The sequence below is a fragment of the Sphingobium cyanobacteriorum genome, assembly GCF_030580935.1.
Taxonomy (GTDB): domain Bacteria; phylum Pseudomonadota; class Alphaproteobacteria; order Sphingomonadales; family Sphingomonadaceae; genus Sphingobium; species Sphingobium cyanobacteriorum.
Genome location: NZ_JAUQOM010000008.1, coordinates 1 through 57,671, shown reverse-complemented (window position 1 = coordinate 57,671; position 57,671 = coordinate 1). Strand labels below are relative to the sequence as shown.

The window sequence follows — 57,671 nt, the reverse complement described above, 5'->3', positions numbered from 1 at the left end:
CCCAACCGCATTTTCGTGCCCGCGCATTGGCGCGCAGCCGACACCCGCGCCGCGCTCGACAGCGCATCGCGTTATGTCGACACCCATATGTCGGAACGACGCAACCTCATCATGGTCAACCCGCATCCGGGCAATGACTATGCAACGGCACGCACCCTCGTGGCCGCCTATCAACTGGTGCTTGCAGGCGAAACGGCGCGCAGCCACCGCCACACGCCCAATGCGCTGCGTCTTGTGCTTGATGCGGAGCCGGGCGCCTATACCATCGTGGATGGCAACTCCATCCCGATGGCGCCGGGCGACGTGTTGCTGACGCCCAACTGGAAATGGCATGGCCATGACAATCGGGCATCCAGCAACGCTTTCTGGATCGATTTCCTGGATGTACCCTTCATCCATCTGATCGAACCGATGTTTTTCGAACAATTTGCCGACTGGATCGAACCGGCGGGTGATCCACAGCCGGATTCACCCTTTCGCTTCGCATTCGCACAAACCGGGCCAGCCGTGCGCGCCATGGCCGAAACGCGCCCCGGCGAGCGGCTGATGGAGCTTGGCCCGCCGCACATGACGACGATCGGCCTGCATCTGCGCCACCTGTCGGCGGGCGCCGCATTGCACGATCCGCGCACGACGATGAACGCCATCTACGCGGTAATCGAGGGCACGGGCAGCATGGCGGCAGAGGGCAAGCGTTTTTCCTTCAGCCGGGGCGACGTGCTGGTCGTGCCGGCCTGGTCGGCGTCGGACTGGATCGCGGACAGCGACGTCACCCTGCTGCGCGTCAGTGACGAACCGATGCTCAAAATGCTTGGCCTGCTCCGTAGCGAACAGCCTGACTGAACCCTTCCCGTTACGCCAGTGGCGAAAGACATATGAATGACCACTCAGATTGACATTCCGGTTCTGATTATCGGCGGCGGTCCTGTCGGCCTTGCGCTCGCTGGCGAAATGGGTCGCCGATCCATAGCAAGCATGGTCGTCGAAAAGCTCGACGGCAGCGACATTCTTCAGCCGAAGATGGATCTTCTTCACGCGCGAACGATGGAACTCGTCCGGCGCTGGGGGTTGAAGGACAAGGTGCATGCCGCCGGTTTCAACCGCAACCATTCCCAGGATTATGCATGGGTGACTGCGCTGTCCGGGGGCTGGGAACTGGGTCGCGAACCTTTTGCCAGCAATGCCGCCTCTCTGCCCGAACCCCAGAGCCCGGAGCATAAGGAACGTTGTCCGCAGAATTTCTTCGATCCCGTCTTGCGCGAATTCGCGCTCTCAACTGGCAAGGCGCGCATTCACTACAGCACCGAACTGGTCGATTTCGAGGACAATGGGAAGGGCGTGCTTGCAACGCTGCGGAATGTAGCCACGGGCGAAACCTGGCAGGTTCAGGCCGGTTACATGCTCGGCTGCGATGGTGGCGCAAGCCCTGTGCGAACGAAGCTGGGCATTACGCTGAGCGGCAACGCCCTGCTCACCAACACGACCAACATCATCTTCCGGTCCGATGCATTGTGCGAACTGATCGACATAGATCCGCACGCCTATCGCTACATCCTTATCGGTCCCGAAGGCACATGGGCGACCATCGTGTGCATCGACGGGCGCAACACATGGCGCTTCTCGTTCGTGGGATCGGCTGACAAGCCTGCGCTCAGCGAGGCCGAAGCAGCCGAAGGCATCCGGCGCGCCGTCGGCCGCGACTTTGCGTTCGACATCATCTCCTCCATGCAGTGGAGCCGCCGCGAACTGACCGCCGACAGCTATGGCCGGGGCCGCATCTGGCTGTGCGGCGATTCCGCGCATCAGCTTTCGCCGACCGGCGGTTTCGGCATGACCACCGGCCTTCAGGAGGCGGCGGACCTCGCCTGGAAGCTGGCTGCCAAGATCCAGGGCTGGGGTGGCGACAATCTGCTTGCTTCCTACGAGGCCGAACGCCAGCCTGTCGCCAAGCGCAACGTGACAGAAGCCGCCATCAACCTTGGTCGCATGCTGTCCACCCGCAAGCAATTGCCGCCCAGGGAGGTGTTCGAAGCAGGCCCGGCGGGCGATGCGGCGCGCAAGGTCTATGGTGACATGTACACAGAAACGATGAAGCCGGAATGGTTCACGCTGGGGGTGACGATGGGCTATCGTTACGATGATTCGCCGATCATCGTGCCGGATGGCACACCCGCGCCCCCGCTGGAAGTGACCACCTACACCCAGACCGCCCGACCCGGCGCCCGCGCGCCGCATGTCTGGCTGGGCGAGGACAAATCGACGATCGACCTGTTCGATCTCGACTTCGTGCTGCTGCGGATCGGTCGGAAAAACGGCGAAGCGCTGGCGGACGGATCGATGCTGGCGCAGGCCGCAGCCGCCGTGAACATGCCGTTTCGTACAGTCGACCTCGTGAACGGCGCCGTGGCCGATGCCTATGAGAAGCGGCTGGTGCTGGTCCGGCCGGATGGCCATGTGGCCTGGAGATCGGATGACGCGCCGGACGCTGTGGAGGCTGCACGCATTATCAATGTCGTGCGTGGGGCCGCCTGACCGTGAAGCGTCCACGCATTCTCCTCACGCGCCGTTGGCCCGACGCTGTCGAACAACGGCTGGCGCGGGACTATGACATGGTGGTCGATAGTGCCGACCGGCCGCTCTCTGCCCGGCAGCTCCGTGCCGCCATGTCCGCATTCGATGCGTTGTGCCCGACGGTTTCGGACCGGATCGACACTGCGATCCTCTCGGTGCCGAATGCATGTGTCCGCATGATCGGCAATTTCGGCGTTGGCACCGACAATATCGACCTGGAAGCCGCCCGGCATGCGGGCATCGCCGTGTCCAACACGCCTGGGGTGTTGACCGAGGCGACCGCCGACATCGCCCTGCTGCTGCTGCTCACCGCCGCCCGGCGCGGGGGTGAGGGCGAACGCGAATTGCGGGCAGGCGCGTGGTCAGGATGGCGTCCCACCCACCTTCTGGGCATGGAATTGTCCGGCAAGCGGCTGGGGCTTGTCGGCTTCGGACGGATCGCACAGGCCGTAGCGCGTCGCGCCCGCCATGGCTTTGGCATGGCAATCCACTATTACAACCGCAGCCCGGCCGATCCCGCTGTCGAAAAGGAACTGGGCGCCACCCGTCATGTCGACCTTGATACGCTCCTCGCCTCCACCGACATTGTCTCATTGCATGTACCGGGCGGCGCAGAGACACACCATCTGATCGACGCCCGACGCCTCGCGCTGCTTCGTTCCGATGCGATCCTGATCAATACGGCACGCGGCACAGTGATCGACGAGGCCGCACTGGCCGATGCTCTGGCGAACCGGACGATCGCCGCTGCCGGCCTTGATGTCTATGAACGCGAACCTGCGGTTCACCCGGCGCTATTGCGGCAGGACAATGCCGTGCTGCTTCCCCACCTGGGCAGCGCCACGATCGAAACCCGTTCGGCCATGGGTCATAAGGTGGCGGACAATCTGGATGCCTTTTTTGGCGGCAGGCCGCTGCCCGACCCGGTCATATCACCACCCAGCGCATGAACGATATCAGGGCGACCGGGTGCTGATGGCTGGCCAGCCCTTCCCCTTCCGCCCTATCTGAAACGCAAGCAAACAGGCGGAGAATGTCGATGTACGATTATTGCAAGCATATGAAGGTTGAGCGCCGCGGACATGGCATCCTCGTACTGACACTGGACAACCCGCCGACCAACGCCTTCAGCGACCCCATGCACGATGAACTGCGCCGTGCGCTGGAAGATGTGAACTACGATCGTGACACCAAGGTGGTCGTATTGACTGGCGCGGGCGAAAAGGCATTCTCCGCCGGTGGTGACATCCAGCATATGCGTGAACTGCTGGACCAGCCGCGCCAGACGGTAGAGGCGTTCATCGAAGCGCGACGCCTGCTCAACGCCCTGCTGCGCCTGGAAAAGCCGCTGATTACCCGGCTGAACGGCCATGCCATCGGCCTTGGCGCCACACTCGCCCTGTTTTCCGATCTTTGCTATGCTGTGGAACATGCGCGCATAGCCGACCCCCATGTCGCGGTCGGCTATGCTGCCGGTGATGGCGGCGCGCTGATCTGGCCGCAGTTGATCGGTTATATGCGCGCCCGCGAATATCTGCTGACCGGCGATCCTATTCTGGCGAAGGATGCTGCGGCAATGGGTCTGATCAACAGGGCCGTCCCGATGGCGGAACTCGATTCGGTTGCCTATGGCATGGCCGAACGGCTCGCCAATGGCGCGACCGTCGCCATCAACTTCACCAAACAGGCCGTGAACCTGCCGCTGCGCCGCCAGTTGGAAGGCATGATCGACGCCAGCGTATTTTTCGAGGCCGTTTCCGCCATGTCGGACGATCACCGTGAAGCTGTCATGGCCTTCATCGAAAAGCGTTCACCGCAATTCACGGGCAACTGACCCGCCATTCACAAAAAAGAGTCATCGCAAGCGCGAATTTGCCACAACCAGCCCTTGCGCGACCGCTCGTTTTTTGGTTCTACCATTAAACAAGACGGTCGCTGCAAGAGCGGCCGTCGTCCAGCGAGCAATCGGAAAGGGCGGCGACATGACTAGAGGACTGGAAGGCAAGAGCGTCAAATCCGCGCGGCGCGTGCTGGAAGTGCTGGAATATTTCAGCACCGGCCCGACCGAAGTGACGGTGATGGAAATGTCCCGCGCGCTCGACTATCCGCAGTCAAGCACCTCGGAACTGCTCAGCAGCCTGGTGACATTAGGCTATCTGAACCATGATCGCCGCCGCCGTACCTTCCGGCCGACTGTGCGAGTCGCCGCGATCGGCAGCGCGGTTGGACCGGAGATGTTCCGACGCGGCGCAATGATGGACGTCGTGGACGATGTGCATATGGAAACCGGGGCGACTGTCGTCGTCGGGATGGCCCAGCGCGGTGTCCTCCATATCGTCCATGTCGCCGGATGCACGCAGCCGATCCGGCAGCGCACGCCGGGACCATTGCTCCACTCGGCACTCGGCCAGGCGCTGCTTTCGGGCATATCCGACCCGGAAGTCCGTTCACTGATCCATCGCCTCAATGCCGAGGCTGGGGAAGGTCAGTCCGTCGCGCCTGCCGCCTATCTTGAAACCATCGCGGAAGTCCGCGCCAGGGGTTATGCGCTCGCCCCATGCCATGGCGGTGAGATGCTGGCGACGATCCTGCCCCATGCCCGGCCAGATTCGCTGGCGATCGGGGTCGTCATCCCTCAGGACGCCACGCTTGCGGATCACCAGGAAATCCTGGCCTGCCTGCGCCGCGCCTTCAGGCACCATCTTGCCCCCTCGTCCACCACACGGCAGGAACCGCTGGCTGCTGTTGCGGCGATGTCCTGAGCGTATATGGAGATATCATGCAAACCTACCCGATGATCGACCTGGTGGTTAAGCGCAAGTCCGCCCTCGCGGCAGGCGCGGCCGTCCTGCTGTTCCTGCTTTTTGGCGGGGCCGCGCTGGTCCTTGCCACTCCGGTCCTGATCATACCAGGCGCGATCCTGGCTGCGGTCGTCTGGTTTCTGTGCATGCTGCTGGGTGAAATCGTCCAGGTGATCGCCGAAACCCTCCTTCCACGCTGATCGGGCATCGCACCCACGATCAAGGCGTAGCGGCGCCTGTGGCGCCCTCGCCTTGCTGTCGTTCCGGTGGCACACTCATTTGTGAGTGGTGAGAGGATCCGACAGCAACATGCGATATTGCCTTTTCGGTCGTTCGGGCCTGCGCGTATCGGAACTGTGCCTTGGCACGATGAATTTCGGCAATGCGGACTGGGGGATAGATGATGCCACCAGCCGTGCCGTGATGGACGCCTATGCCGGCGCCGGGGGCAACTTCCTGGATACAGCCCATATCTACGGCAATGGCGAAAGCGAACGGATTGTCGGTGAGTTCATCGCGGCGGATCGTGATCATTTTGTTGTCGCAACCAAATATACGCCCAGTCACGGGGCAGACATCATGCGTGCCGGTAACAGCCGCCGCAACATGATGCGATCGGTGGAGGAGAGTCTCTCGCGCCTCGGCACCGATTATATCGACCTCTTCTATCTCCACATGTGGGATTTCACGACGCCGCTCGACGAAGTGATGCGCGGGTTCGAGGATCTCGTCCGGTCGGGCAAGGTTCTCTACGTCGCCGCTTCGGATATGCCCGCCTGGCAAATCTCGCGCGGCAATATGCTGGCGGACTTGCGCGGCTGGTCGCCGTTTATCGGCATTCAAGTCGAATATAGCCTCGCCCAACGGACGCCGGAGCGGGATCTGCTGCCTATGGCCGCGGAACTGGACCTGGGCGTGGTCGCCTGGGCACCCCTGGCTGGCGGCGCGCTGGCCGGAGGCAGCGGCCCGCGTAACCGCGTCCGCGCGGCCCGTTCCAGCCCGCGCGTGCAGGCGATAGCCGACCTTGTGCGGGAACTGGCGGCGGAAAACGGCCTGCCGGGCAGCCAGGTCGCCCTTGCCGCGTTGCGCCAGCTTGGTCGCCATCCCAATGTCCTGCCGATCATCGGTGCGAGCAGCGTCGATCAGTTGCAAGCCAATATAGGCTGCCTGGACGTGCGCCTGGACGACGCGCAGATGGCCCGGCTCGAAACCGCAAGCCAGGTGGATCTGGGGTTCCCACATGAATTCCTTGCCTCACCCACGATCGCGCAACTGGTAACGGGCGGCAATGCCCATCGTTTCGACAATCATCGCGCACCATTTGGGAAGGGCCGGGCATGACGGAGCCACCCCTGCTGATCGAACGGGACGGGCCAGTCGCAATCCTGACGCTGAACAATCCGGCGCGCCGCAACGCCCTGTCCATCGCCATGCGCGATGCCCTTGCCGCGGCCATCGTCACCCTTGGCAATGATGCGGATTGTCGCGCACTGGTACTGACGGGCGCAGCGGGCCATTTTTGCGCGGGCGGTGATTTTCAGGACTTTCCCCGGACCACCATCCATGCCGCACGCGGACGGCTGGAACAGGGCAGTGCCACCCTGATGCGCGCCATGGTCGCCGGTCGCACGCCGATCATCGCAGCGGTGGAGGGGCATTGCGTCGGCGCGGGCGTATCGCTGGCCGCTGCCTGCGATCAGGTGGTCATGGCGCGTGGCGCAAAGCCGCGCTGCGCCTTCGTATCGGCGGGACTTTTTCCTGATCTTGCCGGACTTTGGGCCATACCGCGTCGGGTCGGGCTGGGGCAGGCCAAACGGTTGACGATGCTTGGCCGTGCTATTTCCGCCGATGAAGCCTTGCGGATCGGGCTGGCGGACGAGCTGGCCGAAGATGGCGGTGCGCTGGAAGCTGCCAAGGCACTCGCGCATGAACTTGCGGCCCAGCCTCCTCTTGCCGTGACGATGATGAAGGCGATCTATGCCGAGGGACTGGACGACATCCTGCGACAGGAAGTGGGATTGCAGCCCATATTGATGACCACGCACGATCATCACGAAGCGATCGCCGCCTTTTATGAAAAGCGCCCGGCGCGTTTCACTGGTCAATGAGCATCGCTTTGTTCGCCCTTGGCGGCCATGTGGCGCTCGTCACCGGGGCAACCCGTGGCCAGCTCCAGCCGTCAGCCGGGCGGCTGACCATGGCTCTGAAATCCTGCATTTCTTTCCATATCCAATGATGGACCAACCAAAGATGACCTCCCCCTCCGACACCACCCTGCCGCTCGACCTTTCGCCGATGTTCCAGCCATTGACCATTCGCGGCCTGACCCTGCCGAACCGCTTCGCGATGGCGCCGATGACGCGCAGTTTCTGCCCGGACAATCTGCCTGGCGACGATGTGGCCGGCTATTATCAGCGTCGGGCGGAAGGCGGCACGGGCCTGATCATCACCGAAGCCATCGGCACCGACCATCCTGCCGCCGTCGGCGACACCGGCCTGGGTGAAACGAACCTGCCCCTGTTCAACGGCGGGGACACGGTGGCGGCGTGGGCACGCGTGGCCGATGCGGTCCATGCACGCGGCGGACGCATCATTCCCCAGCTATGGCACCAGGGACCGATGCGGATGCCCGATGGCGTCAATCCCGCCTTTTCTCCCTCCGGGCGCTATGGCGATCCGTCCAAGGCGGCGGATTATTATGTGGAAAAGGCAAAGATCATTTCAGCCTCCCCCATGCCTGTGCCCACAGACGAGGAAATCGCCGATGTCGTCGCCGGCTTCGGCCGGGCCGCGCGGGACGCGGTGGCGGCGGGTTTTGACGGCCTCGCCCTGCATGGTGCCCATGGCTATCTGATCGACGCTTTCCTGTGGGCCGAAACGAACCGGCGCCCGGCCCCATGGGGTGGCGATGCTGTGGCCCGCACGCGCTTTGCGGTTGAAGTCGTGAAGGCCTGCCGCGCCGCGATTGGTGAAGATCGTCCACTGATCTTTCGTTTTTCCCAATGGAAACAGCAGGATTTCCGTGCCAGGCTGGCGAACGATCCGGCTGAACTGGAAGCGATCCTTGGCCCGATCTCGGACGCGGGCGTTGACCTGTTCGACGCCAGCGTGCGCTATTTCAACACCCCGGCCTTCCCGGAACATGGCGACCTGTCCTTGGCCGGCTGGGCCAAGAAGCTGACCGGCAAGCTGACCGGCGCAGTGGGCGGGATCGGCATCGTCAAGGGCATGTATGACACCGTTTCCGCAAGCGCGGAGGCGTCGAACAATCTTGGCCTGCTGCTGAAACGGTTCGAAGCGGGCGAGTTCGACATCGCCTCTGTCGGCCGCATGATCCTGCACGACCCCCATTGGGTCGGAAAAGCGCGGAGTGGCGAGGCACTGCCAGCCTTCGAGCCGGACTCGCTGACGAAGCTGACCTGACGTGCGGCATTGCCCCTGTGGCACCGGCAGCCCCGGTTCAGTGGAAACGCCTGTTCCGTTCCATGGCGTGTCCAATGGTGCCGCAATGCGCCATCCATCGGGTTCGGGATGACCGTCAATACGGTGTCGGATGCGACCATTGCCCACACAATGGCGCATGATGCTGACCGGCGGATATGGCAAGGCGCGTGCCGTGCCATATCTGCGACGAAGCATCCTTTGTCACTGGACATAAGCTGATGCCGGTCCAACCGTCGTGAGATTCGCTCCAATATGGGTGCGCTCCTCACATGCGCGGCATAGATTGCATCATGTCTGCGATGGGCATGCAAAAGCATTGATTTGGACCGGCGCAACCATAGCCTCTTTCAAAAATCAATCAGTGAGGATGCCATGAACGCATATGCAAGTCTTGCGGCTGTCCCTGGCCATGTACCGGACGATCTTGTGCGGGATTTTGACTTGTATGACATTCCCGGCATGATCGGCGGCTACACCGATGATATTCATGCGTTGTGGAAAGATGTGCAGGACAGCCATCCCGATCTCTTCTGGACACCGCGCAACGGTGGTCACTGGGTCAGCACCCGCCATGACGACATGGTCCGGCTATGCACCGACACCGCCTGCTTCTCAAATCTTGAACCCTTCATTCCGATCGGCATCGTCCCGCATACCGGGCCCAGCCAGATGGACGCCCCGGACCATGCGCCGTTCCGCAAACTTGTATCCATGGCGTTCACGCCAGCGTCGCTGAACAAGGCCGGCATCCGCGCACGCGCCGCCGCGGTCGAGATTATCGACAGATTGCGCCCCCAGGGTCGATGCGACTTCATGCAGGACTTCGCGGGTGTCATGCCGATCATCACCTTCCTCAACCTGCTCGGCATGTCGGAAAGCGAAGCGCCCTATCTCCTTGACCTCGCGAAACGGCTGGTCCCCGGCCAGCCCGGCATGGAAGCCGCACAGGCCGAAACCCACGATTATATCGCGGCGCTCATCCACGATCGCCAAGTCCGCCCAGGTGACGATTTCGTCAGTATGCTGGTGCGCGCCCAGGTAATGGGCAGAGATCTGACGGCGACGGAGCGGCATAATGTCGTGCAACTCGTGGTCACTGGCGGCCTCGACACCGTCATCAACACGACCAGTTTCGCCATGGCGCATTTTGCGCGTCACCCCGCACTGCAACGTGAATTGCGAGAAAACCCCGATCTGCTCGAAGGCGCCACGGACGAAATCAGCCGCCGTTTCGGCACCAGCAACCTGGCGCGGCTGACCCGTGTGGATACCGAATTGGCAGGCGTGGCCATCCGCGCCGGCGACCAGGTGCTGGGCATCTTCCCGCTCAGCGGTCTTGATGAACGGGTCAACCCGGACCCCATGCGGTTCGACCCGCGCCGGTCAAAGCGGCGCCATGTCAATTTTGGCAGTGGCCCGCACACTTGTCTGGGCGCGCGTTTGGCCCGGCGTGAAATTCGCATTTTCCTGGAAGAATGGATCGGCACCATGCCGGACTGTCATCTGGCACCGGGGACGAGCCCCAGAATGTCGACGGGGATCATCAATGCGATGACCGGACTGCACCTGGAATGGCAGCCGGGTTAAGATATCGTTGCGATAAGGCAATGAAATCCAGAATATTCGTTTCAATATCCTCGATGGCTACCCCTTTGTCGGACCCATATCCGACAAAGGGGTAGCCATCGTTACTGCGATGAGTGCACGACGTCCTGACAGAAGGCATATGCTGCGACTTGTCGATCCTGTACGGCAAGGTCGTGAAGCATATCCAGTCACTTGTCGGAAGCCGCAATATTTCATTCATACAGTCCGCCTTTCATGATGAAAGGGACGGATATTGCAGACAGCAGGATCGAAATGCTCCGCCAATGCAAAAAGATTCAGAGTTTTAGGGAGGTTTCTAATTATGAAATTCATGTTTCTGAGTTGTGTGAGCGTCCTGGCTGTCGCTCAACAAGCCTATGCGCAGGACACTCTGGCGCCACAGCCTGCCAGCGAGGCCGCCGCCCCTCAGAATGATGACGCCATCGTCGTTACGGCACGCCGGCGCGAAGAATCCCTTCAAGATGTGCCGATCTCGATCACCGCTCTCAGCGGCGATGCGCTCAAGAATCGTGGCGTCAGGGACTCGCTCGATCTGCAAAGCTCGGTCCCGTCCCTGTCGGTCACATCGCAAAGTCCGAACCGGGCCGCGCTGGGCTATGCGATCCGCGGGCAGCGATCCAACGAGCAGCAATTGCTCACCGATCCGCCAGTCGGCGTCTATTTCGCTGAAGTTGTCATGCCTCGTCCCTATGGCATGTCCAATTCCTTCTACGACCTGCGCAATGTCCAGGTTCTCAAAGGTGTGCAGGGAACGTTGTTCGGCCGCAACATGACGGGTGGCGCAGTGCTCATTGAGCCGGAACACCCCAATCTGAACAATTTCGGCGGCTATGTTCAGGGCCAATATGGCAACTACAACATGGTCGATCTTGAAGGAGCCGTGAACCTTCCGATCGTTTCCGATGTCTTTGCAGTCCGCGCTTCGGGCAAATATCGGGATCGTGATGGCTATACAACGGATGTGTCGTCAGGGCGCAAGTTCGATGACGAACATTTTTACTCGTTCCGTGTCTCCGCTGAAATCAATACGGGCAATTTCCGCAACTATGCGGTGTTCGACTATTACAAGCAGAACATCAACGGCGCTGGCATCAAGCTGACAAATTATACGACAACAGACCCGATCAACGGCAATCCTACTGTCATCGGTCAGCAAATCGGCGCCAGTCCCTTCTTCCCGGTCGCCGCCGGAGTAGCCCCGCAGAACATCGTTGCCCTTGCCAATGCCGCGCTGGCACTGGGCAAGTACAAGGTCGACTATGGCAATTTTGGCGTGGGTCCGCTCTATGCCAACCGTGTCCGCACTCCTTTTCAAAAGGTCAGGAACTGGGGCATCACCAATCGCACGGAACTTGATGTCGGTGATGTGACCTTCCGCAACATCTTCGGCTATCGCGAATCGAGCTTCCAAGTCGTTGGAGATTATGACGGCTTTGGCGCTGCGCTCATTCAGCCCGATCAGTTCGCCAGACCTCGCCAGATCAGCGAAGAATTCCAGATGCTGGGCAAGCCGTTCGGCGACAAGTTCCAGCTCACCATGGGCGCTTATTATTTCCGCGAATGGGGCCGGGACGGGTCGATCAATTCGAACTTCCCGCAACTGACTGCAATCGGCTTTGCCTCCCCTCGTCCGCCTGCGACGACCAATCCACTGGCGGGCTATTTCCTGAACCAGCCCGCTGATTTCTATGAATCATCCTCCGTTGGCGATGCTGTCGCCAATAGCTGGGCCGTTTATGCGGCGGGCACGTACCAGTTGACGGACGAATTCAGTTTTGCCGGCGGCATCCGGTATAATCGGGACAGCCGCAGCCTTACGCTGGAGCCATTCTATACACGCCTGACCATTCCTCTGGGCGGTGGCGCAGCCTTGGTCGCGCCCTGCAATTATGATGGATTGGGCACTTATACACGGGACAATTGCAGCCAGGACAGGCTGCTCAAAAATGATGCCGTCACCTGGGATGCCACCGTGCAGTATCAGCCCAACCGCGATGTGACCGCCTATGCGGCGATACGCCGTGGCTATCGGGCCGGCGGGTTCAGTTTGCGTGGAACGACAACAGCGACGACCAGGCCGTTCCAGCCCGAAACGGTGCTGGAATATGAAGTCGGTGTGAAAAACAATTTCCACATCGGTTCGGCCAGGCTCAACACCAGCGCGGCGCTATTCTATCAGGACTATAAGGATGTGCAGAAGCAGAATGCCATTCTGGTCCAGGGTCAGTCCGTTACCGTTGTGACCAACACGACTGCGCAAGAAAATTATGGTGGCGAGTTCGAAGCCAGCCTGTCTTTCCCTGGTGGCCTCAGCCTCAACGCCTTCTATTCTCTGGTCAAAATCAAGATCAAGGAAGGCGGCGCCGGCAGCCTGCCCTATCAGGGCATTCCCAAGCACCAGCTTGGCGGGGGCATCGCCTATAGCCGCGATCTGGATTTTGGCGTGCTCAACGCCAACCTGAACGGCTCCTATCGCAGCGGCGCACCGCTCGACGAATATGACGTGGTCAGCTATCAGAAGGGTTATGCCCTGTTCAACGCCCGCCTTGGGGTGGACAAGGTGGGCGGAAGCGGCATCGGAATCGCTGCCTTCGTGCGCAACATAACCAATCGCTACTACAAGATCGGCAGCATATCGCTGGAGAGCAACGGTCCCATCATCAACGGTGTCAATCCCGGTGGCGGCGTCGGCTTCTCGTCGGCAGTCTATGGTGATCCCCGGACCTATGGTGTCGAAGCCTCTTTCAAATTTTGATCGGCACCTGTTGAAAATCGATATCGCGTCGGCAAAATCCGCCGACGCGATATCTCTGTTTCAGCCTTTATCTTTCAGATCATGATGGCGGGTAATACTGCTCCGATGCATGAAAGAACGCGCCGCCATCCGGTGGTGCAAGTCGCAACCCACTATCTGAATGCCTGTTCCCGCCGCCATCTGGCGGATATCTGACTATAACCGGAACCCGGCAGGGAGCAGCGGTAAAGATCAGGAGAATGACGATGAAAAGATTGGAAGGCAAAGTCGCGATCATCACTGGTGGTGGACAGGGGGTGGGCCTTGGCATCGCCATGGCATTTGCCGATGAAGGGGCATCGCTGGTCATCAGCGGACGCACGCCAGAAAAGCTCCAGGCCATCGTTCCAGACCTTGAAGCGCGCGGTGCAAAGGTCGCGATACATCCGGCCGATGCCCGCTCGCGCGCCGACGCAGACAAGCTCGTCGCGTTCACTGTCGGTACTTTTGGTGGCGTCGACATCCTGGTGAACAACGCCCAGACGACTTTCCCCGGCATGTTGCTGAGCGATTATGATGATGAACATATCGCCGCGACCGTTGAGTCGGGCCTCTACGGCTCGGTCTATCACATGCAGGCCGTTCGCCAGCATATGGTTGCGCGTGGCGGCGGGTCGATCATCAATTTCGGCTCGCGTCAGGGCATCGTGGCGCCCGAAGGATATTCAATATATGGCGCCACCAAAGAAGCCATTCGTGGTCTGAGCCGTGTGGCGGCGCGTGAATGGGGACCGGACGGCATCCGCATCAATGTCATCAATCCTTCGGCCATGTCGCCCGCGGCGGAAAAATGGCTGGCGGATTTCCCCGAAGAAGCCGCCAAGAATCTTTTGGAAGTTTCCCTGCGGCGCTGGGGTGACAGCTACAAGGATATAGGCCCTGTGGCAGTGTTCCTTGCGTCCGACGAAAGCCATTATGTGTCCGGGCAGACGATCAACGTCGACGGCGGGATGGTGATGCTCTGATCTGCACGCGGCTGAAAAACGCTCGCATGGCGTCAGGCTTGCCGGATTGAAGTAGGATTGGATCGGTCATGGCCGGCGCCAGCAGAGAAATCGTGTGCGCGATGAAGCATGGCGCTGGTTCAGTATCGCTTGTGGCTCCGGAAAAACAGATGAGACTGGAGCATCGTGCGGGAAAGTGGAACCCGGTTTGCCGCCAAAACGATGCGAAAACAAAAAACTGGAGCGCGCTGCACCCGATTAGGCGCAGCGCGCTCCAGCCGGTGGAGAGACAGGAGAGAGCTGATGAAAAGCTGGGCGGACTATGTGGACCTGCTGAAACCGGCAGGCGACATTCTTGAAAACAGCACCGCGCCCGTGGACGAGCAGTTGCGGGCGGATCTCTACCGGCAGTTTGCGATGAATCTCTCGCAAGCCTATTTTCTGCTGATGATGGCGGACCCGCGCTATCCCGAATTCATACCGTTTGAAAATTCGGCGTTCCTGCTGCAACCCAATCCCGACTCGATCTACTATGTCGCCAGCGTCGAAGGCGACGGCATTTACCGGGTCATCGGCGAACGCGGCAACGCGCCGGTCGTCGGCTTTGCCACCGGGAACAAGATGTTCGGTACGAACGGCGTTCAACCGGGGAAAGGCTTTGGCAACTATGACGCGAATGACCTGACGCTCGACGAGGACGGGCGCTTTTCGGTCATCTTCAGCACCGAACGCCCCGAAGGCTATGATGGCGACTGGCTGCATCTGGACCCGGAAGCGGATTTCATCCTGCTGCGTCAATTTTCCTATGACTGGGGGAATGAAAAGGATGTCCGGGTCGCGATCGAACGGCTCAACAAGCCCGCTGCCCCCCGTGCGCGACTGACCCCGGAAGAAGTCGATGCAAAGCTGCGCCACATCTTCGCCTATACCGGCGACGTCAGCCGGGTGGGCATGGCCGCGGTAAAGCGGCCGCATGACGGCGGCTTTATCAACAACATGCATATCCACACATTCCAGGATATGGGGAATGGCCAAGATTGGCCGCAGGCTTATTTCGAAATGGTCTTCGACATTGGGCCGGATGAGGCGCTCGTGATCGAAAGTGCATTGCCGGAAACGCGCACCTATTGGAACGTGCAGGTTATCGACGGGCTGTGGAACCAGGTGGACATTCCCTATCGTCAGAGCAGCCTCAACGGCCACACCGCACGCATCGATGCCGATGGCAAATTCCGCGCCGTCCTGTCGCACAATGATCCAGGCTATTATAACTGGCTCGATACCGGCGGAAATGCGTACGGCATGTTGATCGGCCGATGGTATCGCTGTTCATCCACGCCAACGCCGCAGATAAGCCGGATGAAACTCTCGGACGTTGCAGCCTGTCTTGGCGACGGCTCGCCCAAGGCGACCGCGGACGAGCGTGACGCCCAGTTGCGTCAGCGGCTGATCGGCAACCAGTTGCGCAAGAAATGGTAGAACTGGTGATGCCGCTGAATATGGCGCGTCTGGCGCGGTGATGCTGCTGGCGCATCGTGCGGGAAAGTGGCCCCCGCTTTCCCGCCCAAAACGGTGCGCAAACAGAAAGCCAGAGCGCACGACCGCATCCGATTAAGCGCAGCGCGCTCCGGCCAGTGAGGCTGCGGCCACGTCAATGGGGCGGACCATCGCTGCGGATGGGACACAGGGGCAGTACGACCGCGTTTTGCAATCCTGGCCGAGTCACGCCGATGCCAGACAGCAAATGAGACAGGCTACACTCCCCAAATGGGGGGCCATGCCAACAATCGCCCTCGTGCTGCGTTCAGCGCGCATGCCATTATTCATTTGCCGGCCTCTCTTTTTGTAGGAGAGTTTGTCCGGAAAATGCCAAAATAGAAAATAGCCGATGGGAGAGTGCCGGTGAGGCGAATTCTGGTTGTGGGCGGCACTGGGCTGATCGGTGGCGCCATCGCCCTGCACCTTCACGGACTTGGCCATCAGGTGACGGTGATGGGTCGCCGCGCCGCGCCGAAAGGCGCGCTGGACGCGGTTGCCTTCCTGCAAGGCAGCTATGGAGACGAGGCGATCGACGAAAAGCGGCTTGCCGCATTCGACACCCTGGTCTTTGCCGCCGGGAACGACCTGCGCCAGGTGCCACTGGACGATACAGAGCGGACGCATTTCCATCAGGCAAATACGATAGGCGTCCCCTCCTTCATCGGGCGTGCAAAGCGTGCCGGGATGAACTGCGCCGTCTATGTCGGAACCTATTACCCGCAGCTTGTCGATCCGCAGATCGTGGCCAGCGAACCTTATCTGCGATCAAGGCTTGCGGCGGAAAAGGCAGTGCTGGCGATGTCGGATGACCGTTTCCGCATCTGCTGCCTCAACGCCCCCTTTGTGCCGGGCATGGTCCAGGGCGTCAGTTCGCTGCCCATCGACATGCTGGTGCGTTTCCTCCTGGACCAGGGCGATGATGCCTGGATCATTCCGGGCGGTTCCAACTTCATCTCGGCCAATGCGTTCGCGGAAGCGGCGGCTGGCGCCATCGAACGGGGGGAAGGTGGCGCATCCTATTTGATGGGCGATGAAAACTGGACTTACGAACATTATTGCAACCTGCTGCTGGAAGGCATGGGTCGCCCGCCGATCCGCCATGTGCGCGATGAACCGCATCCGGTATTTATCGATGAATCGCTCTATGCCGGACGCACCACCCGGATTGCCTATGATCCCGACCCCGCCATGGTACAGCGGCTTGGCTATACCCGCCACCGGACATCCGATGTCGTAAAGGCCATAGCCCCCTATTATGCCGCCCGCGCCAGGGCCGGCGCACTGATCTGAACGATATTGCAAGGAGAAGATGCCGTGCACTCTGTTGTCCGCCCCCCCCGTGCGCTCCACCCTGTCGGACTGCTCGGTTATGAACTGTTCCAGCTTGCCTATGTGACCAATGATCTCGAACGGGCGGTCACGCTGATGGGTGACAATTACGCCATAACCAACTGGTCCTATATAGACGCCGGGGTGATGCGGATCGCGCTGGCATGGTCCAATGGGCAGCAGATTGAACTGATCGAGACGGCGACGGACCAGTACCAGCCTCTGTATGACGACTGGATCGACAAAAAGGGGGATTTCGTGATCCGCCACCACCATTTCGGCTATTTCGTGAACTCGGACGAAGAATGGGCATCATTGCGTGGGCAGATTGCAACGGCAGGCCGCAAGACATGGATGGATATCGAGATCGACACGATGAAGGTCATCTATATCGAGGCGCCCGAACTGGGCCACTTCCTGGAATATATCTATCCGACCGCCGAAGGCCGGGCCTATTATGGAAGCATCGCCGCCAATTAGGGCTTGGGGCGCGCATTGACCTATGGCCGCAAGGTTCAGGAAGCGGGTGGCGACACGGTAAAACCGCTTGCGATGCGCGAACATGCGCTTGATACGGGCATGACAGGGCATCGCGCGGAAAAGCGGGAACCGCTTTTAGCGGCGCTGGCCGACGGCTCCGGCAGAACGATGCGAAAACAAAAAGCTGGCGCGCGCGACCTGCATCCGCCTAAACGCAGCGCGCTCTGGCGCCGGAAGTCCCCAGGGACAGTGCAGGATTTTACGGGAGCAGAGTGAATGGCGCTAACGGGCAAACGGATTGTCGTGGTCGGCGGCACCAGTGGTATCGGTCTTGCTACGGCCCATGCAGCCAGTGCCGCCGGGGCACAGGTGACGGTCATCGGCCGCGACCCTGCCAGGCTGTCGCAACTGGCCAAGGATAATCCCGGCTGGCGGGTTGCCTGCGCCGACATAACCGACGCCGATGCGATAGAAACCATATTCGCGGACGAAGCGCGCATCGATCATCTGTTCATATCGGCCGGGACCATCATCATCGAACCGGCCACCGGCGCCATGGACAGGTTGCGGGCACCGTTCGAGGAGCGGGTTTTCGGCCTGCTGCATGTTGTGCGCGCGGCCATGCCACGCTTTGCCCCCGACGGATCATTTACAGCGACGACGGGCGATCTGGTCCAACGCCCCCACCCCATGCTGGCGGCCGTCGCGGCGGCGGCCGCAGCCGTCGAAACCCTGTGCAAGACCTTCGTTCAGGAATTCGCGCCCATCCGTTTCAATGTCGTGTCGCCCGGCGCCGTGGATACGCCGTTGATGGCCGGGCTGCTGGGAGAGGAAGGCCGGCAGGCCATGCTGGCGGACCAGGCGACAAAAGTGCCGATCCGCCGGATAGGGTCAGCAGACGAGATCGCCGCCCTCGTTCTGTCCATCATGCAGAACGGCTATCTGAACGGCGCGGTCATTCCGATCGATGGCGGGCTGCACGCCACCTGACCCGCGGTGCCCGGCGCCGGCGGACCAAGGGGCTTGTCGCTTCAAGCCTTTTCAGGCGGCAGCATGTCGATTTCCTGCAACGCCTCCTGCGCAGCCGTGATCGCGGTGGCGATCGCGGGGAAGCCGACATAGGTGGACAATTGAATCAGCGCCTCCTCGATTTCCTTGGCCGACAGGCTGTTGGCGACACCGATCTTGACGTGGTTTTTCAACTCGTTGGGCTGACGCATGCCAACCAGGGCGCCAATGGTCAGCAGGCTTCTCGATCGCCGGTCCAGACCTGGCCTTGACCAGCAATCGGTATAGGAATGGGACATGCCCAATCGCGCAAGGTCAGCGCAAAAGGCATCCTTTTCTATCCGCGCGCGTATCGCGTCGCCAAAGGCCGGTCCCAGCATTTCACTGGCCAGCGCCAGGCCACATTCCGTTCGCTCGTCCATTTCCGCCATATTTTCAACTCCGTCCTGTTTGATGGCCTTCACCTGGAGCATCGCGCGGAACAGTGGGAACCGCCTTTAGCTGCGCTGGCCGGCAACGCTACCATGGCCAGCCCGCCTTCGGTCGCCATCATGCGCATGGGAATCCTTCCTCATCTTCATGATGATCATCGCTGGAACATGGGCCATATGACAGGAGAATAATTCACATTTCCCGGTCGAAAATGTTCATGCCGCCCGCGTCTGCGCATTTCCGCCTGGTCACTTGACAGCATTCCCGCGCCATCGCACCAATGGTCGGCACAGGATTCATGGTCCTGATCAATATATGCGTCGTTCCATGACAATATCGTCGCTTCCATCTGTCCGGTGGAGACAGGCTATCGCCGGTCTATTCCCCTGAATAGACGGCCATGCTGTCCCGGCGCGCCAGGAATAACCATCATGATGATTTGCACATCTGGAGGATCATATGGACTTGCAACTGAAGGACACACGCGCACTCGTAACCGGCAGCAGTTCCGGCATTGGCGAAGGCATCGCCAAGCTGCTCGCGGCGGAAGGGGCGACGGTCGTGATCCATGGCCGCGACCGACAGCGCCTTGACGCGGTAGCCAGCGCGATCGCCGCAGCAGGCGGCAAGGCTTTTGGCGTGACCGGCGATCTCGCCACCGCGGAAGGCTGCCAGCAGGTCGCAGAGGCCGTGGCCGCGCAGCTTGGCGGCGTGGACATATTGGTCAATAATGCAGGCGGCAAGGCCAGCGGCCATCGCCAGGATGGCGTCGAACGCCCGGCCAATGGTCCCTGGCTGGAAACCCCCTGGGACGACTGGGCCTGGACCTATGAACAGAATGTCGGCGCCGCCGTGCGCCTTATCCAGAGCTTCGCGCCCGGCATGATCGCGCGGAAATGGGGCCGCATCATCAACATCTCCAGCGCCTCGGCGGTGCAGCCCGAACCTGGCCTGGCCGACTATCAACCGGCCAAAGCCGCGATGAACAACATGACGGCGGGCCTCGCCAAATCCTTCGCAGGCACGGGCGTAACGGTGAACACCGTCAGCCCCGGCACGATCCTGACGCCCGCCGTAACAAAGGCATTCACCGAATGGGCCGGTCTATTGGGCTGGGATAGCAGTGATTTCTCCGAAATCGAACGGCGCTTCACCAGCGAACTGATCCCGCAACCGATCAAGCATTTTGGCCGCCCGGAGGATATAGCAAGAATGGTGGCGCTCCTCGCCAGCCCACTCAGCACATATATGACCGGCGCGAACTATCGCGTCGATGGCGGACAATGCCGTTCCGTGAACTGATGGGAAGGGCATTATGAGATCCGGGGGGGGGGGCATCACACAGCCCGCCCCCGGATTTGCGGCCCAGATATCGCGCGATCCTGGCTTTATGGCATTCCCATGCATGCCCGGATAAACCCTGTGACACATGCAATCAAATATCTGACGCATGGCCCTGGTTCCAAGACTACAACCTGAACCGCCCTCGTTGTCCGGCCTGGTCAGCATGATGATGGATATACGCCATAGCGATTGCGTTCGAACCTTTAAAAATAAATATATATTATTTATTATGATATTTGAATATTTAACAGATTTATTTTTATAATTATTATATTATGATTTTATTTATAGTAATAATGCATAATATGCGAACATCTTCATGCCTATCCAGATCGATGTGCAGAAATGCAACAAGGCCCTGAATTTTGCATTCGACCTTTCCCTGGTCGAAACAGCGCATTTGCGATGCTACGCGATGATACAGAAATCATGCTTGCGATCCGCTTTGCACTGGTGCCTTATTCGACGGAAGAAAAGGACTCTTCATATGGAGTCGAGCCATAAACATAGGCTTCGGGGGAGGCGTTGAAGTGCGTTTGAAACGGCACTGCTGGTCTAACGGCCATTACCATTCCCGCATATGCTATCCTTGGGCGTGCCCTGAGACAATCCACTTGTTCTAATCTCGCATGCGCCATGTCCACAGCGGCAGGTTAAGCTGCCGGGGAGACAATATGGATATTTCTCAGAAGCTTGAGGCGATCGAAGAAATCAGGAAGGTGCGGGCCCGTTACTGTCGCTTCGTCGACACGAAACAATGGGATGCGCTGAAAGACCTGTTCATTGAAGATGCCACATTCGACGGCGGATCGGCCGGCATGGGGCCCATAGCCAATCGTGAAGAATTCGTCGCGAATGCAGCCAATGGTTTGGCTGGATGTGTCAGTGTTCATCATTGCCACTGCCCGGAAATAGAACTGATATCAGACAGTAGCGCGACCAGCATATGGGCGATGGAAGACATGCTGCAATGGTCCGAAGATTCCGGCAGCCCGATCAGGACGCTGCACGGCATGGGTCACTATCACGAGACTTTTACGAAGATTGACGGACATTGGAAGATCGCATCGTGGAAAATCACGCGCCTGCGCGTCGACAGTGTGACAGCTTGAGATGGACGATCGGACCATCTGCCCAGGCATTGACCGGGATCATGCGCTGAATCTTGCCGCATCTGGTGTAACTTTCGTTGTCAACATTCTGGGCGTCGATGCGGATCACGCCGTACTCACCGCCCCCGATCGATGAAGGGCCTTATCCGCCTGCCACTGACTGGTCGCACCGATTGAACATGTAATCGCGGGAAAAAGGAGGTTAATTTCCATAGTGCCTGGGCCGACAATGTCGGCCTCTCAGAAATAAAATATAAGATTATGAGCTAGGGAGAGGAAAATGAAAATATCTGTACATATGATGCTTGCTGCTTCAGCGATCGCGCTGTCGCACGGCGCGGCTCATGCCGCCGATGCTGCGGCAAATACTGCGCCCGAAGAACAGTCCGCTGAACAACGCAGCCTGGCTGACATTATCGTGACGGCACGGCGATCCAGCGAAAATCTGCAAAGCGTTCCTGTCGCTGTCTCGGTTCTCACGGATGCGCAGTTCAAGAATGAAGGCACGTTCCGACCGGAAGACATGCAGAAATCCGTCCCAGGCCTGTCGATTGCGGCCGGTGGCGACACCGATCGTGGCAACCTCACCTTTGTCATTCGTGGCCAGGGGACGGTTTACGGTTCCCTGTTCCCGGCGGTGATCACCTACTTCAACGAAGTACCGATCAAAACCCTGGGCGTAGGCCAATTTTATGACACGCAATCGCTGCAAGTCCTGCGCGGACCGCAAGGGGTACAATTTGGTCGCGTGACTGACGGCGGCAATATCATGCTGACGCCAAACAGGCCGACCGGCGATTACTCGGCTGAAATTTCACTGAAAGCAGGCACCTATAATCTGCTGGGAACCGAAGGTTTCATCAATGTGCCGATCAGTGGCGACAAGGTGGCTCTGCGTTTCGGCTGGGACGTTACGCGGCGCGACGGCTTCACCAAGAATCTGTACAATGGCAAGGACCTGGACAATGTGAATTATCAGGGAGGCAGATTGAGCCTGCTGCTCAAGCCGTCCGACAGCTTTGAAAACCTGACCGTTGTTCAGTACCAGCATGTCGACGACAATGGCACATCGGTGCTGTACGATGCCCAGAACAATGCCGGCGTCATTGCCAATGTCGGCGGCTTCATCCCGCTGGTCAGCACGCCGTCCGATTTTGGCATACCGGGTTTCAGTCCGATCTATGGCCTTGACGGGAATGGATCTATCCGCGCCTTCCAGACGGGTGATACACCGCTTACCGTTGGCAATTATATCAATGCCATTCAGAGCGCGATTGCACGCCAGAAGAGCCTGGGCAAGCGAAAGACCTTCAACACCGCTCCGGTTTACAACAAACGTCATATTACATATATTACCAATACGACCACCGCGACGCTGAGCGACAATCTGGAACTCAAAAATGTGTTCGGCTATACCCGCTATCTGGAGCGGAGCGCGCAAAATTACACGGGCGACAACAGTGGCTATGTACAACCCTGCCATGATGCATGCCCGTGGAATCCAGGAGGGAATATCCCCTTCATCGATCAGGAGCAGTTTAGCGAAGAATTGCGGCTTTCAGGGAATTTCCTCGATGGCAAGCTTACCTGGTCGCTCGGCGGCTACATGGATGAACAGAGGCCCGGCCGCAAGCGGATCGAGAATGACACGATCTTTGGCGGCATCCTGGAATATGACGTCGTTCAGCATGTGAAAACGAAAAGCCGTGCGATCTATGGCTATGCCGAATATGAGGTGGCGCCCAGCTTCAAGATCAACGGCGGCCTGCGCTACACCAGCGACAAGGTGCATTCGTTCAACGCGGTCTATAATGCGCTACTGCCGGTTCCGGGGCTGGAGCGGACCCTTCTTGCCAGTTTTACCACGTTCCGTGATGCTGGCTTTGGCTTTACCGGCCTGACCGACGAACAGCTTGCCGGGCTCGCTGCCGCAACCGCCAATGGCGCCGCCAATGTGCCGCACGGGCAATGCGCCAATTACAATGGCGGCATCTTCCAGACGACCTGCATCGAATCGAAGGCATCGTTCGACGTATGGACATGGTCGGCCGGCGCGAGTTACGCATTCGATGAACGCAAGCTCCTCTACGCAAAGGTCAGCAAGGGCTATCGTCCGGGCGGCATCAACTCAACCTTCCCCAAGCCGGAGTTCAGGCAATATCAGCCCGAAAACGACATTTCCGTCGAAGTCGGATTGAAAACCCAGTTCGAACTGGGGTCAATGCCAGTACGTGCCAACCTGGCCCTTTACCGTGATCGTTACACGAAAATCCAGCAAACCATCACGGCTCGCGGCGAGAACGGCACCCCAGGAAGCATCCTGACCAATGTTGCGGCAGCCAAAATCTATGGCCTGGAATTTGAAGGGCAGATCAGTCCGTTCGACGGCTTCACTCTTGGCGCCAATTATGCATATACCCACGCCAAGTTCGACATCGATCCCAATGAAGATCCAAGTGCGTGCGATCCGACCGCGCTGGTCGCCATCGGCTTTTGTACGCGCAACCGTTTCTTCGCGACGCCAAAACATCAACTGGGCGTCAATGCCCGCTGGGACTTCATTCAGGACGATGGTGGCATCGGCAGGATCGGCATCGGCGGCAACCTCTATCACCAGTCCAGCGCCGCTTTGGCGCAGTCGGTCAACAGCTTTATTTCACCCCGTGGAATCGAGCCCAAATATACGACGTTCAACCTGAATGCGAGCTGGAACAACATATATAATTCGAACTTGGACCTGACCCTGTTCCTCACCAACGTCACCAACGAAATCCATCGGCTGGCGGCGAACTCCAATGCGCAGAATTCCGGCATTGGTAATGACAGCAGCGTCTATAATGCACCCCGTATGTTCGGCGCGACGCTGACCGGACGTTTCTGATCATCCAAGTGCGATGAAGGATCGGACGGCGGCAAACTACCCGTTTGCCGCCGTCTTTCTTTCCCGAAATCAAATCCGCGCGCATCCTGTCCATCGGACAGTGCGGATGACATGTATAAAAAAGGGCCGGCCCTGTCCCGAAGGACAGGGCCGGCCCGCATCACAAAGCCGATAAGGCAGTGCCTCAGACGCGCATGAAGCGCTTGCCGTTATCGTACATGATCGCGCGTGCATCTGCATCGGACAGTTCGGTCAGCGCTTCGGCGAAGAAATCGCGCGGTTCAGGCACGCCTTCGGCATGAGGGTAATCGGAACCCATCAGGATGCACTCGGACGTACCGATCTGCTCCACGATAGTCTTCACATCATCTTCCGGGTAGGCAACGGCAAAGCAGTGGCGCTTGAAGATCTTGCTCGGCCGCTCCGGCAACTGGCCGCAGGGCCAATAGCCATTTTTGGCCATGCCGCGCATCTTGTCCATTTTCTCCAGGAAGCCGGGCACCCAGTTCGCGCCATTCTCGACGCTCGCGATACGGATATTGGGGAAACGTTCGAAGAAATTATGATAGATGATGTTGGCAAGCGTGATCTGCACCGGCAGTTCCGAATAACAGAACATCCACTGCCACGCCGTCTGGCCCGTGCGCCGCGACTGGAGCGGCTTTTCTCCGAACTCGCGAATCATCGGATGCATGAAATTGGCTTCCGAAACATGGAAGGTGACGGCGACATGATTGTCGTTGAGTATCTGCCATACCGGATCGAAATAGGGGTCAGCCGGTGACTTTCCACCTGCCGGTCCCATCGGCATGCAGACAACCCGGACCCCGCGTTCGACCAGCCACTTCGCTTCGGCAACCGACGTTTCAAGATCCCACAGGCTGAGCAGGCCGGTCGCGAAAATCCGGTTTTCGTAGGCGAAGCCCCATTCGTTATGAACATATTCGTTATAGGCGTGAAGCACGGCGTTGCCGGTGGCGTCCTGCGGATAATAGCCGAAGGTCGACACGAATTCGCCAACGAACAGAATACAGCCTTCCACACCGAATGCGTCCAGCTTTGCCAGCCGGCCAGCGGGCGTCATCATGTCCTCGGTCGGTTCAATCCAGCCCTCGACGTTGGATTTGCCCTCCTTCATCGCCTTGAGCCATTCCTTGAGCTTGCCGGGCGGTGGGACGAGGCCCTGTGCATTGGCTTCGGCATTTTCGATCATGCGATCGCCGATGTGCAGGCCAAAGCGACCATCAGGACCAACCTTGCGCGCAGGCAGCCACTGGGCATGCAGGTCCTGCGGCAGATATTGCTTCATGAAGTCGTAATTGCGTTCATGAATGTGACTGTCGCAATCGAAGATCGGTCCGTCATAGACCTTGGTCGGCTGGAAGCTGGGGGCGGTCGCCATGATTCTCTCCTACAGAGTCAGTAAGTCATGGTGTGCAACATAATCCCGAACGGTCGCCAACAGGAATGACTTTCTCCGGTCAAATCCTGGTCGGGCACAGGATCGCACTGGCGATCTCACAAAATTGACTTCCCGCCGGCGATGGCGCAGCGCTTCTCCTTCCCTCAACCCCTCTGCGTCCATATGGGCGGCGGTCGACAGCGGCGAAGGTGCGTGCAACATGACAATATTGCTTCCGGTCGAACGGTGGGATGGCCTTGATGCCGAACGGCTGATGGGACTGGAGGCGCTTGGCCCGGACAGCTTCACCAACCCACGATCGGGTGTGCGCGACGACAGCCATCTTTATGGCGGACAGGTTCTGGCTCACGCCTTGCTGAGCGCGGCGCGGACAGCACCCGGCCGCACGATCCACTCGCTTCACGGCTATTTTCTCCGCGCGGGGGACGGCCAGCATCGGGTCAATTTCGATGTGGAACGCAGCCGCGACGGACGCAGCTTTTCCACGCGCCGCGTCGTCGCACGCCAGCGGGGGCAGGCGATATTCCACATGGAATGTTCGTTTCATGGACCGGACCAGCCCGGACTGGAGCATCAGATGCTGATGCCCGACGTGCCACCGCCCGAAGATCTGCCGACATTACACGACTATGCACGACAGACCGGAGAGCCAAATGCCGTGCGCGCCAGCGAGCGGCTGGGGCCCATCAGCCTCATCGAACTGAAACTTATCAATCCCGATTCGCTGACGGGCGGAGAGACGCTGCCCCGGCGACGGTTATGGGTCCGCATCCCCAGCGCCGCAAAAGTGACCGATCCCTTGATCCACACGGCGCTGCTCGCCTATCTGTCGGATTTCTGGCTGGCGGGCGCAGCGCTCACCACGCATCAGGTCAGTTATGGGCCGAAAGACCCGCAGATGGCATCGATCGACCATGCCCTTTGGCTCCATCGCCCCGGCCGGGTCGATGACTGGCTGCTCTATGAGATCGACAGCCCATCCGCGATGAACTCGACCGGGCTGTCGCGTGGACTCATCTATACGCGCGAAGGCCTCCTGCTGGCCAGCAGCGCGCAGGAGGCGTTGATCCGGGTTGCCCAGGAAGACAGGGCAGACTGACGCCTGCCTGACTTTCACCCCTGCCCTGTTGCCGCGCGCATGATCTCTGCGGTCGTCGGATTGCGCCTGAGGGTCAGGCCACCAGTGACATGGAATGTCTGGCCGGTCATGAAACATTCGTCGCCCGCCATGAACAGCGCCGCGTTGGCGACATCCTCGACATTGGTGATGCGCCCCAGCGGATATTCCCGCGCAAAAACCTCGATCATCGCCGGGGTGAATGTTCCGCCCAACATGGGCGTTTCGGTCAGACCGGGCGCCAGAATATTTGCGCGGATGCCGAATTGCCCGAATTCGTTCGCTACGGCTCTGGTCATATGATTGAGTCCCGCCTTGGCACCCATATAAGCGACGTGATTCTCGAACATGATGTCAGCGACCGCCGATGACACGTTGACGATGGCCCCGCCACCCGCTCCCTTCATCGCCCCGACCGCAGCCTGCATGAACCAGATGCCGCCCTTGAAGATGATGGCCAGCATTTCGTCTATCTCGGCTTCGGTCATGTCCTCGAACGGACCATATTGCCCGGTAGCCGCGGCATTGATGGCGATGTCGACACGGCCGAACCGCGCCTGCGCCTGTTGAAAGAGGTCGAACACCGCATCACGATTCGCCACATCGGCCGGCATCGATGTGGCGCCGGTCGCCTTGGCAAAGGCATCCAGCCCGCCGGCGGAACGGCCCGACACAACGACATGCGCGCCTTCCGCCAGAAATCGACGCGCGATTGCCTGCCCCATATTCCCTTCGCGCGTCGCACCCATCACGATCGCAACCTTGCCTGCCAACTTGCCCATAGGATCTGTCCTCTCCTCAATTCCGCAACACGGTTCCATGCCATGGATGATCGTGCAGTCCCCAAAGAGGGCTATTTGTATCGGGGATGCGATTGAGGCCGCTGCCGCTTCCCTCTGTGGGGCAGGCACGGCAAAGTCGATCCATTCGCCAAAAACAGGAGTTGTCATGACGGATTATCGCGGGAAATGGCTCTATGAGCCGGAACAGATTCTTTTCGAGGTCGAGGACGCGGTAGCCACGATCACATTCAACCGCCCGGACAAGCGCAATGCCCTGAACGGCCGGATGTTGAGCGAGATGCGCGACGCCATGCTGGAAGCAGATGACCGTCTGGACGTGAATGCCATCGTCCTGTGCGGCGCGGGCAAAGATTTCTGCGCAGGTTATGACCTGGAACAAGCCTATGAAGGCCGCGGCGAAAAGACACAGATCGGCAATTACGAGTATCGCAAAGCAGGTCAGCGATTCGACGATGACTGCTTCTCCATGGAGCGAACCCAGGAACATACCCTCATCATCCCATCCATTCACAAGCCGGTGATTGCGAAAGTACATGGCAATTGTCTGGCCGGCGGCACCGACATCGCGCTGTCCTGCGATCTGGTGATCATGGCGGACGATGCCCGGATCGGCTTTCCCGCCACCCGCGCCAACGGTTCTCCGCCCGCCCATATGTGGATTTATCATTGCGGCCCGCAATGGGCCAAGCGGATGCTGTTCACAGGCGACAAGATGACCGGGGCCGATGCGGTGAAGATCGGCCTTGCGCTGGAATCATGGCCTGCCGAAGAATTGGACGCCGCCGTGGATGCACTGGCTCGCCGGGTGGCGGCGGTCGATCAGGAACTGCTGTCCGCGCAGAAACGGATCGTCAACCTCGCGCTGGAACAAATGGGTGCTGGAACCATCCAGCGGCTCGCGGCGGAAATGGACGCCCGCGCCCATCTGGCCACCGGCCCGCGCCGGATGCAGTTCAAGGCCGACATGAAGGAACATGGCCTCAAAACAGCGCTGACGAACCGGGATGCGCCGTTTGGCGACGGATATGTCCGCCTGCGGGAGGGTTGAACTGCCAGTCCGGGGATGATGGTCCGCCTGGCTCCGCGAAGCCGGGCGGACCCATGTTTTCAGTCTTCCGGCGCGATCGTGACCTTCAGGCCATCCAGGGCATCGCTGAACGCAATCTGGCAGGACAGACGCGACTGCGGGGTGCGATGTTCGGAACTGTCCAGCAGGTCATTCTCATCTTCGGTGATGGTCGGCAGCTTGTCGGCGAAACTGTCATCAACATACACATGGCAGGTCGCGCAGGAGCAACAGCCGCCACATAACGCCAGCAGTTCGTCAAACCCATTGTCGCGGATGATTTCCATGACGGTCAGCCCATTGTCGGCCTCTATCGACTGTTCCTGTCCTGCGCGATTTGTAACCGTCAGTTTCGCCATCTTCGTTCCTCTTCACTCGTCGACGCAATGATCAATGACCATTCGATCCTCTCATCGGAATCGCATAGTCCCCGGCAGCAGTCCGGTTGCCCCGGATTCAAACAGCAATCAAGTGCTTACTGTATAGCCTAGGCTATTCTTAACCGAGAGTCGCAAGCTTCGTGTTCAGATATGCCTGAAGCCCCTCCAGGCCGCCTTCTGAACCATAGCCACTCTCCTTGATGCCCCCGAACGGAGTTTCAGGCGTGGAAACAGTCAGGCTGTTGATGCCGATCATGCCGGTTTGCACGCCATGCATGATCCTGTGGGCATTGGAGAGGCCAGTAGTGAAGGCATAGCCGGCCAGCCCCGCCTCCACCGCATTGGCCCCTTCTATCGCCTCATCCAGCGAGGCGAAGGGCTGGACCGGCATGATCGGACCGAAGCATTCATCGGAAAACAGGAGGGCATCCTGATCGAGGCCGGTCACAACGGTGGGAGCAAAGAAATTGCCCACATTGCCGTGGCGCGCGCCGCCGGTCAGCACGGTGCCGCCCCGCGTTTGCGCATCGGCGACGAAGCGTTCCATCGCCTCCACCCGGCGCGCATTGGCGAGCGGACCCATCTGGGTGTCCGCGTCGGTGCCAGCGCCGAGTTTCAACGCCCCTGCCCGCGCGGCTACGTCACGAACGAAGCGATCGACCAGGCTTTCATGGACGAAGAAGCGGGCGGGACTGACACAAACCTGGCCGGCGTTGCGGAACTTGCCCGCCGCCAGCGTCGCCATCGCCAGGTCATAATCGGCATCGGCGCACACGATGACTGGGGCGTTTCCGCCCAGTTCCATCGTCGATCGCTTTACCCCGTCCGCCGCCAGCTTCATGAGGTGCTTGCCGACGGCAGTGGACCCTGTGAACGAGATTTTGCGGATCGCTGGCGCGGCAATCAGATGAGCCGACACCTCCGCCGGATTGCCGAACACCAGTTGCGCGCATCCCTTGGGCAGGCCCGCGTCATGCAACGCGCGCATCAATTCCACAGCGGTGCCGGGCGTTTCCTCGGCCGCCTTGAGGATGACGGTACAGCCCGCCGCCAATGCGCCCGCGACCTTGCGCGCCGGGGTTAGCGACGGGAAATTCCAGGGGGTAAAGGCAGCGCACGGTCCAACCGGCTCATGCAGGACGACATGTTCCAGCCCTGGCGCACGCCCCGCCACAACACGGCCATAAATCCGGCGACCTTCTTCGGCATACCATTCCAGCAGCTCGGCCGAATGGGTCAGTTCGCCGCGCGATTCCGCCAGCGGCTTACCCTGTTCCAGCGTCAGGATGCGGGCGTGATCGCCCATCCGCTCGCGCAGCAGAATAGCAGCACGACGCAGGATATTGCTGCGCTCCAGCGGGCTGGTTGCGGCCCAGGCAGGGAAGGCCCGCTGCGCGGCGGCAAGTGCTTCATCCAGCTCTGCGGCTGTCGCATGTGGCAGTTCGGCGAGCGTATCGCCCGTGGCAGGGTTCAACACAGGCTCCGACATGCGGCCCGGCCCGGCGGGAATGAAGCGTCCATCGATATAAAGGGCGAGTTCGCAATACATGGCAATTCCTTGTGTTCAATGCCCTGACCGGATGAGGTCGGCGGCCTTTTCCCCGATGACGATGGCAACGGCATTGGTGTTGCCCGATACCACCGCGGGCATGACCGATGCGTCGGCGACACGCAGGCCATCCACACCCATCACGCGCAGGGCACCGTCCACCACCTTGCCCATCGCCGCAGTGCAACTGGGGTGATAAATCGACCCGGCCGTTTCCCGCGCATAGGCAAGCAGACTTGCATCATCCGCGATACCGACCCCCGGCAGATACTCGCTTTCGACGTGGCGGGACAGGGCTGGCTGGCCGACAATGGCCCGGATCATCCTTAGCCCCGCTACCACGTCGCGCCGGTCTTTCTCCGTTCCCAGAAAATTGACGAAAATGTCAGGCGCCATCGCCGGGTCCGGCGACAGGGCGCGAACATGTCCGCGACTTTCGGGGCGCAGCGGACAGGCCGAAGTGGTGAAGGCGGAAAAAGGGTGCAGTTTGTCGCCCATCTTGGTCGTGCTGAAGGTGATGAACAGCAACTGCATGTCCGGTCGCATGTCCACCGCCTGCGACGAGCGGAGGAAGCCCCCGGCATAGCCCGCCGATACAGTGAGCGGCCCCTTGCGGGTCAGGGCATAGCGCATCCCGACGCCTGCCATGCGGAAAAGAGAGGCCATGTCGTCGTTGAAGGTCAACCGGCCTTTCGCCTTATAGACGGTGCGGACCTGCAAATGGTCCTGAAGGTTGGCACCAACTTGCGCATTATGGTGCACTACCGGAATTCCCAGAGACTGAAGATGCGCACCATCGCCCACGCCCGACAGTTGCAGCAGATGCGGACTGCCAAAGGCGCCCGCCGACAGAATCACCTCCCGCCGGGCCGTGGCGCTGTGTGTGCCGCGCGCGTCGCTCCACTTGACGCCATTTGCCCGCGTCCCGGTGAACAGCACCCGCCGCACCAGCGCGCCGGTCATAATCGTCAGGTTGGACCGACCGCGCGCTGGCCGCAGATAGGCGACCGCGGTGCTGACCCTGCGACCATGGCGCGAGGTCGTCTGATAATAGCCGACGCCTTCCTGCTTCGCCCCGTTGAAGTCGGGATTATAGGGATAGCCCGCTTCCTGCGCGGCATCGAGAAAGGCGTCGCACAATATATGCGGCTCGGTCGCGTCCGACACGGCCTGCGGCCCGCCGACGCCGTGCCAGGGATCGGCCCCGCGCTGCTGGTCCTCCGACCGGATGAAATAGGGCAGCAGATCGTCATAGCCCCAGCCGTGATTGCCGACCCGCGCCCACTCGTCGAAATCCTCGCGCTGGCCACGAATATAGATCAGGCCGTTGATGGAGGAAGAACCGCCCAGCACCTTGCCTCGCGGTTGACCGATCCGGCGATTGTTGAGATTTGGCTCAGGCGCCGTTTCGTAGAGCCAGTTCAGCTTCCTGTGCTTGAACAGCTTGCCATAGCCGAGCGGAATATGAATCCACGGATTGGTATCGCGCGGCCCCGCCTCCAGCAGGAGCACGCGGATGGACGGGTCCTCGGTCAGGCGAGCGGCGATGACGCAGCCTGCGCTTCCTCCACCGACGACGATATAGTCATAGGCGCCGTCGCTCATCGGATCAGCCTTGCCACATGATCGGCGATAGCCATGGATGCTGTCAGGCCCGGCGATTCGATGCCGAAAAGGTTCACAAGCCCTTCCTGTCCATGCAGGGCAGGCCCCTGGATCAGGAAATCGGCAGCCGGTTCGCCAGGTCCCGAAATCTTCGGCCTGATCCCCGCATAGCCCGGTTGCAGCCGATCAGGATCGAGCGTCGGCCAGATACGCTGCGCGGCAGCCGCGAATTTGGCGCGGCGCGCCGGGTCGACCGTATAATCGATACTGTCGATCCATTCCACATCCGGCCCGAACCGCGCCTGCCCGGCGAGATCCAGTGTCAGATGCGTTCCCAGCCCACCCGGCTCCGGCACCGGGTAGATGAGGTGCGAGAAGGGCACCCGGCCCGAATGGGTGAAATACACGCCGCGCGCCAGATATAAGGGGGGTACGAAAGTCGAAGGCAGTCCTTGGGTCGCTGCCGCGATCGCTTGTGCGCCCAGTCCGGCGGAATTGACGAGGATGGGCGCACTGACGACCGGCTCCATCTCGCCCGGCATATGGACCTGCCACAGGCCGTGCTGTCGGGAGATACGGTCCACAGGGCTGTTGGTGACGAGCATCCCGCCATGCGCTTCCGCCTCCCCCAGTAGCGCCTGCATGAGGCTGTGGCTGTCGACGATGCCGGTGGATGGAGACAGCAGAGCCGCCGCGCAGTCCAGTTCCGGCTCCAGCGCCTGTGCCTGCGACCGATCCAGCCAGCGCAGATCATGTACGCCGGCAGAAAGGGCGGCTGCCTCGATCTTCTCCAGTTCGCCAAATTGCGCCGCATCGTGCGCAAAAATCAGCTTGCCGATCTGCTTGTGCGGCACGCCGCGTTCCGCGCAAAAGGCGTAGAGCATCTCCTTGCCCTCTACGCACAACCGCGCTTTCAGCGAGCCTTGCGGATAATAGATGCCGGCATGGATGACCTCGCTGTTGCGGCTGCTGGTCCAGGATCCAAAATCCGCCTCCCCCTCCAGAATCAGTGGTGCATGGCCCGCCAGCGCCAGCGCACGACCGATGGCGAGGCCCACCACTCCGCCGCCGATCACGATGGCATCGACGCGATCCGTCATCGCTTCAATTCCGTATGAATCACCGTCATGGTCATGGTCGCGCAGAGATGACGCTCATCGTCGCGCAGGACGAATATATCTGCTGCCGTAGTACTGATCCGCCGGCCTTGCGTCACGACCCGTCCTTCCGCGATCAGGCGCGTGCCCCGCGCCGGTCCGGTGAAGTAGATCGATTGCTGAAGGGTCATCGTGTCCTTGTCCACTGCCACCGTGACGCCGCTCAGGGCCGCCGCGCATTCGGCAAGGGCGCTTGTCACCGTACCCTGGAACCAGCCCGGCGCATGACCCAGTTCAGGCCGGTGATCGATCCCCAGCGTCACCTTGCCGACCTGATAGTCGACCATATCCATGCCAAACAGAACCCGGATATGGGGACGGGCCATCATCTTGCGCATCAGGGCATCCAACGCCGGGCCAGGCACCGTTTTTGCGGCTGCATCATCCGTCATTGCTCTGCGCCTCTGTCAGGCACCACGATAGACCGGCTTGCGCTTCTCCTTGAAAGCAGTCGTACCTTCCTTGAAATCCTCGGTCCAGGTCATCAGTGCCTGCACCGCCGCCTCATATTCCAGCGCCTCGTCATAGGATTGGGTCGGGGCGCTATCGAACTGGCGCTTGATATGGGACAGCGCGATCGTGGGAGCCGTCGCAAGGCTATCGGCCATCTCCCGCGCGCGGGCCTGCACCTGCTCCTTGGGCAGCGCCTCCAGCGCAAAGCCCAGACGCACGGCTTCCTCTCCGCTGACGAAGCGGCCGGTGTAGGCAATTTCCTTCGCCCGCATGACACCGACATGGCGTTCCAGCAGCCAGCCAGCACCGCCGTCCATGGCGAGGCCGATGTGGCGGAAGGCGAACTGGAAGCGGGCATTGTCGGCGCAGATGATGAAATCGCACGCCAGGGCGAGCGCGAACGCGACACCGATGCAAACACCTTCAACAGCTGCAATCACCGGCTTGTTGGTATGCGCCACGCTGCGCGTCATGCGATGGAGCGTCCGATATTTGATCACATTGCCGCGCACACCGCCCGAACCCATTTCACCGACATCGGCACCCGCAGCGAAATCGCCGCCGGCCCCGGTCAGGATGATCGCGCGAACCTCCTCATCATCCTGCAATTCCTGGAACACGGTCTGGAACGCGCCGCGCATGGCCATGGTGATGGCGTTCTTGCGCTCCGGGCGGTTGATGGTGACGATGGCGACGCCGCCTTCGCGGATCACGTCAATCGACATGGCGCGTTTACTCCTGAAATGCTGTAGTTTCCCGGCAAGCATACCGGATTGCCCCGATGACTAGCAGCGCACGCCGCCCCGGCCAGCCCGGAAGGACAGCATATCGCCGCTGCGATAATGGACGGAAGAGAGTTGGCGACGCAAGGCGGCACCCCCACTAGAGGCCCATAAACTTGAGGCGGACCATAGCGTGCAGACCTTTGCGATAGAAGCCCTCTCCTGGCCCGACAATGGCGCGGACCTGCGCCGTCAGGTTCGGACACTGGTGGCAGATCATGTCCATCCGGCCAATCCGGCCGACCGTACCAATTGCTGGGCCGTGGCCGATCCGGCGTTTAGCCGCACCCTGGCCGCAGCCGGGCTGCTGGGCATGACCTGGCCGAAGGAATATGGCGGGCACGAACGCAGCCCGCTGGAACGCTATATCGTGCTGGAAGAATTGCTGGCGGCGGGCGCTCCGGTCGGGGCGCACTGGATCGCCGACCGGCAGACCGGCACTCTCCTGCTGCGCTACGGCCATGAAGAGGAACGTCGTCGATGGGTGCCCGGCATGGCACGCGGCGAAATCTTTGCCTGTATCGGCCTGTCCGAACCCAATGCCGGGTCGGACCTGGCCGCCGTTCGGACCACGGCGCGCCGTGATGGAGACGGCTGGGTGATCGACGGGCAGAAAGTGTGGACGACGAATGCCCACAATGCGCATGTCATGATCGCACTGATCCGGTCGGAAGAAGGGTCGGAACGCAATGCAGGCCTCAGCCAGTTCATCATTCCGATGGATACGCCCGGCCTGACCGTCCGCCCGATCCTCGACCTGACGGGCGGACATGATTTCAACGAAATATTCTTTGATAATGTGCGGCTGCCCGGCACGGCGTTGCTGGGCGTGGAGGGCGAGGGCTGGAAACAGGCGACGGCGGAACTGTCGCTCGAACGCTCCGGGCCGGAACGCTATCTCTCCTGTCTCACCCTGCTGACCGAACTGATCCGGGCCGTAGGACCAGAACCGAGCGATTGCGTTCGCGCGCTGATCGGCCAGTTGGTATCCGAAACCTGGACGTTGCGCCTGATGTCCGCATCGGTCGCAGCGCAGATCGCGCAGGGCCACGACCCGGCATTGGAAGCCACCATCGTCAAGGATTTGGGTAACAGCTTCGAACAGGCCATGCCTGCCCTGATCCAGGCAGCGGTCGAGACGGACCTCTCCAGCGACGCGGCGTTGCCAATCATGCTGGGCCACCTGCTTCAGGTTTCACCCTCTTTCTCCCTGCGCGGCGGCACGCGGGAAATATTGAAGGGCATTATCGCACGGGGATTGGGACTTCGATGAACGATCAGCAGCACATGCTTTCGGACATGGCCGACGGCCTGTTCGCGGGATTGGGGCCATCAGCGACGATGGAAGCGCACTGGTCCCAGATAGAGGCGTTGGCGCTCTCCTCCCTGCTCCTGCCGGAAGAGGCGGGCGGCTTTGGTGGCACTTGGCAGGATGCCCTCATCGTCTTTCGACTGGCTGGCTATCACGCCCTGTCGCTGCCGGTTGCGGAAGCGGCAATCGCGGCACGGTTGGCGGCAGGCACCGGGCTGGAAGGGCGCGGCACGATCGCGTCCCGCACCGACGGCACGGTTGAAGGGGATTGCTTCACCGGGGCGGTCCATGGCGCAGTGATGAGCGAGGGCGCGGACTTCATTGTTGCTCCAGGACCGCAGGGTGGGTCCTTTCTGGTCGCTACTGCTGGCGGAGAACGCACTCCATCAGTCAATTTGGCAGGGGAAAGCCGGGATGTCTGGCACTTCGAGAGCGTTCCCGTCGCCCATGTGACCGAGAACGTGTTCGTCATGGGTGCGTTCGCGCGTGTCGCGCAGATCGCCGGCGCGCTCGATGCGGCGCTGGCCATGTCTGTGCGCTATGTGAACGAACGCAAGCAGTTCGGTCGTCCGCTCGCCAAATTCCAGGCGGTGCAACAATCGCTTGCCACCTTCGCCTGCGAGGCGGCGGCGGCCAACTGTGCGGCGATGGGACTGGCGCAGGCACTGGACCGGGGCAATGCGCATTATGAAGTCGCGGCAGCGAAGCTGCGTGCCAACCGTGCGGTCGGGATCGGCACCTCGGCCGCGCATCAGGCGCATGGCGCTATCGGCTTCACACAAGAATATGCGCTGCACCCGATCACGCGGCGGCTCTGGTCCGCTCGGTCGGAATTTGGCGGCGACAGCCATTGGGCAGCGTTGCTGGGCGGGCGGGTTGCGGCCGCCGGCGCAGATCGTTTCTGGGCGGATCTTACCGCCCTTACGGATTGACACGAAAGCAGGACAGATCATGGCAGACGCAGTCATCGTTTCCACCGCCCGTACCGCCATCGGCAAGGCGGGCCGCGGCGCGCTCAACAATCAGGACGGGGCCGAACTTGGCGCACTCGTGATCCGCGAGGCGGTGAAGCGCGCTGGCCTGGAAGGACCGGAGATCGAGGATGTTATCCTCGGCGCGGCACGGCTGGAAGGCCCGCAGGGTGGCAATGTGGCCCGCATGGCCGCCCTTCGCGCGGGCCTGCCGATCGGCGTGCCGGGCTTTTCACTGGATCGCAAATGCGCGTCCGGCCTCAACACCATCGCACTGGCAGCCCAGCGGATCATCGCAGGCGAAGGCGACATCTATGTCGCGGGCGGCCTCGATAGCTGTTCGCTCGCCCTGCCCAACACGCGCGAGGACCGGCTCGAAAATCCGTGGCTCAAGGCGAATGTCACGGGTATTTACGACAGCATGATCCAGACGGCAGAAACCGTCGCCAGCCGCTATGGCATCGGACGGGAAGCGCAGGATGCCTATTCGCTGCTCAGCCAGCAGCGAATCGCCGCCGCGCAGGAGGCCGGGCGGCTTGATGCGGAGATCGTGCCCGTGACCGTCACCAAGCTGGTCAAGGACAAGAGCGGCGCTGTGACCGGCGAGGAGGAAGTGACGCTTGCCAAGGATGAGGGCAATCGTCCCGAAACCACGCTGGAGGGTCTGTCGTCGCTGCGTACCGTGGTGGACGGCGGCTGCGTCACAGCGGGCAACGCCAGCCAGTTGTCCGACGGCGCCAGCGTGTGCGTGGTGATGAGCGATACGGAAGCGGCGCGGCGCGGGCTTCAGCCGCTTGGCATATTCCGGGGCTTTGCCGTCGCGGCCTGCGGACCGGACGAAATGGGCATCGGGCCGGTCTTTGCCGTACCGAAACTGCTGAAACGCGCTGGCCTGAGCGTCGATGACATCGGCATCTGGGAACTCAACGAAGCGTTCGCAGTGCAAGTCATCTATTGCCGCGACCAGCTTGGCATTGATCCGGCAAGGCTGAATGTCGATGGCGGCGCGATCGCCATCGGCCATCCCTTCGGCATGTCGGGTTCACGCATGACCGGGCACGCGCTGATCGAAGGCAAGCGCCGGGGCGAGAAATATGCGGTGGTCACGATGTGCGTTGCAGGCGGCATGGGCGCCGCAGGCCTGTTCGAAATCGTCTGATTGCAAAACAGCCGGGGGACATGATCCCCCGGCCGATTATTGCGTCTGCCCTGCGCCGGTCAAGCGTCCGCCCAGCCCTTGCCTTCGCGGACCAGTCGTTCGAGCAGCGCCGACGGCCCCCAGCGCGGGCCATTGCGTTCCGCAAGGCTCAAGGCCATGTCGCGGACCTTTTCAAGCCCGACCTGCTCGCCCCAATACATCGGCCCGCCCTTGTGGGTGGGGAAGCCATAGCCGTTCACCCACACCACATCGATATCGCTCGCGCGCAAGGCGGTGCCATCTTCCAGTTCCTTGGCACCCTCGTTCACCAGCGGCATGAACAGGCGTGCCTCAATCTCCTCATCAGTGAAGTCACGGCGCGTGATGCCCAGTTCCGCCGAGACCGCCGCGATCGCGTCCACGACCTCTTGATCGACGATGCGTTCGCGCCCTTCATAGCGATAGAAACCCTTGCCATTCTTCTGCCCCAGCCGCCCCATGGCCAGCAGGCGCTCCGCTATGGGGGACTGGCGATTGCCCGGTGCCAGCCGCTTCGCCCGATCCTGATAGATCAGCACGCCGACATCGACGCCCGCCAGATCACAAATGGCCAGCGGCCCCATCGGCATTCCGAAACGTTCGGCGACGCGATCGATCTGCTCGATCCCAGCGCCCTGCTCCAGCATGAATTCCGCTTCGCCCTGATAATATTGCAACATCCGGTTGCCGATGAAACCATCGCAATTGCCGGCCAGAACGGGCACCTTGCCCAGTGCCTTGCCCAGCGCCATGACCGTGGCGACGCTGCGTGGCGAACTTGCCGTTCCGCGCACATTCTCTTGCAACTTCATAATGTTGGCGGGTGAAAAGAAATGCACCCCGATCACATCCTGCGGCCGTCCGGTGACAGCGGCGATAGCGTCGATATCCAGCGAAGAGGTGTTGGTCGCCAGGATCGCACCGGGCTTCAGCACCGCGTCCAAACGGCGAAAGATGCTCTGCTTCAGGTCCATCTTCTCGAACACCGCCTCCACGGCGATGTCCACGTCGGCGATCGCTTCATAGTCGGTCGTGCCGCTGATCCGCGCCCGCGCCATATCGGCCTTTTCCTGGGTCATCGATCCACGCTTGACCGACGTGTCATAATTGCGGGCGATGATGCCCATGCCGCGATCCAGCGCGTCCTGGCTGATGTCCACCAGGGTTACGGGAATGCCGGCATTGGCGAACACCATGGCAATGCCGCCGCCCATGGTGCCGGAACCGATCACCGCCGCCTTGGCAATGCCCGCAGGCCGGGTTGCTTCCGGGAGGCCGGGAACGCGCCGTGCCGCCCGTTCTGCCTTGAAATAATAGGTCTGGGCACGCTGCTGCGGCGATCCGTAGAGTTGACCCGCCCGCTGTTCGTTGAAAGCCACGGCGGCGGTCACGTCCATTGCGCAGGCAGCGGCGATCACCTCCGCTGCGGCAACCGGCGCTTCCGCGCCGCGCGCCTTGCGCGCCGCCTGTTGGCGCAGCATGTCCGCGAGGGCAGGATCGAAAGGTGCACCGGGGACGGGCCTGTCCAGCACCGGGACGAACACCCGACCGCCATCCAGAACTGCACGGGCCAGTGCCTCCGCCGCAGCCAGCGCATCTTCCTCCACCATGTCGACGATACCGTCGGCAAGCGCCTCCTCGGCGCTCATCACACGGCCCGAAACCAGCAGGTCCAACGTCCGTTCGGGCCCGATGAGATGCGTCATTTGCACCACGCCCGCGGCACCCGGCAGCATACCCAGCTTCAGTTCCGGCAGCGACAAACGCGCACGGGGCGTCGCGACACGGCCATGACAGGCCAAGGCCAGTTCCAGCCCACCACCCAGCGCGATACCGTCGATGGCGGCGATGACAGGCTTGGCAAGCGATGCAATCTGCGCCTGTAGATCCTTTACATACGGCCGGACCTCAATGTCTGTGCTATTGAACGCCTTGATATCCCCGCCGGCACTGAACGCGCCGTGGCTGCCCGTCAGGATCACTGCACGAACCGCATCATCCTGCCCCGCCCTGGCCAGCGCCTCGCCAAGCTCGCGACGGACGGCCAGACTGAGCGCGCCGACAGGCGGGTTGCTGATTGTCACAACGGCTATCCCGTCTTTAAACACCCAGTCGGCAGCAGCCATGTGCAATCCTTTTCGCATCCGGTCATGCCGGTTTACGGAGACGGTTCGCGGTGAGGGAGCCGGACAAGGAATTTATCAGCCATACGATACATGACTTGATCGACCGGATTTCAGATAATGGCGTCTTGCTATCGATCGCAGATGCCAGATAGTCGGGCATCGCCTAAGCAACCGGAACCGCGCCCACGGTTCCTGTGGTTGCGTTTTGTCAGTATGGAGATCAAAGGCATGACGAGCAATTACGCTCCGGACGGTGCGACGCAGCTTGAGATTTACAAGCGTGTTGCACTGCTCAAGGCGAATGACGAGCGCAGCCGCAAGGTCATTATGAACGGTCGGCTCGTGATGCCCTATTACAGCTACCGTGGTCAGGAAGTCATCCCCTCCGCCATGGCCACCGCCCTGACGGACGATGATTATTGGGTCACGATCTATCGCGGCATCCACGACATGCTGGCCAAGGGCATGCCGTTGAAAGACCTGTGGGCGGAAATTGCCGGCCGCGTCGACGGCACCTGCAAGGGCAAGGGTGGCCCGATGCATCTGACCTATCCCAAGAAGGGGATCATGGTCACGACCGGCATCGTCGGTTCGTCCATGCCGATCGCCAACGGTATCGCCTGGGGATCGCAACTGTCGGGTAATGGCCGCGTGGCCGTGGCGACCTTCGGCGACGGCGCTTCGAACATTGGCGCCTTCCACGAAAGCCTCAACATGGCTGCCGTGTGGAAGTTGCCGGTGATCTTCCTGTGCCAGAATAATCTGTATGGCGAACACACGACATACGAAAAGGCGACATCGGCCAAGCGCGTCGCCGATCGCGCGGTCGCTTACAACATGCCCGGCGTACGGGTGAACGGCAACGATCCGATCGAGATGTTCGCCGCTGCCCGTGAGGCGGTCGAGCGTGCCCGTGCAGGCGAAGGCCCGACCCTGATCGAGGCGATGACCTTCCGCTTCCACGGCCATGTGTTCGGCGATGCTGACGCCTATATGGACAAGGCCCAGAAGAAAGCGGCAATGGAAGCCGATCCCGCCCCCATCTTCCGCGCCCGGCTGATCGCGGAGGGAATCGCGACCGAAGAACAACTTGCCGCGATCGAAGCCGACATCGAAACCCAGATTGACGAGGCGGTCGAATTTGCCCTTGCCTCGCCCTTCCCGGAACTCGATGAACTCACCAAGGATGTTTACGCGCAAGGAGCAGCGGCATGAGCGATACCGCAACCAAGGCCAAGCCGGTCACCATCCTCCAGGCGATCAACACTGCTATTGCCGATGCCATGGCAGCCGACGACACGGTCATCGTACTGGGCGAGGATGTTGCCGATCCTGAGGACGGCGGTGTCGTCGGGGTGACGAAGGGCCTGTCCACACGCTTTGGCGAGCATCGCGTAAGATCCACGCCGATCGCCGAACAGGCGATCATCGGCGCAGCGATCGGCGCCAGCCTGGTCGGATACAAGCCGGTGGCGGAGATCATGCTGATGAACTTCACCACCGTGGCGATGGATATGATCGTCAACCATGCGGCGAAACTGCGCTTCATGTCCGGTGGCCAGACCAATGTGCCGATCGTCATCCGCACCATGACCGGCACGGGCTTTGGCTCTGGTGGCCAGCATTGCGACTATCTGGAAGCCTGGTTCGCCCATACGCCGGGCATGAAGGTGGTGGCTCCGTCCAATGCGGCGGATGCCTACGGCCTGATGCGCGCGGCGATCAACGATCCCGATCCGGTGCTCTATATCGAAAATCTGCCCGCTTACTGGACACCGGGCGAAGCGCCCGAACCCGGTCATATCGTACCATTGGGCAAGGCAAGCGTGGTAAAAGAAGGCACCGATGTCACCATCATCAGCTACTCGCGCGTCCTGACTGAAGTGGTCGCCGCCGTCGAGGAAATGGAAGCGGCCGGCGTATCGGCGGAAATCATCGATCTTCGTACTATCTCGCCATGGGACAAGGAAACGGTGTTCGCTTCCGTCGCCAAGACGGGCCGCTGCCTGATCACGCATGAAGCAGTGACGGAATTCGGTATCGGCGCGGAAATCGCCGCTACTCTTCAGTCCGAATTTTTCGGCAAGTTGAAGGCGCCGGTCGGACGGTTGGGTGCCCCCTATGCGCCGGTGCCCTTTTCCAAGCCGCTGGAAAGCGCGTATGCGCCGACCGCAAAGCGCATTGCTCAAGCGGCTATCTCTCTCACAAAGTAGGAATGACCTCCATGGCGACTGAAGTACTCCTGCCCAAGCTCGGTTTTTCGATGAATGAAGGCACGCTGGCCGAATGGCTGGTCGCCGATGGCGAGCAGGCCGTCGAAGGCCAGCCATTGTTCGCGCTGGAAAGTGACAAATCCACCAACGAGGTGGAAAGCCCCGCATCGGGCACGCTCAAGATCCTGAAACAGCCAGGGGAAGTCTATGAGGTGGGGACCGTCCTCGCCATCATCGAATAGGCAAGCCGTATGAACGGGGCTTGGGCAATCGGCCCTGCCCCGTTACGAACATCGTGACAGGCGCACCATCATGAGGCGCGCCTGTCTGTTATGGAAAGTCAGGCCCCCTGTTCGGCGCTTGCCTGCATCTTCATCCAGTCTGCGCTACGCTGCCACAGCCGCTGCCGGGTTGGCGCGAAATTATGCATATGCGCCATGCGCGGTACAACGAAGATGCTGACATCATTGGCGTTGATATACGCCGTCGCCTCCCGGCGCACATCGGGCGCCACGTCGCGTTCGCCGCAGGCCACCAGAACAGGTACGTCCACCCGCGCCGCATCCGGCGTGATGAAGGCTGGCGACATCATTGCTACCGCAAAACGCGGGACCGTAAGACTACCGAAGTTCGGCGCGGCTTGTCGGATCGGATATCCACCAGCCATGTCCGCATCGATAATGTCCTTCGGCTCATCAGGCCAATGAAAGGGGTAGAGGAAGTCGGGAATCATTTCCGACGTCAGCTTGACCGACAGATCGTCCAATGGCGTACAGCGTGTAAACTTGAAGATCGAGCGTTGCACGTCGAACAGTGCGAAAGTCGGCTGGGGCAGGACAGTGTGCAACGCACTCTTGCCCAGCACGATAATCGCATCGAATGTATGCGAGCGGCTCTGCATGACCACCGTCACGCCACCGCCAAGCGACTGGCCGGCCCCGACCACGAAGGGATTGGTAACGACCGGCACCCCTTGCTGCAGCGTTCCCGCGGCAAATCGCGCCAGAATTTCTCCGACATAGGCGCTGTTGGCATCCGCGGCCTGCTCCAGGGTCAGGCTGTCCACAAGGTCCAGGCTGCTGTCTCCAACACCCAGATGATCCATGGCGACCATCACGATCCCTCGATCCGTATGATATTCGGCTTCCGAATAGTTTTCATGCCCTTCAAAGCGCATGTCGAAATAATGACGGGTATAGCCACCACCCGGCGTTGCGAAGAGGATGATCTGCCGCTCGGCCGGCTGGAAATCGTCCGGCAGGTGAACGGTGCCTGCCACCTCCTGTGGACTGGACGCCCCAATGGCGGCGCTCACATCAATTCGGACATCAAAACTATGCATCGCATCGCTCTCCTGTGTTTAAACCATTATGCCATGGATCATATCACTGCGCCGCCCTGTCGATGCACGACATGACCGACACAATCGCGGGATCATGTCCGCGATGCCGCAGGACGCACTGGTACTGCCCATCACCAATCTCTATCCACTCCATCTGCATTCACGATCAGCAGCCCATTCAGGAGAAACAGTGAACATGACCGCACGCAGCATCATCATCACCGGAGGTTTCGGCGCTCTGGGTCAGGTCGTCGCACGCGCTTTCACCGCTGCGGGGGACAAGGTAGCGCGAATCGACTTCGCCCCTGCCCCGACGCAAGCGCTGGAGGGCGCGCTTGATCTGGGCGGCGTCGACCTGACCGATGTCGATGCCTGCACCCGTGCGATCACCGCCGTGCGTGACGCCCATGACGGTATCGACGTGCTGGTCAATATCGCCGGAGGCTTCACCTGGGAAACCGTGCAGGACGGCAGCGTCGAAAGCTGGCAGCGCATGTTTTCGATGAACGTGATGACCGCCATCACCATAACCAAAGCCGCTCTGCCCGCCATCACGGCCAGTCCATCGGGCCGCATTGTCAATATCGGCGCGGGCGCGGCGATCCAGGCAGCGACCGGCATGGGTGCTTATGCCGCGTCGAAAGCGGGCGTCCATCGCCTGACCGAAAGCCTGGCCGCGGAGCTGGGCGGCGGCGGCACGACCGTCAACGCCATCCTGCCCAGCATCATCGACACGCCGACCAACCGGGCCGACATGCCGGACGCCGACACCAGCCAGTGGGTCCAGCCGCAGGCGATTGCCGATGTGGTCCTGTTCCTCGCCTCTGATGCAGCGCGCTCCATCACGGGAGCACTTATCCCGGTCACGCGCGGCACGCCCGACTGATCACAGGGTCCGGCCCGCTCAATGCGCGGGCCGGACAAATACCGCTCTGCCATTTTCATGGGCGACGAATATACGTTCACCAATAGGCGCGATGGCCGGTATGTCTGCCAGCGGCACGGGCATCCCGGTCAGGCGGCCCCGATAGACGCGAAAGAATGTATATTCATCAAGGCGGAATATATGCCTCGCGCCCGCGTCATCATCGACCGCAATGGCGCATGGGTCGACCTCTGCCAAGGTTCCGACGACCGGCACTCCGTCCGACTTGCGCGTACAACGTATGTCCATGGACATGCGGAAAAAGCGGTCGGACCTGTTGGCCAGGCCACTATGTGGGCTTTCAAGCGTGAACATCAGCAGGTCGCCCGGCTGGTATTCGGCCCGACGCCAACTGTCGACGGGAACATCGGCCGGATCGATGCCTATCGACGGTCGGGGGAAATCCCCCATGCGCGGACGATGTAGCCCCTCCGTCACCGCCAGTCCACCAATCGCTTCGTCGATCGGGGCGATGGGAATCCACGCTACCCGCAGTTTCAGCCCCTTGTTATTGGGACCATCGGCATGGACGAAGTTGAATCGGCTGGGCTGGTTCGATCCGCTGGGGGGCACGGCATGGAATTCGGTATTGGGCACCCACACCACTTCGTCGCCCAGCAATTCCTCGAAGAATGCCTTTATCTTGGGATGGACGACGAAGCGATCCGCAGGATAACGGGCCAAAAGCGGATCAATCTTGGGATCGCCACCCATCTTGATCGGATAATTGTCCAACGATGCGCCATTATACACCGCCAAGTCAGAAAAACCCGGCTCCACCACGCCAAGATCGTTCAGCACTTCCATATATTCGGCCCTGACCGCTGCAATGGCATCCTTGTCCAGAACATCACGGAAAAACCAGTAGCCATCCCGTTCCCATGCCGCATCCAGTGCCGCCCTGTCGCCCAGCAGGTGATTGGACGTATTGAATTCGGGCATCGCCGGGGTGTCGGCAAAGGGTGATCTGATAATATTGGCTTCAACGGTAGCCATTGTTCATCTCCTTGTTGCATCGCCGATCATGCCAAGCGTCACTATCGTGGAGCCATGCGGGCCGATAATATGCTCAGGCGTCATCCGCGAGCAGCGCTACGCCCGCCAATGCACCCAATATGGTCACACCGCCATCCACGGGCAATTCCACGCCGGTTACGAAGCGGGCATCGTCACTGGCCAGGAAAAGCACGGCGCGGGCGATATCCCAGGCATCGCCCTCAACCCCCAGCGGTGCGACCTTGCGGCGGCTTTCCCGCATAGTCTCCGGCAAAAGACGAGCGACCATCGGGGTCGCCATATGTCCCGGTGCGACCGTATTCACACGAATGCCCCTGCGCCCCAGCATCAGGGCCAGTTCACAGGTCAACTGGTGCAAGGCTGCCTTCGACGTGCCATAGGCCAGCGATCCAAAGGTGACGATGCCAGCGATCGACGAGATGTTGACGATGCTGCCCCTGCCCGACTCGGTCAACGAGGCGGCCCCAGCCCGCGACATCAGCACAGCGGAGAGGAGATTGGTGTCGAAGGTCCGCTGCCACATCGACAGGTCGAAGCCCTCAACCGTCATCGGCACTGAAATGCCGACATTGTTGATCAATGTATCGAGCCCTCCGAAAGTCTCCACGGTGCGGGCGACCGCTGCATCACATTCGGCCGGTTTGCTGACGTCACCGGCAAGTCCGATCGCTTCGCCACCTTCCTTGCAAATCCAGGCGGCAGTTGCTTCGGCCCGCTCCAGGTCAATATCCAGACACGTCACACGCGCGCCCTCGCGCGCCAATGTCAGGGCAATGGCGCGCCCGATGCCGATTTCGTCTCCTTCGGATCCGGCACCCGTCACCAGCGCTATGCGCCCTTCCATGCGACCATGCCGCGCAATGTCTGAAACCATGCTTCCGGCTCTCCTCTCAAACAGTCTTGTCTCACGGACCGGGCAGGATCATAAGGATCATAATTTGCAGGAAACGGATGATTTTTCACAGGGCCGCAAATGATCGACATTGCCGCACTCATATCCCCCGGAACATTCGCGGCCAGCATTGCGCCACTGATCGATGCCTTCGACCTTACGCAAGAGCGGCGCGTGCGCACGATTGGTCCTTATTCCGGGAAGGAGCCGGATGTACGTCTGACCCTGTTGTCGCCAGATGGACGGGACGTGGCGATGGGACGCCACGGCACGCTTCGGATCGACCAGGCGATTGCGTCGGGTTCATATTTCAATTTCGTCTGGATTCCCTGCTTCCGCGCGCAGGGAGAAAGCGAACTACGGGAAAGACTGGTCGCAAACCGCGCAATGATCGAATGGCTGAAGCAGGCGGCGCGAAGCGGTTCCGTCATTGGCGCGAGCGGTGCGGCCGTGATCCTGCCGATGGCGGCCGGGCTGACGAAAGGGTTGCAAGTCCCTGTATCCACCTCTCTTCTGCCCGTGGTCCGTGCCCTGTTCCCCCGCTTTCACCATGGGGCCGACATTACGCTGGCCGATTATCCCGATTTGCTGCTTTCGCGGGGGATAGCGCAAGATGTCCAGGCAATCACTCTTGCCCTATCACGCATCTTTTCCCACGAAACCGGCCGGTGGATCAGTTCCGTGTTCGGCAGCGAAACGATACAGGACGATCCTCTGGCGGAATCGCAAACCCGCGATGCGCTGGTCGACAAAGCCCGGCTCCTGCTGGAGCAGCGTTTCTCGACCCCGGTTTCCATATCAGACCTGGCTGCGGAGTTATGTGTGAGTCATTCAGTGCTGATCCGTCGTTTCCGCCGGATGCTGGGCATGACCCCATCACATTATCTCCAGCATCTTCGATTGGGCGCGGCACAGCGGATGTTGCACCACACCAACCGTTCGATCGACAGTGTGGCCTCTGCCATTGGCTATAGCGACGCCCGGATATTCCGCGAGATGTTCCGCAAGGCAACGGGTATGACCGCGACCCAATGGCGCCACGCGGCGGCAGATCGCATCCGCAGCTGAACATACTGGCAAGATAAGCCGGACGGATCAGCCAGCATCAAGCCATAGCGCATGTCCATCAGATACACGATGCGGCGTCTGTTATATTGACTGAAACCGCCCCAAGGCTGTCTTTCATCAATTGGCCCGCGTACGTTGCTGCGCGGTTGTTGGAGAGACTGGATGACTAGCGGCAGCCCGCTCATGGGCGATATTCTCGAACGCAATGCCCTGCTTTATCGTGACCGGCCTGCGGTGATATTCGAAGGGCGCACGATCACCTTCGGTCAGTTGCTGGAACAGTCGCAAACCCTTGCCTCCGCGATGCGCGCCGCAGGGATGCGCAAGGGCGACCGGGTTGCCATGTTGGCCATGAATCGTGCCGAATATGTTGATTTCTACGGCGCTTGCGAGCTGACCGGCTATATTGCGGTGCCCGTCAATTTCCGCCTGGCAGGGCCCGAAACCGCGTGGATCCTGAACGATGTCGAGCCATCAGTGCTATTGTTCGAGGGGCAATATACGTCGCTGCTGGACTCGATCCGTGCCGAACTGCCTGCCACCATGCGCTACGTCTGCCTCGATAGTGAAGGGCGGCCGGACTGGGCAGAGGATTATGCCGGATTCCTGGCCGCCGGTACGAAGCAAGCCATGCCAGAGCGGCCGCATCCCGAAGATCCGCTCTGCATCATCTACACCAGCGGCACGACCGGCAGGGCCAAGGGCGTAATCCGCAGCCATGCCGCCGATGCGGCGCAGGCCTATTCCAATTCCTTCGAACTGGGGATCACGCCCGGCGATCGCTTCCTGGTCATGATGCCGATGTTCCATGTCGGGGCGCGGGGGCAGCAGATCGCGGCCCACTGGCACGGCGCAGCGCTGGTGCTCCATCGCGGGTTCGATCCGGGCGCGGTGCTTGCCACGATCGAAGAATTGAAGATTACCGTCACCCACATGGCACCGACCCTGTTGCACGATGTGTTCGAGCATCCGGACATCGACCGCCGCGACCTGTCGAGCCTCAAGACCCTATTCTATGCCGCCGCCCCGATGCCGGTTGACCTGCTACGCAAGGGTCTTGCCCGGCTCGGCAATATATTCGTCAACGGCTATGGCAGCACAGAAATCTTCGGTATCACCCTGCACAAGCATGACCATGTCCTCGACGGACCGCAGCATCTGGTCAACCGGCTGAAATCGGTCGGCCAGCCCGCCATGAACACAGAGGTCCGCATCGTCGATGAGGACGGCAATCCCGTCCCGCCCGGAACGATCGGAGAAATCGCCATGCGCGGCGGCGCCTGCATGACGGGCTATTGGAACAACCATAGTGCCACGGCCAAGGCCATGCGCGGCGGATGGTATCATAGCGGCGACATGGCCTATGCAGATGAGAACAACTTCATCTTCCTGGTCGATCGCAAGAAGGACATGATCATCTCCGGCGGCGAGAATATCTATAGCCGCGAGGTGGAAAATGCGCTGAGCGAACATGCCGCCATATCCGAAGTGGCGGTGATCGGCGTGCCCGACCCGCGCTGGGGCGAAAGCGTTCGCGCGCTGGTCGTGCTGCGCAGCGGTAAAAGCGCGACGGAGGTGGAAATCATCGAACATTGCAAGGCCATGATCGCCCGTTACAAGGCACCCAAGTCGGTGTTATTCGTCAAGGAACTGAGTCGGCTTGCCAACGGCAAGATCGACAAGATCACCCTGCGTCGCCTTTACGGAAAGGCAGAAAGCTGAAGGCGTTGCGCCAGGGGAACTGGCCTGCGCGATCACACTGGCGCTGAATCATGGGCCAGCGCTCCAGCGGCTGCGGCAACTTTGGCATCCTGATATGTCCAACCGCCATAATCAACTGGGAGAGTTCAGCATGAGCGACGCGACACTGACGCCGGACCTTATCGCCTTCATCAAACAGGCCAAGGATCGACAGGAAATCCAGGACTGCCTGCTGCGCTATACGCGCGGGGTCGACCGACACGACAAGGCACTGATGCAATCAGCCTATCATCCCGATGCCTGGGACGAACATGGCGTCGCAGATGGTGATCCCGAAGCATTTTGTAGCTGGGCAATCGGCTGGCATGGCGAATTTCAGCACCGTCACCAACATGTGATCAATAACCACACCGTAGAACTGGATGGCGACACGGCCCATTCGGAAACCTATTATCTGTTCTTCGGTGAAAATCGTGAAGGCCCGCCGACGCTTGCCTTTGGCCGGTACATCGATCGTTTCGAAAAGCGTGACGGCAAATGGGCCATAGCCCACCGCGTCTGCGTCAACGAATATGCCGGCGCATTCAACGCTGTCGACGTCCCCGCAGAGTATCGCGCGCAAATGAAAGCGACCGGCCCCGACACGCGTGATCGGAACGACGTGTCCTATGTGCGTCCTTTGACAAAGGATCGGCACCGCGCGGCCTGATCGGCGCTATGTCCGCGTCGTGAAGCGAGCGACTCGGTCCGCCATGTCGGGTGCTGCGCCCGGATGGGTAGCGCGCTCATGCGCCAGCCCATCCGCCAGCATCATTCCCGCCGTTTCCCGGAACAGCCGCTTCATATGACGCACGGTGAAGGGGCTGCCGGCGACTATCGCACCGGTCAGCCCGGCCAGAACGCTGTCCAGTTCCCCTTCCCCCGCCACCATATCGATCAGGCCGATATGATGGGCCTCCTCGGCCTCCACGACACGGCCCGTATAGCTCATGATCGCGGCCTGCCCGGCACCGATGCGGCGTGGCAGACGCTGGCTCATACCCCAGCCGGGGACAAGACCCCAGCGGCCATGGGTGTCGGCAAAGCGCGCGGAATGATCCGCCACAATGATGTCCGCCATCAACGCCAGTTCCAATCCCCCTGTCATACAATGCCCATGCACGGCCGCAATTACCGGCTGGGGCAGAGCCGCCAGCATATCCAGCGCCCGCACGCGCGCCTCTCTTGGCATCGCACCATTCCCCGTAAAGGAATTGAGGTCCACGCCGGCACAAAAGGACGCTCCTGCCCCGCGCAGCACGACGCAGGCAATGCTGTCATCGGCGGCGATGGCAGGAACATAGGCCTGCAACCATTCCAGCATGGTGTGATCAATGGCGTTGCGCTGGGCCGGGCGGTTGAGCATCAATGTGCATACAGCACCTTCGTCATGGCGGATCAGGCTGTCGGTCATGGCTCTCCTCTTTCATCCCTAGCCTGTCGTCCGGCAGGCGGTAGCGTAAAGATGAATCAGGTGGAAATCGCATCTGCGTCCATCAACAACAGCATCGATCCAGATATTTTGCGAGACGCACCCCATATCGATCAAAGCCGTTGCGTCACACCTCCTATAGCTTGATAGCCTCAACAAAATGGGAGGTGCAAAGTGAAAGACAAAGCCGAAGCGCGCCGACTGCCTGTAGAAGGCGCACGCAATCTGCGGGATCTTGGCGGCTATCGGGCGCAGGACGGCAGGATCGTTCGCACGGGCGCCGTATTTCGCGGCGGCCATCCCGGCGGACTGACGGAAACCGGCCACCGGGCCTTTGCTGGCCTTGGCCTGCGCGCCATAGTCGATCTGCGGAGCAATGCAGAACGCGCGCATACACCATTTCCCGACAGCAGTGTTGCCAACGCCCGTTACTGGTCGAGGGACCACGACAACAGCACTGGCGATTTCGTCACCATCCTGCGCAACCCCGCAACATCGGGGGCGGAAATGCGCGCCTTCATGCTGGCCACATATGAACAACTCCCGTTCGATCAGGCCATCAGCATGACCGCCATGCTACGCCTGCTTGCCGACGGCGAAACCCCGCTGCTGGTCAACTGTACGGCAGGCAAGGATCGCACCGGCATTGCCTGCGCCATCCTTCTGAGCATCCTTGGCGTGCACAGGGACCAGATCATTGAGGATTATGCCCTGACCGAATGGCTTGAGGATCCGTCGGCACAGCTGTTCAAGTCAAATCCAGATAATCCGCTCGCCCTGATGCCGGAGATTAATCCAGACGTCTGGCGTGCGATGAATCGGTCCGACCCTGACTATCTGCGTACCGCCTTCACCGTGATTGAAGCGCGACATGGGTCTGTACCAAACTACGCCACCAGCGTGCTTGGACTGGACGAAAGCATACAGGAACGCGTGCGCACCCATCTGCTTGAAGGCTGAAGCACCGACCTGCTCCATGATGGCTCAGGGCCTGCTGCTTAGCCCGTTGACCATGTTCGACCCCAGGGCGCAGACTGGCTCTGCATGTCCGCCCGCCGGGTTGGTGCAAACCTCCAGGTTCGACATGCCTCTCCGTCCGTTCAATATGGCCGTGCCCAGCGTTTCGACGGCGGTGTAGCCACGCACATGCATGACCAGCGCGTCACCCCGATCACAACTGATGTGCATCGTCTCGCCATTGGCAAGATGCAGCACGCCCTGCCCATTTCGCGGAGTCATTGCATCGGATTCCAGCGCGACCAGAACATCGCTGTCGACAACCGGAATCGTTTTTCCATCGCGCCAGACATAGCCAGCCTTTATCATCCCTCCATCGCGCGCAACATGCACGACATGCGTCGCGAGGTCCGGCCCGAACACGCACGGCCACCATCGCGTACCACGCATCCAGGTCCAGTCGCGATGCGACCATGACCGATCACGATAGCCCAGCGCATCGACGCTGATCTCCTGGTCGCCGATCCGCATGTGTCCCGTCATACGCCCGGACACCTCGAAATGATGACCCGATCTTTCCAGATTGCCATCTTCGACCGCGATAGACTGATAATCGAACCGCGGGTGAAAATCGGTAAAAGCCAGCTCCGCTTCACAGTCCGGGAAATCGGCCCTGATCCGCGCACTCCCGTCAAAATCGACGCGAAGATGTGGCCCCCAGCCCATATGTCCTTCGCCCCGATCCCCGCCCCCCATCGGCACGCCAGTGACATTTGATCGGAACCGCTTTCCGTCTGGACCAAAAACCCCGAAGCAGGAATTGATCGCTCCTGCGATTGGTTCCTGACCAAGTCGCCAGAAGCCTCCTGTCCCGCTGTCCATGTCATGCCAGCAAAATAGCGCGCTTTCCTGCCATAATGGATGATCGTCATGCGGATGGGGCCGGTCATCGTCTTCTGAAAAGACTTGCATCGCATTCTCCTTGCTTCATCTTTTTCGTGGAGAGGAGGAGCATAATAACAATGGCAAAACAACCCGCCACCAGACCACAACTGATTACCATATTGGAACGGTGGATGGTCGTATCCGGTCTTGGCGAATACCAGCTTAAGGACGTTGTCCCGGCCGAAGCCGGCATGTCGAGCGAAACCTGGCTCCTGGCTGCCATCGCCCCGGACGGGTCGAACCGGGACTGGGTGCTGCGCATTCAGCCGCGCGCACGCCAAGTCTATCAGGATCCGTCCATCGCCAGGCAATTTGACGTCATTCGTTGCCTTTCACAGGTTCCTGGCCTGCCCGTGCCGGCGGGCGTGGCGTTGGAGCAGGATGCCGACATCCTGGGCGCCCCGTTCTTTTTGATGGAACGTGCCCCCGGCAAGGCGCCACCAGACGGATATCATACACAGGGCCTGCTGGCCGAAGCGACACCGGCCCAGCGAGAATCCATGTGGGAACAAGGCGTCTCCCTGCTGGCACGCCTGCATGCCGTGGATGTGACGCCGTTCGATTTTCTGGCCTGGCCAGACGGCCCGGCCGGCGATGGTATCGCGCAGGAACTGGCGCGATGGGATGCCTATCTTGCCTGGTCCGGTGTTCCCCGGCTGGGAATTTATGACAGAGCTTTGCGCTGGCTGGACGATCACAGGCCACCGGCTGCCGGTACGGGCTTTGCCTGGGGCGATGCGCGCCCCTGCAACATCCTTTATGCCGATGGCAAGGCTACCGCCCTGCTCGACTGGGAAACCGCGTCGATCGGTACGGCCGAAACAGATCTGGGCTGGTGGCTGTTCTACGACCGGATGATGACGGACGCGATCGGACTGCCCCGGCTCGATGGACTGCCCGATGCCAGAGCGACCATCGCCCTGTGGGAAGCCGCCAGCGGGCGTAGGGCGCAGGCCATGGAGTGGCATATCGTCTTTGCGGGCTATCGCTTCGCGATGATCAGCGAGCGGGCGATACGGATGGCCATTCGCACAGGGCATATGCCGGAAACCATGGCGGGTGACGGCAATCCTGCCATATGCCTGCTGACCGAACTCGTCAGGAGCTAAAGGTCCAGAGATTAGGTTCCCCATGCCTGCCCCCTAAGTCCAGGGCAACGACACGGACGCGCTTCACCATCTCAGGAAAGCGACCGGCCTGGCCGCTCCTAAATATAGTGGCAATGGTGAGGCATCGCGAATGCGATGCCGCCAAATGAAGCATGGGCAGCGCGCCCATTCCCCTTATCATGCATTGGACCTACCAGAACGCAGAGGCTGGCGGTTAATCAAATTATTAGGAGGGGTTGATGAGACTTTCCGTGGCCTTGGTCGGCGCAAGCCAGATCATGATGGCGCATGCTGCCTTGGCACAGGACGCATCAGTGGCGCAGCAGGCGGCATCGGCCCGTCCCGCACCAGCGGATGACGCGGCCGCCGACCCGGCAATGGGCGATATCATCGTTACTGCGCGGCGGCGGGCCGAAAGTCTGCAGGACGTTCCGATCTCCATCACCGCCGTATCGGGGGAGATGCTGGCCACACGTGGTATTCGCGACGCGCTGGATCTGCAATATCAAACGCCGTCACTGTCCGTCACCACCAACGGCGCCAGTCGCAACAGCGTATCCTACGCGATCCGTGGCCAACGGACCCAGGAAGTCCAGCTTCTCGCCGATCCGCCAGTGGGTGCTTATTTCGCGGAGGTCGTGGCACCACGCACCTACGGCTTTGGCACCTCCTTCTATGATCTACAGAATGTACAGGTGCTCAAAGGCGTGCAGGGCACTTTGTTCGGTCGCAACATGACCGGCGGCGCGGTCCTGGTGGAACCCAACCATCCCGACCTGAACGATTATCATGCCTCGCTCACCGCTCAATATGGCAACTACAATATGAAGGATGTTACCGGGATGGTGAACATCCCGGTAATCGAGGATGTATTCGGCCTTCGCGTCGCTGCTCGCTACCGTGATCGCAAAGGCTTTACGAAGGATGTCAGCACGGGTCGCGACTATGACGACCAGCATTATTACGCCTTCCGCGTTTCAAGCGAATTGCATCTCGATCGTCTGACCAATTACACGGTGTTCGACTATCTGAAGCAGAATGAACATGGCACGGCGCTGAAGTTCATCGGCTACGCACTGACCGACCCCGCAAATGGCGAACCCACGGTCATCGCGCAGCAGATCGGCGCGTCACCCTTCTTCCCCATCGCTGCAGGCGCGCCGCCGCAGGATGTTCTTGGCATATTCAATCGCGATCTTGCACTCGGTCGTTATCGCTTCAACAGCGGTGGGATGGGCACGCCATCCAATACCCTTGATGGAACGCTCGGCCAACCTTTCAATAAAATTACAAATTGGGGCATCACAAACAAGACAACGTTTGAAGTCGGTGATGTTACATTCAAAAACATCTTTGGCTATCGCCGCATTCGATACTCCAATCAGACAGATTATGATGGCAGCGGGGTGGCACTGATCGCGCCTTTGCAATTCTCCAGAACCAGTAATATCAGTGAAGAATTCCAGATGCAGGGCACGCCGCTTGGCTCGCGACTGGAACTGACGATGGGTGCTTTCTATTTCCGGGAAAAGGGCCAGGATGGTGCGCTGCCGCTATCTTTCGCACAATTGACTTCGATCGGCTTCGCCAGCGGCGATCCCTCCAATGCGGCCTTCTACCTGAGCCGACCGGCAGAAGCCTACCGTCTATCGAATATCGGTTATGGTTTGTCCGCGAGCTGGGCAGTATATGGGGCGGGCACCTATACCCTCACGGACGCGCTGAAGCTTTCGGCTGGCATCCGTTATAATAATGACGTGCGCAAGGCCCGCGTCGAACCCTTCTCGATCGCCCTGGTCGGCATGCCGGTCTGTACCTTTAATGGTTTCGGTACATTGCCGATGAGTGCCTGCTCGCAGTCGCGCATTTTGAAGAATGAGGCGGCGACCTATGACGTGACGCTCCAATATGAACCGTCGAGTGACCTGACGACCTATGCGGCATTGCGCCATGGCTATCGCGCCGGCGGCTTCAGCTTGCGGGCGCAGACCGAAGCGACGTTTCGCCCATTCCAGCCCGAAAAGGTGGATGAATATGAAGTTGGCCTGAAAAAGACATTCATATTCGATGGTGGCACGCGCCTCTCGACGAACATCGCAGCCTTCTATCAGGATTATACCAACGTCCAGCAACAAAATGCCATCGTCCTGAACGGGCAAGTTCAGACGGTGACCACCAATATCGCGGCCCGGCGCAACTATGGCGGCGAATTTGAAGCGAACCTGACACTGGCGGGCGGCCTTAGCGCCAACCTGTTTTACTCCTATGTCGGCACCAAGGTGGTGAAAGGCGATAATGGCAGTTACCCATTGCAGGGCATTCCCAAGCACCAGTTGGGCGGTGGGCTAACCTATGCGCGCGAAATGGATGGTGTTGGGACCCTCAATGCAAATGTGAACGCCACCTATCGCACCAAAGTGCCGCTTGACGAATATGACGCGATCGCTGTTCAAAAGGGTTATGCGCTGGTCAACGCCCGTGTTGGCCTTGATCATATTGGCGGCAGCGCGTTCGGTGCGGCTGTGTTCGTGTCCAACCTGACGAAAGCCTATTATATGCAAGGCGGCGTAATGCTGATCAGCAATGGGCCGACAGTGAATGGCGTGTCGCCCGGCGGTGGTCCAGGCTTTGCCGCGTCCACTTTTGGTGAACCGCGCATGTTTGGCATCGAAGCTTCAGTGAAATTCTGATCCACATAGCCCCGCTGCTTCATGCGGCGGGGCTTCTTTCTTGCCGCCTCTTCAAGTGATGAAGCGCATCGGGCCACGCTTGTGTCGGACTGTTGACTAAACATCAGACAATGACCCGAAGGGAGCGAGATGACGGCAGATTGACCCACTCGTCCTTGCGAGTTCCACGCCACGGATTACTGCGCTGCGATGGCAAGTATGAAACAAACCTCTAGGTAGAGAACATACGAGAGGTGTCTGGTCGCCTCTGCCGGTAGGGCATTTGCGTCCGGCAGCATCCGACCCACTGGGTCAAGACGCAACCGCGCTTTCTGCCGCCATGATCCCGGCGATTCTGCCAAATATGGCGGCCTTCGCCAAAGCGCTGCCGCTCATATAGCTCGCACCATGAAAACCGCCGGTAACTTCACCGGCAGCGAACAATCCGGGCAACGGCTGCCCATAGGGGTCCAGAACATGGGAATCGGCATCCACCCGGATGCCACAGAATGTGCCCGTTACGGCGACAGCACAGGGCAGGACATAATAAGGCGCACGGTTCAGCGGCAGCGGCTTGCCCACGCTGCCTGCAATCGTGGTCCGGCCGAAATCACTATCCTTTCCCGCCTCCATCATCGCGTTGTAACGCGCCACCGCAGCCTCCAATGCTGCCCCGTCCAGTCCTACCGTCGCCGCCAGACCGGCGATCGTGGGCGCACTGTGCACGATCCCTCGCGTCAGCGCCTCACGGAAGTTCATGTTGGACGGGATCGGTTGCGCCTGTTCCATCACGCTTTCATCGAATATCTGGAACGCCACACCCCCCGGTTGCGCAAGGCACGCGCCGCCAATCTCCTTGTAGGAGAGAGATTCGTTCACGAACCGTTTGGCGTCGCGATTGACAGCCATTGCCCCACGATAAATCGCCATCAACAGGAACATGCCTTCAGGCGCGGTCAGGCTTGGTTCCGGGTAGTTGGACAGCGGCATGCCGAATGTGCCCTTGACATAACCCATGTCCACCAGGCCACATTGAGAACGGCGGAGCAATATTCGACCACGGTAGCGGCGGGATAGTCCTGCTGCGGGCGGCGTAAAAGTCGTCCACCTTGAAGCCTTTCTGCCGAGTCAGGGAGGTGTGGGGATCTACAGCG

At 60.5% G+C, this 57,671-nt stretch carries 51 protein-coding genes (1 of these 51 running past the window's edge); 35 read left to right on the top strand and 16 right to left on the bottom strand.

The window, feature by feature from the left end:
* The 17 genes from Q4610_RS15015 to Q4610_RS14935 all read left to right on the top strand — a co-directional run.
* A protein-coding gene (locus Q4610_RS15015) for a cupin domain-containing protein (protein WP_304536782.1) crosses the window boundary here: on the top strand, positions 1-843 show its 3' portion. 141 nt of this gene lie to the left of the window's left edge; only the last 843 of its 984 coding nucleotides appear in the window; the start codon falls outside the window, past its left edge; it ends in the stop codon at positions 841-843.
* Positions 844-879: 36 nt separating this feature from the next.
* Positions 880-2,532: an FAD-dependent monooxygenase gene (locus Q4610_RS15010; protein ID WP_304536781.1), complete on the top strand. Its 1,653-nt coding sequence runs from the start codon at positions 880-882 to the stop codon at positions 2,530-2,532.
* A gap of 2 nt (positions 2,533-2,534) precedes the next feature.
* Positions 2,535-3,521: a 2-hydroxyacid dehydrogenase gene (locus tag Q4610_RS15005; RefSeq protein ID WP_304536780.1), complete on the top strand. Its 987-nt coding sequence runs from the start codon at positions 2,535-2,537 to the stop codon at positions 3,519-3,521.
* 83 nt (positions 3,522-3,604) lie between these two features.
* Positions 3,605-4,405, top strand: coding sequence for an enoyl-CoA hydratase/isomerase family protein (locus Q4610_RS15000; RefSeq protein WP_304536779.1), 801 nt, complete (start codon positions 3,605-3,607; stop codon positions 4,403-4,405).
* Positions 4,406-4,553: 148 nt separating this feature from the next.
* Entirely contained in the window at positions 4,554-5,333 is a 780-nt protein-coding gene (locus Q4610_RS14995) for a helix-turn-helix domain-containing protein (protein WP_304536778.1), read from the top strand.
* A gap of 17 nt (positions 5,334-5,350) precedes the next feature.
* Positions 5,351-5,572 (top strand): hypothetical protein, encoded by a 222-nt coding sequence (locus Q4610_RS14990; protein WP_304536777.1) that lies wholly within the window; start codon positions 5,351-5,353, stop codon positions 5,570-5,572.
* Between the two features lie 109 nt (positions 5,573-5,681).
* On the top strand, positions 5,682-6,713 hold the full coding sequence (locus tag Q4610_RS14985) for an aldo/keto reductase (protein WP_304536776.1): 1,032 nt from the start codon (positions 5,682-5,684) through the stop codon (positions 6,711-6,713).
* Complete coding sequence (locus Q4610_RS14980; RefSeq protein ID WP_304536775.1) at positions 6,710-7,480, top strand: enoyl-CoA hydratase/isomerase family protein; 771 nt, start codon at positions 6,710-6,712, stop codon at positions 7,478-7,480. Before Q4610_RS14985 ends, Q4610_RS14980 begins: the two co-directional genes overlap by 4 nt.
* Before the next feature lie 142 nt (positions 7,481-7,622).
* A complete protein-coding gene (locus tag Q4610_RS14975; protein ID WP_304536774.1) occupies positions 7,623-8,795 on the top strand; it encodes an oxidoreductase in 1,173 nt (390 codons plus the stop codon).
* 462 nt (positions 8,796-9,257) lie between these two features.
* Positions 9,258-10,403 (top strand): cytochrome P450, encoded by a 1,146-nt coding sequence (locus Q4610_RS14970; protein ID WP_304536773.1) that lies wholly within the window; start codon positions 9,258-9,260, stop codon positions 10,401-10,403.
* Positions 10,404-10,725: 322 nt separating this feature from the next.
* Complete coding sequence (locus Q4610_RS14965; RefSeq protein WP_304536772.1) at positions 10,726-13,179, top strand: TonB-dependent receptor; 2,454 nt, start codon at positions 10,726-10,728, stop codon at positions 13,177-13,179.
* Positions 13,180-13,424: 245 nt separating this feature from the next.
* Positions 13,425-14,183 carry an SDR family NAD(P)-dependent oxidoreductase gene (locus tag Q4610_RS14960; protein WP_304536771.1) on the top strand — a complete coding sequence of 253 codons (759 nt, stop codon included), beginning with the start codon at positions 13,425-13,427 and terminating at the stop codon, positions 14,181-14,183.
* Positions 14,184-14,465: 282 nt separating this feature from the next.
* Positions 14,466-15,641: a DUF1214 domain-containing protein gene (locus Q4610_RS14955; RefSeq protein ID WP_304536770.1), complete on the top strand. Its 1,176-nt coding sequence runs from the start codon at positions 14,466-14,468 to the stop codon at positions 15,639-15,641.
* A 423-nt stretch (positions 15,642-16,064) separates the two neighbouring features.
* Positions 16,065-16,991, top strand: coding sequence for an NAD-dependent epimerase/dehydratase family protein (locus Q4610_RS14950; RefSeq protein ID WP_304536769.1), 927 nt, complete (start codon positions 16,065-16,067; stop codon positions 16,989-16,991).
* 24 nt (positions 16,992-17,015) lie between these two features.
* A complete protein-coding gene (locus Q4610_RS14945; RefSeq protein WP_304536768.1) occupies positions 17,016-17,510 on the top strand; it encodes a VOC family protein in 495 nt (164 codons plus the stop codon).
* A 15-nt stretch (positions 17,511-17,525) separates the two neighbouring features.
* Positions 17,526-17,786 (top strand): hypothetical protein, encoded by a 261-nt coding sequence (locus Q4610_RS14940; RefSeq protein ID WP_304536767.1) that lies wholly within the window; start codon positions 17,526-17,528, stop codon positions 17,784-17,786.
* Positions 17,787-18,500 carry an SDR family oxidoreductase gene (locus tag Q4610_RS14935; RefSeq protein ID WP_304536766.1) on the top strand — a complete coding sequence of 238 codons (714 nt, stop codon included), beginning with the start codon at positions 17,787-17,789 and terminating at the stop codon, positions 18,498-18,500.
* Positions 18,501-18,541: 41 nt separating this feature from the next.
* Here the strand turns inward: Q4610_RS14935 and Q4610_RS14930 are convergent, their stop codons facing one another.
* On the bottom strand, positions 18,542-18,949 hold the full coding sequence (locus Q4610_RS14930) for a carboxymuconolactone decarboxylase family protein (protein ID WP_304536765.1): 408 nt from the start codon (positions 18,947-18,949) through the stop codon (positions 18,542-18,544).
* A gap of 460 nt (positions 18,950-19,409) precedes the next feature.
* On the opposite strand from Q4610_RS14930, the gene Q4610_RS14925 reads away from it, so the two are divergent.
* The 3 genes from Q4610_RS14925 (at position 19,410) to Q4610_RS14915 (ending at position 24,287) form a co-directional block, all read left to right on the top strand.
* A complete protein-coding gene (locus Q4610_RS14925) occupies positions 19,410-20,252 on the top strand; it encodes an SDR family NAD(P)-dependent oxidoreductase (RefSeq protein ID WP_304536764.1) in 843 nt (280 codons plus the stop codon).
* 716 nt (positions 20,253-20,968) lie between these two features.
* Positions 20,969-21,406, top strand: a complete 438-nt coding sequence (locus Q4610_RS14920; RefSeq protein WP_304536763.1) for a nuclear transport factor 2 family protein — start codon at positions 20,969-20,971, stop codon at positions 21,404-21,406.
* Positions 21,407-21,686: 280 nt separating this feature from the next.
* Positions 21,687-24,287, top strand: a complete 2,601-nt coding sequence (locus tag Q4610_RS14915) for a TonB-dependent receptor (RefSeq protein WP_304536762.1) — start codon at positions 21,687-21,689, stop codon at positions 24,285-24,287.
* 184 nt (positions 24,288-24,471) lie between these two features.
* On the opposite strand, the gene Q4610_RS14910 is transcribed toward Q4610_RS14915, so the two are convergent.
* The gene (locus Q4610_RS14910) at positions 24,472-25,689 is read right to left on the bottom strand and encodes an amidohydrolase family protein (protein WP_304536761.1); all 1,218 of its coding nucleotides are present in this window, start codon (positions 25,687-25,689) and stop codon (positions 24,472-24,474) included.
* A gap of 220 nt (positions 25,690-25,909) precedes the next feature.
* Between Q4610_RS14910 and Q4610_RS14905 the strand changes: the two genes are divergently transcribed.
* Positions 25,910-26,809 carry an acyl-CoA thioesterase gene (locus Q4610_RS14905; protein WP_304536760.1) on the top strand — a complete coding sequence of 300 codons (900 nt, stop codon included), beginning with the start codon at positions 25,910-25,912 and terminating at the stop codon, positions 26,807-26,809.
* A gap of 14 nt (positions 26,810-26,823) precedes the next feature.
* Here the strand turns inward: Q4610_RS14905 and Q4610_RS14900 are convergent, their stop codons facing one another.
* Positions 26,824-27,609, bottom strand: a complete 786-nt coding sequence (locus Q4610_RS14900; RefSeq protein ID WP_304536759.1) for an SDR family NAD(P)-dependent oxidoreductase — start codon at positions 27,607-27,609, stop codon at positions 26,824-26,826.
* A gap of 166 nt (positions 27,610-27,775) precedes the next feature.
* Between Q4610_RS14900 and Q4610_RS14895 the strand changes: the two genes are divergently transcribed.
* Positions 27,776-28,678: a crotonase/enoyl-CoA hydratase family protein gene (locus Q4610_RS14895; protein ID WP_304536758.1), complete on the top strand. Its 903-nt coding sequence runs from the start codon at positions 27,776-27,778 to the stop codon at positions 28,676-28,678.
* Positions 28,679-28,737: 59 nt separating this feature from the next.
* Here Q4610_RS14895 and Q4610_RS14890 read toward each other — a convergent pair whose 3' ends face one another.
* The 6 genes from Q4610_RS14890 to Q4610_RS14865 all read right to left on the bottom strand — a co-directional run bounded on the left by Q4610_RS14890 (position 28,738) and on the right by Q4610_RS14865 (position 34,565).
* The gene (locus tag Q4610_RS14890) at positions 28,738-29,055 is read right to left on the bottom strand and encodes a 2Fe-2S iron-sulfur cluster-binding protein (RefSeq protein WP_304536757.1); all 318 of its coding nucleotides are present in this window, start codon (positions 29,053-29,055) and stop codon (positions 28,738-28,740) included.
* 139 nt (positions 29,056-29,194) lie between these two features.
* Positions 29,195-30,625 carry an NAD-dependent succinate-semialdehyde dehydrogenase gene (locus Q4610_RS14885; RefSeq protein WP_304536756.1) on the bottom strand — a complete coding sequence of 477 codons (1,431 nt, stop codon included), beginning with the start codon at positions 30,623-30,625 and terminating at the stop codon, positions 29,195-29,197.
* 15 nt (positions 30,626-30,640) lie between these two features.
* Positions 30,641-32,230, bottom strand: a complete 1,590-nt coding sequence (locus Q4610_RS14880) for a GMC family oxidoreductase (RefSeq protein ID WP_304536755.1) — start codon at positions 32,228-32,230, stop codon at positions 30,641-30,643.
* Positions 32,227-33,330: an NAD(P)/FAD-dependent oxidoreductase gene (locus Q4610_RS14875; protein WP_304536754.1), complete on the bottom strand. Its 1,104-nt coding sequence runs from the start codon at positions 33,328-33,330 to the stop codon at positions 32,227-32,229. The genes Q4610_RS14880 and Q4610_RS14875 overlap by 4 nt, the downstream gene beginning before the upstream one ends.
* On the bottom strand, positions 33,327-33,725 hold the full coding sequence (locus tag Q4610_RS14870) for a PaaI family thioesterase (RefSeq protein ID WP_304536753.1): 399 nt from the start codon (positions 33,723-33,725) through the stop codon (positions 33,327-33,329). Before Q4610_RS14870 ends, Q4610_RS14875 begins: the two co-directional genes overlap by 4 nt.
* Before the next feature lie 69 nt (positions 33,726-33,794).
* Entirely contained in the window at positions 33,795-34,565 is a 771-nt protein-coding gene (locus Q4610_RS14865) for an enoyl-CoA hydratase/isomerase family protein (protein ID WP_304536752.1), read from the bottom strand.
* A gap of 190 nt (positions 34,566-34,755) precedes the next feature.
* Between Q4610_RS14865 and Q4610_RS14860 the strand changes: the two genes are divergently transcribed.
* From Q4610_RS14860 to Q4610_RS14850, 3 genes are read left to right on the top strand one after another with little or no spacing between them, the layout of a single operon-like run.
* On the top strand, positions 34,756-35,895 hold the full coding sequence (locus Q4610_RS14860; RefSeq protein WP_304536751.1) for an acyl-CoA dehydrogenase family protein: 1,140 nt from the start codon (positions 34,756-34,758) through the stop codon (positions 35,893-35,895).
* Positions 35,892-36,866, top strand: a complete 975-nt coding sequence (locus tag Q4610_RS14855) for an acyl-CoA dehydrogenase family protein (RefSeq protein WP_304536750.1) — start codon at positions 35,892-35,894, stop codon at positions 36,864-36,866. Before Q4610_RS14860 ends, Q4610_RS14855 begins: the two co-directional genes overlap by 4 nt.
* 19 nt (positions 36,867-36,885) lie before the next feature.
* The gene (locus Q4610_RS14850) at positions 36,886-38,064 is read left to right on the top strand and encodes an acetyl-CoA C-acyltransferase (protein WP_304536749.1); all 1,179 of its coding nucleotides are present in this window, start codon (positions 36,886-36,888) and stop codon (positions 38,062-38,064) included.
* Positions 38,065-38,123: 59 nt separating this feature from the next.
* Here the strand turns inward: Q4610_RS14850 and Q4610_RS14845 are convergent, their stop codons facing one another.
* The gene (locus tag Q4610_RS14845; protein ID WP_304536748.1) at positions 38,124-40,208 is read right to left on the bottom strand and encodes a 3-hydroxyacyl-CoA dehydrogenase NAD-binding domain-containing protein; all 2,085 of its coding nucleotides are present in this window, start codon (positions 40,206-40,208) and stop codon (positions 38,124-38,126) included.
* Positions 40,209-40,436: 228 nt separating this feature from the next.
* Between Q4610_RS14845 and Q4610_RS14840 the strand changes: the two genes are divergently transcribed.
* Genes Q4610_RS14840 through Q4610_RS14830 form a run of 3 tightly spaced genes read left to right on the top strand, consistent with a single transcriptional unit; the run spans position 40,437 to position 42,663 of the window.
* Complete coding sequence (locus Q4610_RS14840) at positions 40,437-41,423, top strand: thiamine pyrophosphate-dependent dehydrogenase E1 component subunit alpha (RefSeq protein ID WP_304536747.1); 987 nt, start codon at positions 40,437-40,439, stop codon at positions 41,421-41,423.
* Positions 41,420-42,421 carry an alpha-ketoacid dehydrogenase subunit beta gene (locus Q4610_RS14835; RefSeq protein WP_304536746.1) on the top strand — a complete coding sequence of 334 codons (1,002 nt, stop codon included), beginning with the start codon at positions 41,420-41,422 and terminating at the stop codon, positions 42,419-42,421. Before Q4610_RS14840 ends, Q4610_RS14835 begins: the two co-directional genes overlap by 4 nt.
* A gap of 11 nt (positions 42,422-42,432) precedes the next feature.
* Positions 42,433-42,663 carry a biotin/lipoyl-containing protein gene (locus tag Q4610_RS14830; protein WP_304536745.1) on the top strand — a complete coding sequence of 77 codons (231 nt, stop codon included), beginning with the start codon at positions 42,433-42,435 and terminating at the stop codon, positions 42,661-42,663.
* 98 nt (positions 42,664-42,761) lie between these two features.
* Here the strand turns inward: Q4610_RS14830 and Q4610_RS14825 are convergent, their stop codons facing one another.
* A complete protein-coding gene (locus Q4610_RS14825; protein WP_304536744.1) occupies positions 42,762-43,763 on the bottom strand; it encodes an alpha/beta fold hydrolase in 1,002 nt (333 codons plus the stop codon).
* 196 nt (positions 43,764-43,959) lie between these two features.
* On the opposite strand from Q4610_RS14825, the gene Q4610_RS14820 reads away from it, so the two are divergent.
* Positions 43,960-44,649 (top strand): SDR family oxidoreductase, encoded by a 690-nt coding sequence (locus Q4610_RS14820; RefSeq protein ID WP_304536743.1) that lies wholly within the window; start codon positions 43,960-43,962, stop codon positions 44,647-44,649.
* An 18-nt stretch (positions 44,650-44,667) separates the two neighbouring features.
* Here Q4610_RS14820 and Q4610_RS14815 read toward each other — a convergent pair whose 3' ends face one another.
* Positions 44,668-45,684, bottom strand: a complete 1,017-nt coding sequence (locus tag Q4610_RS14815) for a phytanoyl-CoA dioxygenase family protein (protein WP_304536742.1) — start codon at positions 45,682-45,684, stop codon at positions 44,668-44,670.
* Positions 45,685-45,757: 73 nt separating this feature from the next.
* Positions 45,758-46,579, bottom strand: coding sequence for an SDR family NAD(P)-dependent oxidoreductase (locus tag Q4610_RS14810; RefSeq protein ID WP_304536741.1), 822 nt, complete (start codon positions 46,577-46,579; stop codon positions 45,758-45,760).
* A 99-nt stretch (positions 46,580-46,678) separates the two neighbouring features.
* Between Q4610_RS14810 and Q4610_RS14805 the strand changes: the two genes are divergently transcribed.
* From Q4610_RS14805 to Q4610_RS14795, 3 genes are all read left to right on the top strand, one after another.
* Complete coding sequence (locus Q4610_RS14805) at positions 46,679-47,665, top strand: helix-turn-helix domain-containing protein (protein WP_304536740.1); 987 nt, start codon at positions 46,679-46,681, stop codon at positions 47,663-47,665.
* 162 nt (positions 47,666-47,827) lie between these two features.
* Entirely contained in the window at positions 47,828-49,387 is a 1,560-nt protein-coding gene (locus tag Q4610_RS14800; RefSeq protein ID WP_304536739.1) for a long-chain-fatty-acid--CoA ligase, read from the top strand.
* A gap of 130 nt (positions 49,388-49,517) precedes the next feature.
* Positions 49,518-50,075, top strand: a complete 558-nt coding sequence (locus tag Q4610_RS14795) for a nuclear transport factor 2 family protein (protein WP_304536738.1) — start codon at positions 49,518-49,520, stop codon at positions 50,073-50,075.
* 6 nt (positions 50,076-50,081) lie between these two features.
* On the opposite strand, the gene Q4610_RS14790 is transcribed toward Q4610_RS14795, so the two are convergent.
* Positions 50,082-50,819, bottom strand: a complete 738-nt coding sequence (locus Q4610_RS14790) for an enoyl-CoA hydratase/isomerase family protein (protein WP_304536737.1) — start codon at positions 50,817-50,819, stop codon at positions 50,082-50,084.
* A gap of 192 nt (positions 50,820-51,011) precedes the next feature.
* Here Q4610_RS14790 and Q4610_RS14785 point away from each other — a divergent pair, with 192 nt between their 5' ends.
* Positions 51,012-51,797 (top strand): tyrosine-protein phosphatase, encoded by a 786-nt coding sequence (locus tag Q4610_RS14785; protein WP_304536736.1) that lies wholly within the window; start codon positions 51,012-51,014, stop codon positions 51,795-51,797.
* Between the two features lie 24 nt (positions 51,798-51,821).
* Here Q4610_RS14785 and Q4610_RS14780 read toward each other — a convergent pair whose 3' ends face one another.
* Positions 51,822-52,766, bottom strand: coding sequence for a DUF7064 domain-containing protein (locus tag Q4610_RS14780; RefSeq protein ID WP_425262570.1), 945 nt, complete (start codon positions 52,764-52,766; stop codon positions 51,822-51,824).
* Between the two features lie 50 nt (positions 52,767-52,816).
* Between Q4610_RS14780 and Q4610_RS14775 the strand changes: the two genes are divergently transcribed.
* Together Q4610_RS14775 and Q4610_RS14770 are read left to right on the top strand one after the other, a co-directional pair.
* Complete coding sequence (locus Q4610_RS14775) at positions 52,817-53,848, top strand: phosphotransferase family protein (protein ID WP_304536734.1); 1,032 nt, start codon at positions 52,817-52,819, stop codon at positions 53,846-53,848.
* Between the two features lie 239 nt (positions 53,849-54,087).
* Complete coding sequence (locus Q4610_RS14770) at positions 54,088-56,538, top strand: TonB-dependent receptor (RefSeq protein WP_304536733.1); 2,451 nt, start codon at positions 54,088-54,090, stop codon at positions 56,536-56,538.
* Between the two features lie 291 nt (positions 56,539-56,829).
* Here Q4610_RS14770 and Q4610_RS14765 read toward each other — a convergent pair whose 3' ends face one another.
* The gene (locus Q4610_RS14765; RefSeq protein ID WP_304536732.1) at positions 56,830-57,534 is read right to left on the bottom strand and encodes an FAD-binding protein; all 705 of its coding nucleotides are present in this window, start codon (positions 57,532-57,534) and stop codon (positions 56,830-56,832) included.
* Positions 57,535-57,671: the final 137 nt, after the last annotated feature.

What these genes read in the sequence shown, in the direction of transcription:
- Q4610_RS14930 (WP_304536765.1), bottom strand. Translation starts at nt 18,949, where the DNA reads ATGGCGGAAATGGACGAGCGAACGGAATGTGGCCTGGCGCTGGCCAGT.
- Q4610_RS14910 (WP_304536761.1), bottom strand. Translation starts at nt 25,689, where the DNA reads ATGGCGACCGCCCCCAGCTTCCAGCCGACCAAGGTCTATGACGGACCG.
- Q4610_RS14850 (WP_304536749.1), top strand. Translation starts at nt 36,886, where the DNA reads ATGGCAGACGCAGTCATCGTTTCCACCGCCCGTACCGCCATCGGCAAG.
- Q4610_RS14770 (WP_304536733.1), top strand. Translation starts at nt 54,088, where the DNA reads ATGAGACTTTCCGTGGCCTTGGTCGGCGCAAGCCAGATCATGATGGCG.
- Q4610_RS14905 (WP_304536760.1), top strand. Translation starts at nt 25,910, where the DNA reads ATGACAATATTGCTTCCGGTCGAACGGTGGGATGGCCTTGATGCCGAA.
- Q4610_RS14975 (WP_304536774.1), top strand. Translation starts at nt 7,623, where the DNA reads ATGACCTCCCCCTCCGACACCACCCTGCCGCTCGACCTTTCGCCGATG.
- Q4610_RS14765 (WP_304536732.1), bottom strand. Translation starts at nt 57,534, where the DNA reads ATGGGTTATGTCAAGGGCACATTCGGCATGCCGCTGTCCAACTACCCG.
- Q4610_RS14855 (WP_304536750.1), top strand. Translation starts at nt 35,892, where the DNA reads ATGAACGATCAGCAGCACATGCTTTCGGACATGGCCGACGGCCTGTTC.
- Q4610_RS14775 (WP_304536734.1), top strand. Translation starts at nt 52,817, where the DNA reads ATGGCAAAACAACCCGCCACCAGACCACAACTGATTACCATATTGGAA.
- Q4610_RS14965 (WP_304536772.1), top strand. Translation starts at nt 10,726, where the DNA reads ATGAAATTCATGTTTCTGAGTTGTGTGAGCGTCCTGGCTGTCGCTCAA.
- Q4610_RS15010 (WP_304536781.1), top strand. Translation starts at nt 880, where the DNA reads ATGACCACTCAGATTGACATTCCGGTTCTGATTATCGGCGGCGGTCCT.
- Q4610_RS14875 (WP_304536754.1), bottom strand. Translation starts at nt 33,330, where the DNA reads ATGACGGATCGCGTCGATGCCATCGTGATCGGCGGCGGAGTGGTGGGC.
- Q4610_RS14990 (WP_304536777.1), top strand. Translation starts at nt 5,351, where the DNA reads ATGCAAACCTACCCGATGATCGACCTGGTGGTTAAGCGCAAGTCCGCC.
- Q4610_RS14780 (WP_425262570.1), bottom strand. Translation starts at nt 52,766, where the DNA reads ATGCAAGTCTTTTCAGAAGACGATGACCGGCCCCATCCGCATGACGAT.
- Q4610_RS14895 (WP_304536758.1), top strand. Translation starts at nt 27,776, where the DNA reads ATGACGGATTATCGCGGGAAATGGCTCTATGAGCCGGAACAGATTCTT.
- Q4610_RS14825 (WP_304536744.1), bottom strand. Translation starts at nt 43,763, where the DNA reads ATGCATAGTTTTGATGTCCGAATTGATGTGAGCGCCGCCATTGGGGCG.
- Q4610_RS14980 (WP_304536775.1), top strand. Translation starts at nt 6,710, where the DNA reads ATGACGGAGCCACCCCTGCTGATCGAACGGGACGGGCCAGTCGCAATC.
- Q4610_RS14830 (WP_304536745.1), top strand. Translation starts at nt 42,433, where the DNA reads ATGGCGACTGAAGTACTCCTGCCCAAGCTCGGTTTTTCGATGAATGAA.
- Q4610_RS14845 (WP_304536748.1), bottom strand. Translation starts at nt 40,208, where the DNA reads ATGGCTGCTGCCGACTGGGTGTTTAAAGACGGGATAGCCGTTGTGACA.
- Q4610_RS14935 (WP_304536766.1), top strand. Translation starts at nt 17,787, where the DNA reads ATGGCGCTAACGGGCAAACGGATTGTCGTGGTCGGCGGCACCAGTGGT.
- Q4610_RS14805 (WP_304536740.1), top strand. Translation starts at nt 46,679, where the DNA reads ATGATCGACATTGCCGCACTCATATCCCCCGGAACATTCGCGGCCAGC.
- Q4610_RS14820 (WP_304536743.1), top strand. Translation starts at nt 43,960, where the DNA reads ATGACCGCACGCAGCATCATCATCACCGGAGGTTTCGGCGCTCTGGGT.
- Q4610_RS14915 (WP_304536762.1), top strand. Translation starts at nt 21,687, where the DNA reads ATGAAAATATCTGTACATATGATGCTTGCTGCTTCAGCGATCGCGCTG.
- Q4610_RS14810 (WP_304536741.1), bottom strand. Translation starts at nt 46,579, where the DNA reads ATGGTTTCAGACATTGCGCGGCATGGTCGCATGGAAGGGCGCATAGCG.
- Q4610_RS14995 (WP_304536778.1), top strand. Translation starts at nt 4,554, where the DNA reads ATGACTAGAGGACTGGAAGGCAAGAGCGTCAAATCCGCGCGGCGCGTG.
- Q4610_RS14840 (WP_304536747.1), top strand. Translation starts at nt 40,437, where the DNA reads ATGACGAGCAATTACGCTCCGGACGGTGCGACGCAGCTTGAGATTTAC.
- Q4610_RS14795 (WP_304536738.1), top strand. Translation starts at nt 49,518, where the DNA reads ATGAGCGACGCGACACTGACGCCGGACCTTATCGCCTTCATCAAACAG.
- Q4610_RS14835 (WP_304536746.1), top strand. Translation starts at nt 41,420, where the DNA reads ATGAGCGATACCGCAACCAAGGCCAAGCCGGTCACCATCCTCCAGGCG.
- Q4610_RS14815 (WP_304536742.1), bottom strand. Translation starts at nt 45,684, where the DNA reads ATGGCTACCGTTGAAGCCAATATTATCAGATCACCCTTTGCCGACACC.
- Q4610_RS14985 (WP_304536776.1), top strand. Translation starts at nt 5,682, where the DNA reads ATGCGATATTGCCTTTTCGGTCGTTCGGGCCTGCGCGTATCGGAACTG.
- Q4610_RS14960 (WP_304536771.1), top strand. Translation starts at nt 13,425, where the DNA reads ATGAAAAGATTGGAAGGCAAAGTCGCGATCATCACTGGTGGTGGACAG.
- Q4610_RS14890 (WP_304536757.1), bottom strand. Translation starts at nt 29,055, where the DNA reads ATGGCGAAACTGACGGTTACAAATCGCGCAGGACAGGAACAGTCGATA.
- Q4610_RS14925 (WP_304536764.1), top strand. Translation starts at nt 19,410, where the DNA reads ATGGACTTGCAACTGAAGGACACACGCGCACTCGTAACCGGCAGCAGT.
- Q4610_RS14880 (WP_304536755.1), bottom strand. Translation starts at nt 32,230, where the DNA reads ATGAGCGACGGCGCCTATGACTATATCGTCGTCGGTGGAGGAAGCGCA.
- Q4610_RS14870 (WP_304536753.1), bottom strand. Translation starts at nt 33,725, where the DNA reads ATGCGCAAGATGATGGCCCGTCCCCATATCCGGGTTCTGTTTGGCATG.
- Q4610_RS14900 (WP_304536759.1), bottom strand. Translation starts at nt 27,609, where the DNA reads ATGGGCAAGTTGGCAGGCAAGGTTGCGATCGTGATGGGTGCGACGCGC.
- Q4610_RS14790 (WP_304536737.1), bottom strand. Translation starts at nt 50,819, where the DNA reads ATGACCGACAGCCTGATCCGCCATGACGAAGGTGCTGTATGCACATTG.
- Q4610_RS14800 (WP_304536739.1), top strand. Translation starts at nt 47,828, where the DNA reads ATGACTAGCGGCAGCCCGCTCATGGGCGATATTCTCGAACGCAATGCC.
- Q4610_RS14955 (WP_304536770.1), top strand. Translation starts at nt 14,466, where the DNA reads ATGAAAAGCTGGGCGGACTATGTGGACCTGCTGAAACCGGCAGGCGAC.
- Q4610_RS15000 (WP_304536779.1), top strand. Translation starts at nt 3,605, where the DNA reads ATGTCGATGTACGATTATTGCAAGCATATGAAGGTTGAGCGCCGCGGA.
- Q4610_RS14865 (WP_304536752.1), bottom strand. Translation starts at nt 34,565, where the DNA reads ATGTCGATTGACGTGATCCGCGAAGGCGGCGTCGCCATCGTCACCATC.
- Q4610_RS14920 (WP_304536763.1), top strand. Translation starts at nt 20,969, where the DNA reads ATGGATATTTCTCAGAAGCTTGAGGCGATCGAAGAAATCAGGAAGGTG.
- Q4610_RS14885 (WP_304536756.1), bottom strand. Translation starts at nt 30,625, where the DNA reads ATGTATTGCGAACTCGCCCTTTATATCGATGGACGCTTCATTCCCGCC.